The organism is Bradyrhizobium sp. CCBAU 11434 (assembly GCF_028128895.1).
In the GTDB taxonomy this organism is placed as follows: domain Bacteria; phylum Pseudomonadota; class Alphaproteobacteria; order Rhizobiales; family Xanthobacteraceae; genus Bradyrhizobium; species Bradyrhizobium zhengyangense.
The window spans coordinates 1-57,469 of record NZ_LBJX01000096.1 but is presented as its reverse complement, the minus strand read 5'-3'; the positions used below and the strand labels follow the sequence as shown (position 1 = coordinate 57,469).

Below are 57,469 nucleotides of genomic sequence, written 5' to 3'. Positions count from 1 at the left end.
CGCGGCCATAGGCCAGCAGGGTCGCCAGGCTGCCGGGCGGACTGCGATAGAACAGCAGCGCCACCAGCAGCCACATCGCGGCCTGCAGCAGCACGGCAATCCAGACGATCAACCGCGGCCGGGCGCGAATGAGCTCGATGACCAGGGAGGTAAACCGCATGCAACGCCCGAAAGATGCAGCCAACCCGTCCAGCCGGCCCTATTCGCTCACACCCGTTTTGATAAAGGGCGCCACGCGCCGTGGCAACGGCGGTCTGCTCTAGAGGCCCGCTGAAGCCTCGATTTCAACTGAGGTCTCGACCTCGGTGACGGAGAACAGATCCTGCACCGGCTCGACGGTCCAGGGCATGTGCTTGGCACGGGCAGCGGCGACCGGGGCGAAGAAGCTGCGGTGGTGGACGGTCGGGCCGAGGCGATCGAGCGCGTCGAGATGCTCGGGCACGCCATAGCCCTTGTGCTGCTCGAAGCCGTAGCCGGGGCAATCCTGCGCCAGCGCGCACATCAGCCGGTCGCGCGTCACCTTGGCGACGATGGAGGCGGCCGCGATCGAGAGCACGATGCCGTCGCCGCCGATCACGGCCTCGCAGTCGCAAGACGTATCGAGCCGGTCGCGGCCGTCGACGAAGACGTGCCTGGGCGCCTCGGGCAGCGCGACCACCGCGCGCTTCAGCGCCCAGAGCGAGGCCCGCAAAATGTTGTCGCGGTCGATCCGCGCGGGCGAGGCGACGGCGACCGAGACTTGCGCGGTGGCGCAGATCTTCTCGAACAGTTTTTCGCGCTCTTCGCCGGTCAACCGCTTGGAATCGTCGATGCCGCGCGGGATGCGGTCGGGGTCGAGAATCACGGCGGCGGCCACCACGGGGCCGGCGAGCGGCCCGCGGCCGGCCTCGTCGCAGCCCGCGACCGGCCAGATGCCGCGCTTGATCAGCGCGCGCTCGCGGCGGAAGCTCGCCTTGGCAGGCGCAGCCTTCTTCTCAGCGGCCTTCTCTGGCGCATCTTTGGCCGGCTTCTTGGCGGACTTGTCCCGAATCATGGCCGGGATCGTGCGCAAGCCGGCTCGCCCGCGCAACCGGGAACCCCGCGCAATTCCCGTTATTCAGACGGACCGCTCTACTCCGCCAGATGCACCCGCCGGTCGTCGCCGACCTCGATGCCGGGCGCGACAACGACCTCCCAGGGATGGCCGTCGGGGTCGGCGAAATAGCCGGAATAGCCGCCGTAATCGGTCTCATGTGCGGCCTTCAGCAGCGTGGCGCCCTTACAAAGCGCAAACGCCAGCACGGTATCGACCTCCTCCCGCGAAGCGCAGTTCCAGGCAAGCGTGACACCGCGGAAGGTTGTCGGCCTCGGCTGGTCCGGCAGCCTGGTGTCGTCAGCGAGCTGATCCCAGGGAAACAGGCCAAGCACGGGACCACCGGTATCGAAGAACGCAACGGCTTCACCCGTAACCTTGAGCCGGCGCGAAAAGCCGAGCGCATCGTAGAAGGCGATGCTGGCGCGGATGTCGCGCACACCAAGCGTGATCACCGTGAGCCGCGGTATCGGGGCCGGCAGATCCTTACTCATCACATACCTCGTTCGCTCCGCGCCTCAGAACAGGCTGAGCTGCTCGCCGTTCGGCTTCGGCTTGGCAAAATGATCCGTCGTCAGCTTCGAGCGGCGCTTGTTCAGCCCAAGCCGGTCGCAGGCGATCTCGAAGCGACGGCCGATGGTCCAGGCCATGGGACCGGTTCCTTTCATACGTTCGCCCCATTTCGAATCGTAGTCGCGCCCCCCGCGCATGTCGCGGATCAGGGTGAAGACGTGGCGATACCGGTCCGGATAATTTGCCATCAGCCATTCGCGAAAGAGATCGCGCACCTCCAGCGGCAACCGCAGCAGGACATAGGAGGCTTCCTTGACGCCGGCATGGGCGGCGGCATCGAGGATGCGCTCGATCTCGGAATCGTTCAGCGCGGGGATCACGGGCGCCACCATCACGGTGGTGGGGATGCCGGCGTCAGAGAGCTGCTTCAGCGCCTCCAGCCGTTTTGGCGGCGTCGAGGCCCGCGGCTCCATGGTGCGCGCGAGTTTTGGGTCGAGCGAGGTCACTGATATCGCGACCTTGGCAAGGTTGCGCTTGGCCATGCGCTGGAGAATGTCGATGTCGCGCACGACCAGCGCCGACTTGGTGACGATGCCGACGGGATGGCCGGTGCGCTCCAGCACCTCGAGAATGCCGCGCATGATTTTGCGCTCGCGCTCGATCGGCTGATAGGGATCGGTGTTGGTGCCGATCGCAATCATCCGCGGCTCGTAGCCTGAGGCCGCGAGCTCCTTCTCGAGCAGAACAGGCGCCTCGGGCTTTGCGAACAGCTTTGACTCGAAGTCGAGCCCCGGCGACAGGCCGAGATACGCGTGGGTCGGCCGCGCGAAGCAGTAGACGCAACCATGCTCGCAGCCGCGATAGGGATTGATCGAGCGGTCGAAGCCGATGTCGGGAGAGTCGTTGCGGGTGATCACCTTGCGTGAGGTGTCCACCCCGACCGTCGTCTTGAACGGCGGCAGGTCTTCCAGGCTCTGCCAGCCATCGTCGAAGGCGACGCGCGCCTCGGCTTCAAAGCGGCCGCTGGCGTTGGACTGGGCACCCCGCCCTCGCCTGCGCTGGCGGTCGATGGCGACAGCCAGTTCAGGAAAGTCGGCAGGAATATCTGAGAGCGCACCCGCCGGCTCGGAGGGCGCCGTGACCGGCGGGTGCTTGAGAGCAGAAGAGGCTGGACTCATGCAATCAAGATAACACGCCGAAGGAACAAATCAAGAACAAGAATCGAAAACGCGAAAACAACCCCATGCACAGTAGCGCTGCCCAAACTTCGCGCGCGGCCCTTTGACCTCACGCAACACCGCGTGAGCCCGCTTCCGTTTGATGCCGCGGAAGGATCGATCTCGCCGGAACCCGGTTGGTGACGATCCCGGGTGAAGGTCAGCAGGATTATGACAAATCAACAACAATCGGCCGCTGCAAGCAGCGACCTCGATCTCCTCGATCGTTACTGGCGCGCTGCGAACTATCTCTCCGTCGGGCAAATCTACTTGCTCGACAACCCGCTGTTGCGCGAGCCCTTGCGGCCCGAGCACATCAAGCCGCGTCTGCTCGGCCATTGGGGCACGACGCCGGGACTGAATTTCATCTACGCCCACCTCAACCGCGTCATCCGCGCGCTGGACCTGAGCGTGCTGTATGTCTGCGGTCCCGGCCATGGCGGTCCGGGCATGGTCGCCAACACTTATCTCGAAGGCAGCTACAGCGAGATCTATCCAAACATCCCCCGCGATGCGGACGGATTGCGAAGACTTTTCAGGCAGTTCTCTTTCCCGGGCGGCATCCCGAGCCACGCGGCGCCGGAAACGCCGGGCTCGATCCACGAAGGCGGCGAGCTCGGCTACGCGCTGGTGCACGCCTACGGCGCGGCCTTCGATAATCCTGACCTCATTGTCGCCTGCGTCGTCGGCGACGGCGAGGCGGAGACGGGCCCGCTGGCAGCGTCCTGGCACTCCAACAAGTTCCTCAATCCCACGCATGACGGCGCGGTGCTGCCGATCCTGCATCTCAACGGCTACAAGATTGCCAACCCGACCGTGCTCGGGCGGATGCCTGATAGCGAGATCCGCGATCTGTTCCGCGGGTTCGGCCATGAGCCGCTGTTCGTCGAAGGCGACGATCCAAAATTTATGCACCGGACGATGGCCGATGCGCTCGACGTCGCGATTGCCAGCATCCACTCCATCCAGCAGCACGCCCGCGACGGACGCAAGACGATCGAGCGGCCGCGCTGGCCGATGATCGTGTTGCGCAGCCCGAAGGGGTGGACCGGCCCGAAGGAGGTCGACGGCAAGAAGGTCGAAGGCTTTTGGCGCGCACATCAGGTGCCCGTTGCGAACTGCCGCGAGAACCCGGCGCACTTAGAGATTCTCGAGGACTGGATGCGCAGCTACGAGCCGGACAAGCTGTTCGACAGGAACGGTGCGCTCATTCCCGAGCTTCAGGCGCTCGCGCCGCAAGGCGAAAGACGGATGGGCGCCAACCCGCATGCCAATGGCGGGCTGCTGAAGAAGGAGTTGAAGCTGCCCGACTTCCGCGGTTTTGCCGTCGAGGTGCCCAAGCCCGGCGGCGTGACTGGAGAAGCCACGCGCGAGCTCGGCAAATTCCTGCGCGATGTCATCCGCCTCAACGCCGTGGAGCGCAATTTCCGCATCATGGGTCCTGACGAGACCGCGTCAAACCGGCTCGATGCCGTGTTCGATGCGACCGAACGCGTCTGGATGGAGCCGATCGAATCTTACGACGTGCATCTCGCACAGGACGGCCGCGTGATGGAGGTCTTGAGCGAGCATCTCTGCCAAGGCTGGCTGGAGGGCTATCTGCTCACCGGACGGCATGGCTTCTTCTCCTGCTACGAGGCCTTCATCCACATCGTGGATTCCATGTTCAATCAGCACGCCAAATGGCTGAAGGTGACGCGGCACCTGCCTTGGCGACGGCCGATCGCCTCGCTCAACTATCTCCTGACCTCGCATGTGTGGCGGCAGGACCATAACGGCTTCAGCCATCAGGACCCCGGCTTCGTCGATCTCGTCGCCAACAAGAAGGCCGACATCGTCCGCATCTATTTTCCGCCCGATGCCAACACGCTGCTGTGGATCGCCGATCACTGCCTGCGCACCTATAACCGCATCAACGTCATCGTCGCCGGCAAGCAGCCGGCGCCGCAATGGCTATCGATGCAGGAGGCGGCGACGCATTGCGATGCCGGCATCGGCATCTGGGCCTGGGCCGGAAATGAGGACGCCGGCGGCGAGCCCGACGTGGTGATGGCCTGCGCTGGCGACGTCCCGACGCTGGAGACGCTCGCAGCCGTTGATCTTCTCCGCAAGGCGCTGCCGGACCTGAAGATACGCGTCGTCAACGTCGTCGATCTCATGACGCTGCAACCGAAGGAGCAGCATCCGCACGGCCTGTCCGATCGCGACTTCGACAGCCTGTTCACGACAGACAAGCCCGTGATCTTCGCCTATCACGGCTATCCCTATCTCATCCACCGCCTCACCTATAACCGCACCAACCATGCCGGCCTGCATGTGCGCGGCTTTGCCGAGGAAGGTACCACGACGACGCCGTTCGACATGGTCGTGCTCAACGAGCTCGATCGCTACCATCTCGCGATCGAGGCGATCGAACGCGTGCCGGGTCTTGCAACTAAAGCCGCGCAGGTGAAGCAGCGGTTCCGCGACGCGCTGATCGAGCATTCGCGCTACGTGCGTGAGCACGGCGAGGACATGCCCGTGATCCGCGACTGGGTCTGGCCGGGCAAGGCGGCATGACAGCGTCGGTTCTCGTCCTCAACGCAGGCTCGTCGAGCATCAAGTTCGGTCTGTTCGATATTTCGGCGGGCGAGCCCGCCCTGCTCTGCAAGGGTCTGCTCGACGAGCACGAGGCGAAGCCGCGGCTGGTGGCGAGGAGCCCGTCGGGCGACACTCTGTTCGAGACGCAGCGGGAGGCATCCGATGCGGACGGCGGCCATCTGTTCGCCGAGGTGCTCGCTTTCGTCGAGGACCGTTTCGGTGATCACCGCCTGCGGGCCGTCGGTCACCGCATCGTTCATGGTGGTCCCGAATATTCACGCCCGGTCGAACTGACCGACGAGGTCTTCACCAGGCTCGAGGCACTGACGCCGCTGGCGCCGCTGCATCAGCCGCGGTGTCTCGCACCGGTCCACCCGGTCAGGACGATCAAGCCTGAGCTGACACAGATCGCCTGTTTCGACACCGCATTTCATCACAGTATGGCACCGCCGGCGAACCGCTTCGCGATCCCGAAGCGCTTCGAGGCACGCGGCCTGCGGCGCTACGGCTTCCACGGCCTGTCGTTCGAATATGTTGCGACCCGTTTGGCGGCGATCGCGCCCGAGCTTGCAGCCAGGCGCGTTGTCATCGCCCATCTCGGCAATGGCGCGAGCCTCTGCGCCTTGCGCGACGGCCGAAGCATCGACACCACAATGGGACTGACACCGCTCGACGGTCTGGTCATGGGCACGCGTTGCGGCATGATCGATCCAGGCGTGCTGCTCTATTTGCTACAGCAAGAGAGGATGACGACCGAGGATCTGCAGCATCTGCTTTATCACGAGTCAGGGTTGCTGGGCGTCTCCGGCCTCTCCGCGGACATGCGTACGCTGCTTGCGAGCAGCGAAGCTTCCGCGCGCGAGGCCGTCGATCTCTTCACCTTCCGCGGGGCGCAGGAGATTGCGGTCATGGCCAACACGCTGGGAGGGCTGGACGGCCTGGTGTTCACCGGCGGCATTGGCGAGCATGCGAATGAGATCCGCAGCGCAATCGGCGAGCGCCTCGCCTGGCTCGGCGTGCGCATCGATGCAGCGGCGAATGACGAAGGCCGCGAAAGCATCGGCGCTTCGGACAGCAGCGTTGCCTTGTTCGTCATTCCCACCAATGAAGAGAGCATGATCGCGCGCCACTGCGCCGATCTGCTGCGCAAGCCCGGTCGCTTATGACGGATTCATGAATGATCTAGCGCAACAGCTGTGCCGCCACCGCGCGGCATGATGTCGGGCGTCAAACGTTGCGCGGACGGATCATGAAAACCCAGATCATCGAAGAACTCGGACAGGGCGACATTCTGTTGCCGACCTTGGTGGCAGAAGGCCTCGCCGCCAACGACCGCATCAAGGTGCGCATGAGCGCACTCCAGGCGGCCGCTCAACATGCGCGGGACCCAAACCGGCCCGCGAGCGACCTCGGCATCGAGAGCCGGACCGCGGGCATTGCTCCCGCCGCAATCGCGACGCTGATCGGCGGCGCGCATATGATCGGACGGGACCGGCTTGCAGCCCCTGCTCTCGCGAAGTTGATGAAGGAGATTGAGGACGACGCCGCGACCATGATCCGCGCCGTCAAAGCCGGAACTCCCGACGAAGGCACGAAGGCGGATGCGCGGCTCGAAGCCATCCGCAGCGCCGGCCTGCTCGATCCCGCAAGCGAAATCGAGATCGCCCGTATCGCGCGACTGACCGGCGTGACCGACGCGGCCGGCGACAGCCTGCACCGGCTGGTCATGGACCTGCACAAGCAGCTCAACAAGCTTGCGGCAAGCTGCTCGGAAGAAGCGCTCGACGGCGCCCATGTCTTCGGCCTGCATGGCGAAGACCGCGCCGCGGTTGCGGCCTTCATGACGGGGCTGAACGCAACGCGCGGCCTCAAGTTCAATCATCCCGGCCTCGACACCATGGCGACGCGGGCGGGCGGACGGCTCCTGATCCAGAATGACATCGGCACCACCGATGCGCATGTCGTCGTGATCGCGGTGAAGAAGAATGCGGTCACCGTCACCTACACCGACGTGCACCTGGCGCGCGCGAAAATCTTCATGTCGCTGTTCGACAGGTTCGAAGCAACATGGAGCGGCCTCGATCGACATACGGCTGCTGGTCTTGGTGACGAGAATTCGTTCTATCTCGTCACCGGTCAATACCAGGCGGATCATGCTGCGAAGCGCAACGAATTCCTGTCGGCGATCGGCGCTGCGCTGGTTTTCCTGATCGACTGGAACAAAGCCCGCAAATTGCTGCGGAGCTGGGTCGCGAAGGACGACGCGGCGCGCATCCTGGAATGGGCCGCGCGCAACCTGATCGGCCATCGCGGTTTTCTCGAGCTCGGCGGTAACGAATTGCTGGGCTCGGCGGTCCGGAACGCCGCCCCCTCGCGGATTGGCTTCGGCGAGCGGCTCGACCAGGCGCTGGGCCGCGCCGCCGCGATCGACTTTCTCAAGGCGGCACTGCGCGCCTCGACCGAGGCGCTGCTGGCCGGCCGCTCGGTGAGGACGGTCCGCGACCAGATCGAGGCTGACCTGGTGCGGCACCTCGACCGCGTCGACGGGACGCTGCTCGCGGCCGTGCTGCGCCAGACCGGCTTGGCGCACGATCTCGTCATCGCGATCACACGCCATATCGCGGCGGTCAGAGCTGGGCTGCCTGCCGACGGCAAGTTGCTGGCGGCGCGCTGTGCTGCGATCGAACAGAAAGCTGACCGCATCGCGCTGGAGAGCCGCAAGGAGGTCGACCGTCTCGATGCCCGCCCTGTGATCGGACAATTGATCGACCGCATCGAGGATGCCATCGACGAGCTGGAGCAGGCAGCCTTTGTCGCCTCGCTGCTCCCCGAGCGGGCCGATCCGACCCTGCTGGCTTCGCTGGCCGAGCTTTGTGTGGTGGCAGCGACAGCGGCCGAAACGGCTTCAAAGGGCATTGCGGCAGCAATGGACGTGCCGGATGGACGGCGGGTCGATTCCGAGCATGCGCTGGCCGCCGTAACCCGCCTGATCGACGCCGAACATGCGGCGGATACCAGGGAGCGAGCCACCACCACGCTGGTCTTCGGCGGAGGCTTCGACGTTGCGACTTCGCTATCGGTGATCGAGTTGGCGCGGGCCATCGAACGCGCCACCGATCGCTTCGCCGCTTTCGGCCATCTGCTCCGCCGTCACATCATGATTGATCTCGCAGCCTGAGGAAGTCACCATGCATATCGTGCGTATCGGCGCTGAGGCGACCGAACTGCGGCCCGCCGAGGAGATCGGCGCCAAGGCCGCGAACCTCGCTCGGATGGCAGCGCTCGGCCTGCCGGTACCGCCCGCCTTCGTGCTGCCTGTCAGGCTCTGCGCCGACGTGATTGCCGGCCATGCCCATGCTGTGCAGCACCTGCGTGACGGGCTGAAGGATGGGATCGCCTTCCTGGAGAGCGCAACCGGAAAACGCTTCGGCGACCGCCGGCAGCCGCTGCTGGTCTCCGTGCGCTCCGGCGCGGCGCGATCAATGCCGGGCATGCTCGACACCGTGCTTGACGTCGGCTGCACACTGGACGCCGTGCACGGGCTGATCCGCGCGACCGGCCGTCCCCGGCTCGCGTGGGATTGCCGGCGGCGTTTCCTCGAGAGCTTTGGCGAGACAGTGCTCGGGCTTGATCCCGCTCCGTTCGCCGCGCGCATCTCCGAGCTGGTCGACGCCGAAGGCGTGGCCAGCGACCGGGAGCTGGATGGCGAAGCGCTGGAGCGGCTGGCCGCCGCGGAACAAGCGCTGATCGAAGATCACGCCGATGGCTGCCTCGACGATGCAGCGGCCCAGCTCGAGGCGGCGGCACGGGCCGTCTACCAATCCTGGACCAGCGAGCGGGCGCAGACCTACCGCAAGCTCCAGCAGCTCGATGATCTCGAAGGCACCGCCGTCACCATCCAGGCCATGGTGTTCGGCAATGGCGGGCTCGCCTCGGGCGCCGGCGTCGCGTTCTCGCGCGATCCGTCGACCGGCGCCTCTCACACCATGATCGATCTCGTGCTTGATGCGCAGGGCGAAGACGTCGTGTCGGGCCGGCGCACGCCGGACCCCGACGACGCGATCGCCCGTGCGTTGCCGGGGATCCGGGCGGAGTTGAGCAATGTGCTGAAGCGGCTCGAGCGCGAATTTGGCGACGTGCAGGATGTCGAGTTCACGGTCGAGGACGGCAAGCTGTGGATGCTGCAGACCCGCTCGGCCAAGCGGACGCCGCGCGCTGCGGTCAGGATCGCGATCGATCTCGTGCATGAAGGATTGATCGCGAAGGACGAGGCGCTGACGCGCCTCGCCGGCATCGACGTTGCGTCGCTGGTCGATATCTCGCTGGTTGGCGCCGGCAAGCCGGCGGCCTCCGGCACCGGCGCCTCCGGCGGAATCGGCGTTGGCCGCGCGTCGTTTGATTCGGAAGGCGCCAAGCGCCTTGCGGCCACGGGCGAGCCGGTCATTCTGCTGCGCCCCGACACGAGCACGGCCGACATCGCGGGATTTGCGGTGGCAGCCGGCATCGTCACCGCGGTCGGCGCGCGGACCTCGCATGCGGCACTGGTGGCTCGGCAGATGGGCAAGCCGTGCGTGGTCGGCTGCGGTGAGCTGAAGATCGATCCGGACTCTCGGCGCGCCCGGCTTGCCGATGCGACGCTCTCGGAGGGCGACTGGATCACGATCGAGGGCGACGCCGGGCAGATTTATCTCGGGCGTTGCCAAACGTCGGAGACGCGACCGGAGGCCGAGCTCGCCGAGATCGTCGCATGGCAGTCGCAGAGTTGCGATCAACGGCGGGCAGGTGTGGAGACGTCTCAGTGAAGCCCGGCAAAGATCTGGATGCAGCCGATCACGACCTCGATCACGATCAGCACCACCACCGCGATTTCGAGCCGCAGTGAGCGTTGGGTGTCGATGATGTCGGTGAGCGCGTCGGCGGTGTCCGCGACGACCTTGAGCTTCCGCTCAAGTGTGTCCAGGCGCTCCTTCAGCTCGTACTCGTCTTCGAGACGCGCATAGAGCCGGTCGAGCTGCGGCTTTTCCCAGAGCGCATCGGGCTTTTCGGCGACGGCGACGCGGCCGGCGACGCGCTGCTGCACCAGCAGCGCATTGCCGATCAGTTGCAGGATGCCCTTGCGTCGCCGCGACGTCCGGCCCTTCTCGGCAAGCTCCCGCGCGAACGGCTCGATGACATCGAAGACCGCAGCGACACGCCGCTCGTCGCGCGCCAGTGACGTGCTCTTTGCAAGTGCGTCGGCGATCAGCAGCAGCCGCTCGTCGGAGAATTTCGAGAGGTTGATCGGCCCGCCCGGCTGGATCGCCTCGGCGTTTTCGTCCTTGCAGAGCTGCGCCTGGGCGGTCTCCTCCTCATGCGGGCTCAGCTCGCCGGTCACGCGCGACTTCAGGCTGTCGAGCAGCACCTTCTCCTCCGAAGGGAGGAGGCCGATCAGCACCACGACGCCGTAGCGGAAGATCACAGCGAGGCCGGCATGGACGCGAAAAGCCGCCGGCGTCGAGGAGACGGGAGAACCGATCTCGAGCCCCGACGGATTGATGCGTTCGCCGAGCATCACGGCGCGGATCCGCAAGGTCGGCGCGGGGTCCGGCTTCGGCGATGTTGACAGCGCGCCAACGGGAAGTTGATCGGCGTTCATTGGACACATCTCACTCAGCGCGTCAGCGATTCCAGTTTTTCCCATCAGCAAGGACATCGATGCAGCCAGGCGGAGGAATAAGGCCCTGGCCCGACATCGGCCGAGAAAAACCCCATTGGAGCTCACGCCCCTGCAGCTCGCCGAAACATTCGGCAACATGACCACCCTGCGCACGACACATTCGGCTGCGATGGACCGGCGGTGGTTTACCATCGCACTGCCAAGCACGGCCCGCAAAGTTGCGCTCGGCATCGCCGCATGTTTATGACAGTATCATAACGAGCTACGCTTCTCCCGAAGTGCGCATATCGAAGCATCTATCATGCTGAGTGTCATCATACCGACCGAAGGTGTCGAGCAGACGGCGGTCGCAACTCTGGCCGCGCTGGTACCCGGCGCTGCAGCGGGCATCATCAAGGAGGTGCTGCTGGTCGACGGCACCCGCAACGGCGTCATCGAGCGCGTTGCCGACGTCGCCGGCTGCCGTTTCGTCGGCTACGAAGGGACTTCGCAGGGCGCGGCGCTGGCCGCCGGTGCGCTCCAGGCCCGCTCGCCGTGGCTGATGTTTCTCCCCGCTGGCGCGGTGCTGGACACCGGCTGGATCGAGGAGACGACCCAGTTCATCCAGGCGGTCGCGGCCAGCGGCCGGGACCGCGCGGCCGTGTTCCGCTACGCGCGCTCGCCTTACGCCGATACGGGATTTCGCGACTTTGTGAGGTCTGTGGCGCGCAAGCTGGTCGGCCCGCTCGGCGATCAGGGGCTTTTGATCGCGCGCGACCATTACGACCGGATCGGGGGCCATCCGCCCCAAGCTCGCCGCTCCGAGGCCCGGCTGCTGCGGCGGCTCGGCCGTTCCTCCCGGACGCTGCTGCGCAGCCGGATCGTCATGGTCGGGTAGGCCACCAAATACTTGCCAAAGTCAAATAATTATTTGACAATGGCAATTATTGAGGTGTCCCATGCCAGTCAACGGTGCTGACGACCAGATCGCAGCGGTTCGCGCCTTCAACCGCTTCTATACCCGCAAGCTCGGTGTGCTCGACCAGCATTTGGGTCAGAGCCCGTTTTCGCTGAGCGAGGCCCGCGTGCTCTATGAGCTCGCGCATCGCGACGCGCTCGCGGCGAAGGAGATCGGCAACGAGCTCGGTCTCGACCCCGGCTATCTCAGCCGTATCGTTCAAAGCTTCGACGAAAAGGGGCTGATCACGCGCACGCCCCTGCCCACGGATCGCAGGCAGTACCAGCTCAGCCTTACCGCCAAGGGCCGCCAGACATTCACCAAGCTGAACCTGGGCTCGCAGAACGAGGTCGCCGCGATGCTGGCCCGGCTTTCGGCCGGCGATGCAACGCGGCTCACGCAGGCGATGGCGACCATCGAGACCGTGCTGGAGCAACGCCAGAGCCAGCCCGCGTCGGTCGTGCTGCGCAGCCATCGCGTCGGTGACATGGGCTGGGTCATCTCCAAGCAGGCGGCGGCCTATGCCGCGGACTATGGCTGGGACATCAGCTACGAGGCGCTGGTCGCCGAGATCTGCGCACAGTTCATCAAGAGCTACGACGCCGCACGCGAGCATTGCTGGATCGCGGAAGTCGGCGGCGAGCCGGTCGGCTCGATCTTCCTGGTCAAGGCCACCGACGAGCTCGCCAAACTCCGCCTGTTGCAGGTGGAGAAGAAGGCACGCGGCCTCGGCGTCGGCCGCGCGCTGGTCGAGCAATGCATTCAGGGCGCGCGCGAACGGGGCTACAAGAGGATGACGCTGTGGACGCAGAGCATCCTGGTCGCCGCACGCGGCATCTACAAGAGCGCCGGCTTCGAGCTGGTCGCAACCAAGCCGCATCACAGTTTTGGGCACGATCTGGTGGGTGAGACGTGGGAGATGGATCTGTAGCTGCGCGATGCGAGATGATTATTCTGGGAAAGGATATCTCTCCGGCGTGTCTGATCTCGTAGGATGCGCAAAGGCGCACTTGCGCCGTGCCCACGATCTTTCTCAATCAACAGAAGTCGTGGGCACGCTGTCGCTTTGCCCACCCTGCGATACCTTGTGGCTTGGCTTGCGAACGGTGCTTGCGCACCGACGCGCATCTACACCGTCGCGCCCTGCGCTTTCGGCCGGCGCAGATGCTCGTCCAGCCGCGGCATGATCTCGACGAAATTGCAGGGGCGCGTGCGGTAGTCGAGTTGCGCCGCCAGGATGCCGTCCCAGCCGTCGCGGCAGGCGCCGGGCGAACCCGGCAGGCAGAAGATGTAGGTGGCTCCGGCAACGCCTGCAGTGGCGCGGCTCTGGATCGTCGACGTGCCGATCTTGGCATGGCTCAGCATGTGGAAGGCGATCGAGAACCCGTCCATGCGCTTCTCGAACAGCGGCTCGATCGCCTCCGGCGTGACGTCGCGCCCGGTGAAGCCGGTGCCGCCGGTGGTGATGACGACGTCGACGCCGGCATCCGCGATCCAGCGGCGGATCACGGTGCGGATGGCCTCGACATCGTCGGTGACGATCTCGCGGGCGGCGAGATGATGGCCGGCCGCCGTGAGGCGATCGACCAGCGTCTGGCCGGATTTGTCGTCCGCAAGCGCGCGCGTGTCGGAGACGGTGAGCACCGCGATGTTGAGCGGGATGAACTGCTTGGATTCGTCGATGGAGGCCATTGCTCAATCCTCTCGTGTCCCGGACGCGCTGCAGCGTGAAACGCTGCTGCGCAGAGCCGGGACCCATTTGGAGGCTTGAGTGACCCGGCAATGTAGACCCCGGCTCGGCAGCGCACCGCTCAAGAAGCACTGCATCCGGGGCACGAGCATCTATGACTACGGCCCGCCGCCGCCGAACGTGTTGCAGGCTTGCAGCGTGCCCTGCTGATAGCCGGTCATGAACCACTGCTTGCGCTGCGCGGCGGAGCCGTGGGTGAAGGAGTCGGGCACCACGCGTCCCGTCGCCTGGCGCTGCAGTGTGTCGTCGCCGATCGCGCTCGCCGTGGTCAGCGCGGCGTCGATATCGCCGGCCTCGAGGAAGTTCGGACGCTTTTTCGCTTCGCGATTGACCCAGATACCGGAGAGGCAATCGGCCTGGAGCTCGACCTTCACCTGGAGCGCGTTCGACTCCGCCTTGCTGCTGGCCTGCTGCTGCAGCCGCGTCACCTTGGGGATGATGCCAAGCAGGTTCTGGATGTGATGGCCGGCCTCATGCGCAATGATGTAGGCGGAGGTGAAATTGCACGCCGATTTGCCGGAGCAACCGCGGAAGCGCGTCTCGACCTCGCGGAAGAAGCCCGTGTCGAGGAAGATGGTGCGGTCCGGCGGGCAGTAGAACGGCCCCATCGCCGACTCGGCCCGGCCACAGCGGCCGCCATTGGTGGCGTTGCGGAACAGCACGACCTTCGGGCCGGTGTAGGACTGGCCGGAGGCCTGGAAGATCTCGGTCCAGCGATCGTCGATCTCGCCGAGGATGCCCGAGATCATGCTGCCCATCTCGTCGGTCGGCGCACCGCGCTTGGCCTGACTGGACGGACGGTCGCTCTGGTAGCTCGGCGCCTGGCCGCCGCCGGTGAGGATCTCGGCGCCGCCGATCAGGATGCGCGGGTCGATGCCGAAGGCATAGCCGACCAGGCCCAGCACGATGATGGTGCCGATGCCGAGGCCGCCGCCGCCCATCGGCAGCCCGAACCCGCCGCCTCCGCCGCCGCCAAATCCTCCTCCACCGTCATCGCGACGATCCTCGATGTCGTCGCTGCGGCGGAAATCATCGTAGCGCATGGCGGGCTTCCCTCAGGTCGGCAATTGTTCGGCGTGGGCACGCGGAAACGCGAAAACCTTAACGCGCCACATAGCTAAAATTTCCATTGCGTTAATCAATATCCCGCTCGGCAATTATTGCCTAGTGCGACAGCGTGCAACGCCAGCAATTTTTTCCGAGGGCCAAGCATTTTTTTCCGAGAGAAACTTGAGAGTCTTTTGCAGATCCAGCCACCCTCGCAACGCGAAGAAACGCGAAACACACTGTAAAACACGGCAAATGCTCGCAGCTTCACGCGCGCGACACGCGATGCGGGGCCTGCTCACGAAAGCGGCGGGTTAAGTCGATTTTTACTTTGCCGCTTCATTGTAACGGTCAGTCGGTTGTTTGGTCCCGCGTCGCCGACAGCGTCGCCTGAGTCAGAGTTCTTGAGTCATGGTAGTGTCGCGTCGCGGGGCGTCTGCAAAGGCGCCCCGCACAAATTTTGAGTCTCCGTCGCACAGCATCATTCTCGGTGATTGCGTCGCCGAGATGTCGAAGCTTCAGGCCGGCTCGGTCGATCTCGTGTTCGCCGATCCGCCCTACAATCTGCAGCTCAAGGGCGATCTCAAGCGCCCCGACGAATCCCATGTCGATGCCGTCAACGACGACTGGGACAAGTTCGATTCATTCTCCGCCTATGACGATTTCACCCGCGCCTGGCTCCTGGCCGCGCGGGCTGCGATGAAGCCGTCGGCGACGATCTGGGTGATCGGCTCCTATCACAACATCTTCCGCGTCGGCGCGATCATGCAGGACCTCGGCTTCTGGCTCCTGAACGACATCGTCTGGCGCAAGACCAACCCGATGCCGAATTTCCGCGGCCGCCGTTTCACCAACGCGCACGAGACCATGATCTGGGCCGCGCGTGACGAAAAGGCCAAGGGCTACACGTTCAACTACGAAGCGCTGAAGGCGGCCAACGAGGACGTGCAGGCACGCTCCGACTGGCTGATCCCGCTCTGCACCGGCGAGGAACGTCTCAAGGGCGCCGACGGCAAGAAAGTGCACCCGACGCAGAAGCCGGAAGGCCTGCTCGCGCGCGTGCTGCTGTCGTCATCCAAGCCTGGCGATCTCGTCATCGATCCCTTCAACGGCACCGGCACCACCGGCGCCGTCGCCAAGCGTCTCGGCCGCTCCTATATCGGCTTCGAGCGCGACAAGACCTATGCCAAGGCCGCCGAAGCGCGCATCGCCGCGATCGAACCGCTGCCGGAAGCGAGCCTCGCTCCTTTCATGACCGCGCGCGAAGCGCCGCGCGTGGCGTTCTCCGAGCTGATCGAGCGCGGCATGATCATGCCGGGCACAAAACTGTTCGATGCCAAGAAGAAGCTGGGTGCACTGGTGCGTGCCGACGGCGCCATCATGTTCGGCGACAAGGTCGGCTCGATCCATCGCATCGGCGCGGTGGCGCAAGGCGCGCAGGCCTGCAACGGCTGGACCTTCTGGCACGTCGAGACCAAGAAGGGCCTCAAGCTGATCGACGAGCTCCGCGCCGAGATCCGCGCCGGCATGGGGGCGGAGTAGCCCAGCACACCCGGCACCTTGAACACCGCCACAGCCAGGACTAGATTCGCTGGATCAGCCCCGTCCTGACCGGCCGGCTCCCATGCGACGACAGTCCGAGACATTGCTACTGGTGCCGCTGCTGCCGATCTTCCTGGTCGGCATGTTTCCGATGTTCCTGATCGCCCTGCTCGGCTTTTTCGGTCTCGCTTTGTTTGGCGTGCTCGTGATCTGCGTCGGGCTCGCGAGCAGCAACGAGGCGCACGACAATTTCAATCACGATGTCATCGTGCATGGCTACGCGCGTGGCTCGGAGCGCAAGGCGCAGGCCTCCGACATGCATCTCGCCAGCCGGCTCGGGTTGCGGTTGGAAGCGGTCGGCGCGGCGATGATCCTTACGGCCGCCATCGGCCTTTGTTACGCCGGTTGATCTGCGCGGCGCAGATACCGCCCCGCAAACTCGCCGGTTGCTCTCCCCGGCCATGTTCAGGCACAGAAAGCCGCGAGGCCGCATTCATGCTCCAAATGGGGAAATGGGGAGAGAAACATGCTCAAATTCTATTTCAACGGATCGCCGAACCCGACCAAGGTCGCGCTCTTCCTCGAGGAGGCAGGCCTGGCTTACGAGCCGTTGAAGATCGACACCCGCAAGGGCGAACAGTTCGCGCCGGAATACTTGAAGATCAATCCGAACGGCAAGGTGCCGGCGATCGACGATGGCGGCACCATCGTGTTCGACTCGAACGCCATCCTGCTCTATCTCGCCGAGAAGACCGGACAATTCCTCCCCGCGAACCGCGCCGAACTGCTGTCATGGCTGATGTTCGTGGCAACAGGCGTCGGGCCCTATTCGGGTCAGGCCGTGCATTTCAAGCACTTTGCGCCGAAGGACCAGAACCACGACTACGCCCATAATCGCTACCAGTACGAGACCGATCGCCATTACAAAATCCTCGACGCGCATCTTGCCGGCCGCCGCTACATGGTCGGCGATGCCTATTCGATTCTGGACATGGCAGTGTGGGGCTGGGCGCGGATGGTGCCGTTCAAGCTCGGCGACGATGCCTTTGCGCGCTACCCGAACGTCAAGCGGCTGATCGACGAGATCTCAGGCCGGCCGGCCGCCGCCCGCGCGCTCGCGCTGAAAGACAAGTTCATCTTCAAGGCCGAGATGGACGACGAGGCGCGCGCCAACATGTTCAAGCACATGGCGACGAAAGTGGCCTGACCATATTGCCATGCGATGAAAGGCCACGCGTTCACGCATGGCCTTTTGTTTTTTAGGCGGCGTTCACCGACGCGAGGAACTTTGCGACCTCGGTCTTCAACCGGTTGCTGTCTGACGACAGTGAGCGCGCCGCCGACAGAACTTGCGACGAGGCCGAGCCGGTGTCGGCCGCGCCGCGCTGGACGTCGCCGATATTGGTCGAGACACGCTGGGTTCCGTGCGCGGCCTGCTGGACGTTGCGGGAGATCTCCTGCGTCGCGGCGCCCTGCTCTTCCACGGCAGCGGCAACGGTCGAGGAGATTTCCGACAGCCGCTCGATGGTGCCGCTGATCTCCCTGATGGAGCCGACCGACTCTTCCGTCGCGGCCTGGATGCCGGAGACCTGCTGGGCGATCTCGCCGGTCGCCTTTGCGGTCTGCTCGGCCAGCGCCTTGACCTCGGAGGCGACCACGGCAAAGCCGCGGCCGGCCTCGCCCGCGCGCGCGGCCTCGATGGTGGCGTTGAGCGCCAGCAGATTGGTCTGGCCGGCGATGGTGCTGATCAGCTCGACGACGTCGCCGATGCGGGCAGCCGCCCTGGAGAGCTCGCTGACGCGGGCGTTGGTCTTGCTCGCCTGCTCCACGGCTTCGCCGGCGATGCGGGCCGATTCCTGGACCTGGCGAGCGATCTCGCTCACCGAGGACGACAGCTCTTCGGTCGCCGACGCGACGGCTTGCACGTTGGCCGAGGCTTCCTGTGATGCGGAGGCGACTTCCGTCGACAGATCCTGGGCGCGCGTTGCCGTCGTCGTCAGCGTGCCGGCGGAGGCCTCGAGCTCGCCGGAGGCCGACGACACGGTCTCGACGATTTCGCCGATCGCCTGCTCGAACTGGTCGGCGAGCCGGACCATGTCCTTCTTGCGGTCCTCGGCCTGCCGCGCCTCGCTCTCGGTCTGCTCGTGACGCATGCGCTCGGTGTCGATCATGTTGTCCTTGAACACCTGGATCGCCTTGGCCATGTCGCCGATCTCGTCCGCCTTGCCCCGTGAGGGGATCTCGACCGCGAGATCCCCACCAGCGAGCCGGCCCATCGCGCGCGTCATCGAGGCCAGCGGACCGACGATGCTGCGGGCGATCAGGAAGGCGACGATGACGCTGAACACGACTGCAAGACCGCCTGCGGCCTCCTGAATCCAGGTCGTGCTGGCGATGACGCCTGCGGCGACCGTGCGCGTTCTCTGGGAGTCAGCCGCAAGTTGCGTGTCCGCGACCTTGAGCTTGTCGATGCTTCCGGCGATCAGGGGCGCAATGTTGCTGCGGTAAATCTCCTCGGCCGCGAGGATCGCGGCGGAGGTCGCCTCGAACGCTGCCTGGTAGGACGAAAGCGAGGTCTTGACCGGGGCGAGCGCAGACTTGACCTGCTCCGGCAGGGTGGCCTCCTGGAGCGCCGTGATCCGTTGCTGCGCCCTCTCGGTATTGGCTCTGAAGGTCGAGGATGCCTTGGAGTCGCGCATGGCGAGGAAGCGCCAGCTCGCCAGACGTGCCTGGAGGATCTTGGATTCGAGGTCGGCGACGGGCGCCGTGATCTCGGCATCGTGGGTGCCATGCGCCGCGATGACCAGCTTGCCGGCATTGGCATTCAGTTCCTCGCCACCCGGCAGGAGAGCGGCCTTGCCTTTCGTCGTCTCCTTGACCGCGGCGCCCATGCGCTCGCGCAGCGACTGCAGCTTGCCAATATCGGCAACGAGGCCGTCGTAGATCTTGCGCCGCTCCTCGGAGGCCGTCCCTGCCGAAGCGACTTTCAGCAACTCGATCGTCGCCGCCTCCCGTTCCGCGGCCTCCTTGAAGGCGGGCTCGTTGGCATCATAGATGTAGCGCAGATTGGCCCGCTGCAGCGCCTGGAGATGGACCGATATCTCTCGAATGCGGGCTGTACTGTCCGAGAAGGCAGACATTTTCGCGACCTGGTCCTGGACCGCCCACAGGTTCCAGACGGCAACTACGGTCATGATCAGGCCAACCGCGGCCAGAGCCGTAAACCCGGCGTAAAGACGTCCCCGGATTCTCAAACGAATGCCCCGCATGGTGATGCCGCCCCCAAGAATTCGGGCAGCCGAACGCCCTCATGGCGGCTCCGGCTGCGCGGCATCACCATGAAGCACACTTGTTAATTGTGTCCTTCTTGATCGGACCGAGGCGACGGCGGGGTAAGCGCCCGCCAAGGGTTCGGTACAAGCGGATCAGCCGGCGCGGCTTGCGGGAACTGCTCTCGGTCAGAACCGAGCGCAGCATGTCCGGACCCACGATATCAGGCGGTCGCCTGCTGCAATTTGCCGAGCGCGTTCTCGACCACTTCCAGCGTGTACGGCTTCTGCACCACCGGCGCCGAGGCGAGGTCGACGGGGATCGGCGCACGCTCGCCGTAGCCGGTCGCGAAGATGAAGGGCACGCCGATCTCCTTCAGCCTCAAGGCCACCTTGATGCTGCTCTCACTGCCGAGATTGAGGTCTAGCAGCGCAAAGCTCGGGCGCGTGCGCTCGATCGCGCGCATCGCCTGGTCGACGCTCGCCGCCGTATCGACATGCCGCGCCCCGAGATCGAGCAGGATCACCTCCGCCGCCATGGCGATGATGAGATTGTCCTCGACGATCAGGGCGGTGTCGGAGATGCGGGGACGGGCGGGCTGCTGTTCCTCGATGCGCATGGCGGCTCCTGCGATTGACGGCACCAGCTCGACGAAGTTCGGCGGGATCACGAACCTCGCCTGCACGCCGAGCAGGTCGAAGCGGATTTCGGCTTCGCCCTTGAGGTCGAACGGGACGGAACGCTCGATGATGGTGGTGCCGAAACCGCGGCGCGACGGCGGCTGCACCGGCGGACCGCCGCTCTCCTTCCACTCGATCTCGAGGCTCGAATTCGGGTCGACCCGCCAGATCACCTCGACCTGGCCGGTGGAATCGGCGAGCGCGCCGTATTTGGCGGAGTTCGTCATCATCTCGTGGACGACGAGCGCCAGCGTCGCGAACGCCTTGGGATCGAGCGCAACGTCGGGTCCGTCGATCTTCACGCGATCGGCGCGGGAGCCGAGATAGGCCCCGGCCTCGGATTCCAGCAGCGTCCGCAGCGCCACCGGCGCCCAGTTCAGATTGGTGATCTGGTCGTGTGCGCGCGCGAGCGCCTGGATGCGACCGCCGAGCACGCTGGCGAACTCGTCCACATTTCTTGCGGTGTCCTTGCTCTGCGCCACCAGCGCACGCACCAGGCTCAGGATGTTGCGGACGCGATGATTGAGCTCGGCAATCATCAGCTCCTGCCGCTCCTGCGCGCCGCGGCGCTCGCGCGCCGCAAGGTCGGACAGTTGCAGGATCACTTCGAGCAGCGTGACGCGCAGGCTCTCGGCGATGCGGATGTCGGCCGCCGACCACGGCTTGGACTGGCCCGCGACCGTCTCCTGCCAGAGCTCAAAGCTCTTGCGCGGCGTCAGGCGCGGCCCGTTCGGGCCTTCCTCGTAGACCTTGTCGGGCGCGCCCGCCCAGTTCACCGAACGCACCACCTCGCGCCGGAAAAAAATCAGGCAGTCGCGCGGCGTGCGCGAGATCGGAATGGCGAGGAAGCCGGCGGCGCGGTCACGAAACACCTCGCCGGCCGCATAGAGCTTTGCGATCTCCGCGCTGGCACAGATGCGGCCCGGCGAAGTCCGGTTGATGAAAGCGACGAGGTCCTTGACCTCGTCCTCCGTCGGCGTCTCGCCGTCGAGCGTGATCCTGTTGTCGGACCAGACCGCGACGCCATCGCAGGCGATCATCTTGCGGTAATCGCCGACGAAGTCGACGATCGCACGCCGGCTATGCTCGTGCGTGCCGGCGATCTCGATCAACCCCTCCTGGATCTTCTGGGCGTTGGCCTCGTAGGCCATATCACCCTCGCGCTCGCGCCCTTCCACGATCCAGGAGAACATCTGCCCGAACAGCTCGGACGCCGTCCGCTTCTCGAACGAGATGTAGCGCGGCGAATAATGGTGGCAGGCGAACAGCCCCCACAGCTTGCCGTCGCGCAGGATCGACACAGACATCGAGGCGCTGACGCCCATGTTGCGCAGATATTCGATATGGATCGGCGACACAGCGCGCAGCACGCTCATGGACAGATCGAGCAGCCCCGCATTGTGCGCTGCGGTCGACAGCAATGCGGCCGGCCTGGCGTTGATGTCGGCGATGATGCGCAGCCAGTTGCGCTGATAGAGGATGCGGGCCTGCCTGGGGATGTCGGAGGCCGGGTAATGCAGGCCGAGAAATTTCTCGAGGCCTGCTTCCGCAGCCTCCGCGATCACCTCGCCCGATCCGTCCGGGTGAAATTGATAGACCATGACGCGGTCGAAGCCGGTCAGAACTTTAAGCTGGCGCGCCGCTTCGCGGGCTAGCTCAGCCATGCCGCGGGTCTTGCGGATGCGCTCCAGCATCAGCCGCACCAGCTCGCCCGAATTGACACCCGCCTCGACGACGCTGGGCTCGGCCTCGACGACCACATACGCGCCGGAAAAATGGATCGATAGATCGTAAAGCGGCTTGCCCGGCTGGAGCTCGACGCCGAACACGCGTTCGGTTGAATCAGGGCCGCCGAGCTGATCGACGCGGCTGCGGATGGTCTCGATCGCGGCTGCGGAGAACACTCTTGCGAGCGGCTGCTGCAGCAGATCGGTGACGTCGCCGCCGAGGAAGCTGCCGGCATTGTCCGACGCCATGCAGATCGTGAAGTCCGACAGCAGCGTCAGCAGGAAGCCGAACGGCTGCACGTTGCCGGGAATGTGGATCGGCTCGCGATCGCAATTGGTGAGATTGACCGCCTCGTTCATGCGCGATCCGCCGCCCGCTCGAATGCAGCAAAGGCGCTGCGCGCCGCCGCGATCGCCTCGTCCTCGTCGCAGCCCTCTTGGCTGGCAAGCTTCGCCAGAAAGCTCTGCCACAGTCGCTTGCCGGCGCCGTGGCTGAGATAGGCGGCGGCCTGTCCGATGCGCGGATCAGCCGCATCCGCGACGGCCTTCAGCAGGAATTTTGCACCGAGCCGGGATCCCTCCAGCACGTACATGGTGCCGATCACGCCGCTCCGTGTCAGCGGCTGCACCGACACGGTGGCATGCGCCTCCCGGCCGAGCCGGTCGAGATCCACAGCGATTGCGGCGCTCCGCGCCCGCTCCGGCCAGTCCGGAAAGTATTTGGCGACGCCGGCGTCCACGAGCGCGGCTTCGAGCGGCAGCAGAGCGCCCGCGCTGGCTTGGAGAAAACGTCGATAGCCGGAAAGCACGGTGAGATCGAACGCGGACATCTGCGCGTCGAGTTCGTGATGTGCCGCAGCCGTCGCGTCTCTCAATCGTTCACGGAGTCCGGGAAAGCTTCGCCCTGCCTGTATTGATACGTCCGAAGCCCCAGCCAGCATGAAATTCCCAAACGCGCGCAAAGCCGGCGCGCAATTGCCCCGGAAACGAACGAACGCGGGCGGGACAAAAATGTTCCCGCCCGGTTCCAGCCGTTCGGGCCGGCATTTTTCTAGCCGGTAGCGGCGTTCCGAGCCGATTGCGGGAAAAGCCCGAGCGCCTTCTCGGTCAGCACGGAGTCGCAGTACTCGCGGATCTCCTTGATCTTGCCGCCCTCGAACCGAAACACCAGGCAATAGTCATTGTCGTAGCGCACCCCTTCGGGCGTGACGTTGTCGCCCTTGGCTTCGACCACGACGATGTCGCCATCAGCGATGAAGCGCTCGGCGACCGTGCGCGTGCGGTCGCGCAGGCGCGTGCGCACATACCCGTGCAGATCGTTGAGGATCGCCTCCCTGCCTGCGAAGGTGCGCGACCAGGAATATTGGCCGGTGACGATCCATTTGGCGTCGTCGGCAAGGCTTGCGGTGAACAGCGATCGGTCGCGGACATCCGGGTCGGGGCTGGCGGCGGCGGCGAAAATGTCCTGCATCAGTTTCTTGTTGGCGCTCGCACTCATGGCGGCATCTCCTTTCATGGCAACACGGAGAACATCAGCGCTTGATGAGAATTCTTCAAATCGATAGCGGATATGATATTTATTCGCCTCATGAATTTGAATTCGCTCGATCTCAATCTACTCACCGCGCTCGACGCCCTGCTGCGCGAGGCGAATGTCAGCCGCGCCGCCATGCGCATCGGGCTGTCACAGCCAGCCACCAGCCATGCTCTTCAGCGGCTGCGCGATATCTTTGGCGACCCGCTGCTGGTGCGAACCGGCGCACGAATGGAGCTGACGCCGCGGGCGCAAGCCCTGCGCGCCCCGCTGGCGCAAGCGCTTGATCAGGTCCGCGGGCTGTTCGTGCCCGAGGAATTCGACGCCGCGCGCAGCGAGCGGTCGTTTCGCCTGATGATGCCTGATCTCGCCGTCGAGCTATTGATGCCGCCTTTGATGGAGAAGGTGACGCGCCTTGCGCCCAACGTCCGCATCGACGTCGTGCCGTGGCGGGGACCGGCGATCTTCCACGCAGAATTCGCCCGCACCATCGACCTCGTGATCTCGATCGGCAACGCCTTCAAGGGGTTTCATCGCCAGTTGCTCTACACCGACAGCGATGCGCTGGCGGTACGGCGCGGCCACCCCATGGGCGCCAAGCTGAAGCGGCGCGAGGCGTTCCTCGCCGCGCGCCATGTCGGCGTGATCATCCGCGGCCAGCCCGAAGACCTGATCGACACCTGGCTGCGCAGCAAAGGCATCGAGCGGCATATTTCGCTGGTGGTCTCGGGCTATCTCGAAGCGCTGCACGTCGCCGCCCGGACCGACCTCGTCGCCTTCGTGCCGCGGCGGCTGATCGCGGCGCTGTCAAAACAGTTCGGCCTTGTCGCGGTCGCGCCACCGCTCGATCCCGGGATCGACGAGCAGTTCATGTTCTATCCGACACGGGCGCAGATGGACCCGGGCTCGATCTGGCTGCGGCGGCTGATGCTGGAGACGGGGCGGGAGTTGGAGAAGCGGAAAGCCGGGTGAGAAGCGGCTTCGTCAAACTCGGTGTCGTCCCGGACAAGCGCGCCCCAAGCGCGCGCCGATCCGGGATCCATAACCACAGAACGTCGTTTGGCGAAGTTCGTGGTTGCCAGTGCGCGCGGCAACCTCTCCCTGGGGGTATGGGTCCCGTTCTGCGCTGACGCTTGCCCGGGACGACGGCGGAGAGCTGGTTACGCCTTCTGCGCGTCTATCACCTTGCGGATCGCCGGGCGATCCAGCATGCGCTTGAAATGGTCGGCGATCTTCGGCGTGGCGTTGATGTCGACGCTATCGCCTTCGAGCCAGTGCGAGAGGGTGTGGAGATAGGGATCGCAGATCGTGAACTGATCGCCCATCACCCACGGACCTTTGAACATCGTCTTCTCGATCAGCTTGAAGCAGGCGCCCATGGTCTGCGGCACCATCGCCTTCATGTCGGCGAACGAGCTCTCCTGCGTCGCCCAGCGCGCGCCGCGCATCTTGTGGGCGTGATTGATGTGCACGGTCGAGCAGAGGTAGGAATTGAACGACTGCACCTGCGCGAAGTCGAAGGGATCGTCGAGCGGCGCGAGTTTCGCCTTCGGGAAGGTTTGCGCGATATAGGCCAGCATCGCCGGCGTCTCGGTCAGGACGCCGCGGTCGGTCACCAGGGCCGGGACGCGCCCTTTCGGGTTGATGGCGAGATAGGCCGGGCTGTTCTGCTGATTGTCCTTGAAGCTCAGCCTTTCAGCCGTGTAGTCGGCGCCGGCTTCTTCCAGGGTCATGTAAGTGGCGAGCGCGCAGGTGCCGGTGGCGTAGTAGAGTTTGAGCATGTCGGACCTCACAGGAAGGCTGGAAACTAACGGCTGTTGCCCCCGAGGTCTATAGCACGACATCCTCTTCGCAGTTGCCCACATCCGCCCGCCTGTGCCAAGACCGCCCACAATCGGAGGGGGTTTTGTCATGACGGTACTTATCGCCGGCGGCGGCATCGGCGGACTGACGCTTGCGCTCAGCCTGCATCAAATCGGTGTTCCCGTAAAAGTGTTCGAGAGCGTCGCGGAATTGAAGCCGCTCGGCGTCGGCATCAATGTGCTGCCGCATGCGGTGCGCGAGCTGATCGAGCTCGGGCTGCTGGACAGGCTGGACGCCAGCGGCGTGCGGACCCGCGAGCTCGCCTATTTCTCCAAGCACGGCAAGCCGATCTGGAGCGAGCCGCGCGGGCTTGAGGCCGGCTACAAATGGCCGCAGTTCTCGATCCATCGTGGCACGCTGCAGCAGATCCTGCTCGATGCCGCAATCGAGCGGCTCGGCCGCGATAACATTTTGACCAGCCACCACCTGACCGGCTGGACCGAGACGGCCAGCGGCGTGCGTGCCGACTTCATCGACAGGGCGACCGGCAAAGCCGCGGGCACATATGAAGGCGCGATCCTGATCGCCGCCGACGGCATCCATTCCGCCGCGCGCGAAAAGCTCTATCCGAACGAGGGGCCGCCGATCTGGAACGGCCGCATCCTCTGGCGCGGCGTCACGCCGGCAAAAGCCTTCCTCACCGGCCGCACCATGATCATGGCCGGCCACGAGATTCTGAAATTCGTCTGCTATCCGATCTCGAAGGAGCCGGACGCAGCAGGCAACCACCTCATCAACTGGGTCGCCGAGCGGCACATGCCGCCGACCTATCAGTGGCGGCGCGAGGACTATAACCGCACCGCGCGGCTGGAAGAGTTCCTGCCCTGGTTCGAGAGCTGGACATTCGACTGGCTCGACGTGCCCGGCCTGATCAGGAATTGCCCGCACGCCTACGAATATCCGCTGGTGGACCGCGATCCGGTCTCGCAATGGACGTTCGGCAAGGTGACGCTGATGGGCGACGCCGCGCATCCGATGTACCCGATCGGCTCGAACGGCGCCTCGCAGGCGATCCTCGATGCCCGCACCATCACCCGCGACATCCTGGCGCATGGCCCGACGACCGCAGCGCTGCTCGCTTATGAGGCCGAGCGGCGGCCTGCGACCACCGACCTCGTGCTGCTCAACCGCAAGAACGGCCCCGAGCAGGTGATGCAGCTCGTCGAAGAGCGCGCGCCTGATGGTTACAAGGTCGTCACCGACGTGCTGTCGCAGAAGGAGCTGGAGGACATCGCCGCGAACTACAAGCGCGTCGCGGGCTTCCAGGTCGAGGCACTGAACGCCAAGCCGCCAATCGTGAGCAAGGACGCGCGGGCGAGGGTGTAAGCTTCCACTTCGGGCGCGATGCCGATTGGTGTGCCCTCGCCCCTTGCGGGAGAGGGCAGTGGAGTACGCGGCTAGACTCTGCCCACCACCCGCGCCGCCTCCAGCAGCCGCTCGCTGGCGCTCGCCGTCGCAAGTACCGTGCCGTCCTCGGCCATCAGCTTGGCCTCGACGAACGCGATGGTCTTGCCGAGCTGCGTCACCCTGGCTTCGCCGATGATCGGCCCAGGCTTTGCGGGGCTGAGAAAATTCACGGTCATGCTGATGGTCGTGGTGTAGAGCCGGCCCTCGCTCATCACGAGGACGGCGGGTCCCATGGTGTCGTCGAGCATGGCCGAGAGCATGCCGCCCTGGATGTAACCGGCCGGGTTGCAGAACTCGGGTCTGCCTTCGAAGACGAGCTTGATCCATCCCTCGTCAGGTTTCGCGTCGAGCAGGCGCCAGCCCAACAGCTCGGCGCAGGGCGGCATTTTGAAGCTATCGAGCGCGGTCTTGACCATGCGAACCCTCCGTTGCCGTCGAGTTGATAGCCCCGGCCTGCTGACAACCTCATGGCAACAAGCGACCGCCGGAGCGCAAAACTTCCGGGGATTTACGGAAAACTGTACGGTTTCAGGTCATTCCGCCTGCGATTAAGCCAACTTCAACCACGCGGTTTCACGACCGATTCAATACGATCCAATTGGGCAATCGGCCGGTAAACGGTTGGAAGTTACCACATGGCATGAGCGACGGTGAAACCGGAGCCTTTCCATGCGAGCCCTCTTGCAACAGGCGGCAAGCCGCCTGCACGCGATCGAAGATCGACTGACCGTACGGACGCAGATCGCTGCAGCCGTTGCCGCGATGTCCATCGTGCTGGTGGGCACGCTCGCTGCCGGCGCCGCCCTCATCAGCTACAGACACACCGCGACCCTGATCGAGAGCAGCGTCGCCGGAATTGCATCCAGCACCTCCGGCCGGCTCGACCGTTTCATGGCGACGCGGCAGCAGGAAATGAAGCTGTTCACCGAGCTTGAGCCGATGCAACGGCTGTGGCAGGGCGATCCGAATAAGCTGCGCAGCGCGCTCGAAGCGCTTCAGCGCAATTTCGAATTTACCTGGATCGGCTTTGCCGACCTCAACGGCGATGTCGTCGCCTCGACCGGCGGCCTGCTGCAGGGCAAGTCCGTGACGGCGCGCCCCTGGTTCAAGCAGGGTCTTGAGAAGGTCGTGGTTGGCGACGTGCACGAGGCCATCCTGCTGTCCTCCTTGCTCACCCAGCGCGCCAACAACGAACCCTATCGCTTCGTCGATATCGCCCTGCCCGTGCGCGATGCCTCCGGCAAGGTGATCGGCGTGCTCGGCGGACATCTGGACTGGTCCTGGGCCAGCAGTTTGATCAAGGACGTCGAAGCCAATGACGGCAACACCGACACCCGGCTCTCGATCCTCAGCAAGAGCGGCATGGTTCTTGTCGGGCCGCAGAAGGAAACCATCCGCTACGACGGCGACGAGCTTGCCGGCATCCTGAAGGCCGGCGACGGCACCTTCCGCGAGAAGGTGGACGGCCAGCAGATGCTGACCGCATTCCATGTCGGCAACGGCTTCCGCGACTATCAGGGACTCAACTGGATCGTCACGGCGAGCCAGCCGGCGAGCGTGGCGCTGAAGGCGGCGATCTCGTCGGCGCAGATGATCTTGGCGATCGGCGCCGTCATCGCATTGATCGCGCTATCGCTGGCCGTGCTGGTCTCGCGCCGGATCGCGGGCCCGATCATCGCGCTGACGCAGGAAGCCGATCGCATCGGACGCGCCCACGGCCCGACCATGCTGGCGCGACAGAGCGGCTCGGTTGAGGTGGTCCAGCTCTCGCGCGCACTGCGCTCGCTGCTGCGCCGCATCGGTCATGCCGAGGAACGCACCAAGGAAGCCGAATTGCGCGCAAGCGAAAACGCGATGCAGCTCCAGGAGGACATGCTGAAGCTGCGAGAGCTCGCCGACACCGACTTCATGACTGGCCTGATGAACCGCCGCTCCTTCCTCGCGGTTGCCGACGACGCCGTCGCCTTCAGCCGACGCTACAAGCGCAACATGGCGACCTTGATGATCGACATCGATCATTTCAAGAAGATCAACGACAGCCATGGCCATGCCGCCGGCGACGACGCGATCAAGCATGTCGCCGACGTCATCAGCCAGTCGATCCGGACCACTGACAAGGCGGCCCGCTTCGGCGGCGAGGAATTCGTGGTGCTGCTGCGCGAGATCGATCAGGAGACCGCGGTGCTGCTTGCCGACCGCATCAGGACCTCGATCGAGAGCGCAGTGGTGCGCCACGGCGAGGCCGTCATCCCCCTCACCGTCTCAATCGGACTCGCATTGTTCGACGAGGGAGACCGCGACGTGCAGGACGTGATCGAGCGCGCCGACCAGGGCCTCTATGTCGCCAAGAAGACCGGGCGCAACCGCACCTTCCTGATGCCCGCGACCGAGGACCGCGCGGCGCGCGCCGCCTGAGGCGTCACTCCAGCGCGTGCGCAATCACCTTGCGCATGACATTCGGCAGCGCCTCGTCGGCCAGCGTCGCGATCGGCACCCAGCGCATGCCCGCAGGCGCGCGGGCGCGGGCTTCGGCCTTCGCGGTGTAGACCACAAGTTCCAGCGGAAAATGCGTGAAGACGTGGGTGACCACGCCGACCTTGCGCTGCCAGCGCGACAGCCCCCTCATATCAGGTGCCTGCTGTTTCGCCGCCGCGTCTTCCTGTCCGGAAAGCCAGTCAGAACCCGGCACTTCGGTCATACCGCCGAGCAGGCCCTTTTCGGGCCGGCTGCGTACCAGCAGCTCGTCGCCGCGCGTGACGACGAAGGCGGCACCGCGCCGCAGGGTCCCGCTCTTCTTCGGCGCCTTGCGCGGAAACGTCTCCTGCGTGCCCTGCGCGCGCGCCGCGCAATCCTCGTTCAATGGGCATAGCGAGCAGGCCGGCTTCTTCGGCGTGCAGATCGAGGCGCCCAGATCCATCAGGGCCTGGGCACTGTCGCCGGCGCGTGAGTTGGCCAGGAGAGTCGCCGCCAGTTGCTGGATCAACGACTTGGCCTGCGGCAGCTCCTCCTCGACCGCATACAGACGCGAGACCACGCGCTCGATATTGCCGTCGACCGGCATGGTGTGACGATCGAAGGCGATCGCGGCAATCGCGGCTGCCGTGTAGGGCCCGATGCCTGGAAGCGCTCGCAGCCTCTCCTCCGTATCGGGAAAGACACCGCCGTGCTCGCACGCCACCGCAACTGCGCAGGCATAGAGGTTGCGCGCACGCGAATAATAGCCGAGCCCAGCCCACATCCGCAGCACATCATCAAGAGACGCACTCCCGAGCGCCGCGACATCAGGCCAGCGCGCGACGAATTTCTCGAAATAGGGCCCGACCGCCTTCACCGTGGTCTGCTGCAGCATAATCTCCGACAGCCAGACGCGATAAGGGTCCGATATCTCGCCGGGCGCCGCGCGCCAGGGCAGCCTGCGACGGTGGCGATCGTACCACGCGAGCAGCAGCGTGGGACGCGCCGAACCCGCCGACTGAACTGGTTCCGACTTGGCCTTAAGGGCAGATTTCGGGCTCATGGTCTCACTGTAGCGACCTCACGCCGATGTCTCCACGTCAGGCCCGCGCTCGTCGCGGGCATCCACGTCTTTCTTCGTTGCGAGGAGCCTGCGGGCCGTGAGTTGGGGTGCTATAAGGCCCCATGGCCAAATTCCCTCCCAAACCCGGCCCCATCAGCGCCAAGCCGCTCGGGATCCTGCTCAACGACGTCTTTGCCGAGGCTTATGCCAAGCAGGGATTTGCGTCGCGCGAGCTGGTGACGCGGTGGACGCAGATCGCGGGGCCCGAGATCGCAGCGCATGCCGAGCCCTTGAAGCTGCAATGGCCGCGTCCCGTGGAGGGCCAGCCGCAGGAGCCGGCGACGCTGGTGCTGCGGGTCGAGGGGCCGATGGTGCTGGAAATCCAGCACTCGGCCGACGTGATCCTGGAGCGGGTGAACCGCTTCTTCGGCTGGAGCGCAGTCGGCAAACTCGCCTTCCGCCAAGCCCCCCTGTCGCGGCCCCGGCGCCCGGTGCGGCCCAGCCCGCCGGACCCCAAGCTGGTCGCCAAGGTGGCGGAAGGCCTGGGGGACATCGAAGATGAAGAATTGAAGACGGCGCTGGCGCGGCTTGGGGCCGCCATCAAGCGAAATTGAGCCTCATTCCCTGGCTATTCTGGACCTGGCCCTGCCGCTCGCCATTGCCTCAAACCACGTTTCAAGCTAGCGACAGGCCGCCCGGGAACCTTCATACCGGCCATGATATGAAGACCTGGGGCGAGATCACGCCAATTCGGGAGCCGACCTTGATCATCACCCGCCGCGCCTTCACCACGATGCTGTCGCTGACCGGTCTTGCCGCGATCGCCGGGCTCTCGCCGCTGCGGTTCATCTCCGAGGCAATGGCGCAGGCCGCTGGCGATGTCGCCAAGCCGGTGTCGCTGCCCGACATGGCGCTGGGCCCCAAGGACGCAGCCGTCACCATCACCGAATTTGCCTCGATGACCTGCCCGCATTGCGCGGCCTTCAACGAGCAGGTCTTCCCCAAGATCAAGTCGGAATACATCGACACCGGCAAGGTGCGCTACATCTTCCGCGAGTTCCCGCTCGATATCAAAGCCGCCGCCGGCTCGATGCTGTCGCGCTGCATCGCCAAGGACGACGCCGCGAAATACTTCGCGGTCACCGACATGTTGTTCCGCCAGCAGAGCGACTGGGTGACGAAGAACACCACCGAGACCCTGACCCGGATCGGCAAGCAGGCCGGCCTCACGCAAGCGCAGGTCGAAACCTGCCTGAAGGACCAGGCGTTGCTCGACAAGATCGCCGCCGACCAGAAATACGCCAGCGACGTCCTGAAGGTGGATTCGACGCCGACCTTCTTCATCAACGGCGAGAAGATCAAGGGCGAGGCCTCGTTCGAGGAGTTCGCCAAGAAGATCAACCCGCTGCTGAAGAGCTGATTCGCTCGTCAAGATCCTGATTCGCATCTCGAAAGCCGTATCTTTCCCGGCATAAATCCCTTGGGAAAAGCGGCTTTCGCTGGTTGCCCTCGCGGCGCACCGCGGCCATTGTCCGCCGCATGAGGCGCCTCGCGCGACTCACCCAGAGAGTGACATTGCCTTCCATGGTACTGTCCCGGCAGGGGGATTCGCGCCTGCCAACAGAGATGCGTGCTTATGAAAATCACCCGCCTGCGCCTACACGGATTCAAGTCCTTCGTTGAGCCGACGGACTTCGTCATCGAGCCCGGCCTGACCGGCGTGGTCGGACCCAACGGCTGCGGCAAGTCGAATCTCGTCGAGGCGCTGCGCTGGGCGATGGGTGAAACCTCGTACAAGAGCTTGCGCGCCGCCGACATGGACGCGGTCATCTTCGCAGGCTCCGGCAACCGTCCCGCGCGCAACCACGCCGAAGTGACGATGACGATCGACAATGCCGATCGCACCGCGCCGGCGGCGATGAACGACAGCCAGTTGCTGGAAATCTCCCGCCGCATCGAGCGCGAAGCGGGCTCGGTCTATCGCATCAACGGCCGCGACGTGCGCGCCCGCGACGTGCAGATTTTGTTCGCGGACGCCGCCACCGGCGCGCGCTCGCCGGCCCTCGTCCACCAGGGCAAGATCGGCGAGATCATCCAGGCCAAGCCCGAGCAGCGCCGCCGCGTGCTCGAAGACGCCGCGGGCGTCGCCGGTCTGCACGCCCGCCGCCACGAGGCCGAGCTGCGGCTGAAGGCGGCCGAAACCAACCTCACCCGCGTCGAGGACGTGATCGGCCAGCTCGCAGGTCAGATGGAGGGCCTGAAGAAGCAGGCTCGCCAGGCCGTGCGCTACCGCGAGGTCGCGGCCAAGGTCCGCAAGGCGGAAGCGACGCTGTTCCACCTGCGCTGGATCGGCGCCCATGCCGACGTCAACGAGTCAGGCCAGACCCATGATCTCGCCGTGCGCGAGATGGCCGAGCGCACCCAGCACCAGGCCGAAGCCGCCCGCATCCAGGCGATCCGCGCCGCCGAGATGCCGGCGCTGCGCGATGCCGAAGCGCGCGCCGCCGCCGGCCTCCAGCGCCTGACCAATGCCCGCGAGCTGCTCGACCGCGAGGAAGAGCGCGCCAAGGAGCGCGTCGCCGAGCTCGAGCGCCGGCTCGCCCAGTTCGAAGGCGACATCTCACGCGCCCAGCAGCAGACCATGGACGCCGACGTCGCGCTGCAGCGGCTCGACACCGAAGACGCCGAGCTGAAGGAAGAGATCAAGTCGCGCGTCGAGAAGCGCTCCGGCGTCGACGAGCGCGTCGGCGAGGCCGAGGCGGTGCTGACCGAGACCGAGCAGCAATTCGCTGAGCTGACCACCGCGCTCGCCGACCTCACCGCCAAGCGCAACCAGTTAGAGGCCAACGTCCGCACCCACCGCGACAAGCTCGCCCGTCTCGACCAGGAGATCGCGAACGTCGCCGCCGAAGAGCAGAAGCTCGCTGCCGAGACCGGCGGCTTCGGCGATCTCGACGAGCTGACCGCAACGGTCGAGACCGCCGAGCAGACTCTGGCCGCTTCGGAAGCCGCAGCTCAAGCGAGCGAAGCTGCGCATGTCGCCGCACGACAGACACTGGAATCCTCGCGCTCCCCGCTGGTCGAAGCCGACAAGCGCGTACAGCGGCTCGATACCGAGGCGCGCACGATCTCGAAAATTGTCAACGGCGAGACCAAGAATCTGTGGCCGCCGATCATCGACGGCATCACCGTCGACAAGGGTTTTGAAAAGGCGATTGGCGCTGCGCTCGGCGACGATCTCGATGCGCCGATCGATCCCTCGGCGCCGATGCGCTGGACCAATGTCGGACACGCCGAAGGCGATCCGGAACTCCCCGAAGGCGTCACCCCGCTCGCCAACCACGTTCAGGCGCCGGCCGAGCTGACGCGCCGCCTTGCTCAGATCGGCGTGGTGCCGCGGGAGCGCGGGGCCGAGCTGGTGTCGCAGCTCAAGACCGGCCAACGCCTGGTCTCGCCCGAGGGCGACGTCTGGCGCTGGGACGGCTTTGTCGCCGCCGCGCACGCCCCGACCGGCGCGGCACGGCGCCTCGCCGAGCGCGCTCGCCTCGTCGACATCGAGAACGAGCTGGAGCAGGCCCGCATCGACGCGCAGATCAAGCGTCAGGCGCTTGAGAATGCCGAATCCGAATTGCAGATGGCGGCCAGCACCGAAGGCGCCAGCCGCGAAGCCATGCGAGCCGCGCAGCGCGAGCTGAACGTTGCGCGCGAGCGCCACGCTGCCGCCGAGCGCGAGATCAGCCGCCACGCCGCGCGCAAGGCGACGCTGTCGGAAGCGCATAGCCGTCTTGCCGCCGACCGCGCCGAGGCCGAGGCCGCCTACGAATATGCCGAGGCCGGCATCAGCGAGCTGCCGTCGAGCGAGGACACCGAGACCCGTCTCGCCGCCGTCCGCAGCGACATCGACGGACATCGCCGCATCGCCGCCCAGGTCCGCGCCGAGGCGCAGGCGCTGGCGCGCGAGGCCGAGCTTGCCGACCGCCGCGTCCAGGCGATCCTGGCCGAGCGCACCGAGTGGGCGAACCGCAAGGAAAGCGCGGCCTCCCATATCGACACAATCCAGGCCCGCATTGCCGAGCTCACGATCGAGCGCAGCGAACTCGAAAACGCGCCGGCCGTGTTCGCCGAGAAGCGTAGCGCGCTCATCACCGAGATCGAATACGCCGAGAACGACCGGCGCATGGCCGCCGATGCGCTCGCAACCGCCGAGACCGCGATGGCCGAGACTGACCGCGTCGCCAAGCTGACCCTCGAGGCGCTGTCCAGCTCCCGCGAGGCCACCGCCCGTGCCGAGGAGCGCATGGAAGGCGCGCGGCGCCGGCTCGAGGACATCGAACGCGAAATCCGCGACATGCTCGAAGTCGAGCCGCAGGCCGTCGCTGGTCTAGCCGAGATCGAGCCCGGCGCCGAGCTGCCGCCGCTGCACGACATCGAGGAAGACCTCGAGAAGATGCGCCGCGACCGCGAGCGCCTCGGCGCCGTCAATTTGCGCGCCGAGGAAGAGCTGCGCGAGGTCGAGACCCAGCACACCGGCCTCGTCACCGAGCGCGACGATTTGGTCGAAGCCATCAAGCGGCTGCGCCAGGGCATCCAGAGCCTCAACAAGGAGGCCCGCGAGCGCCTCTTGACCTCGTTCGAGGTCGTCAACAACCACTTCAAGCGCCTGTTCGTCGAGCTGTTCGGCGGCGGTGAAGCCGCGCTGCACCTGATCGAGAGCGACGATCCGCTGGAAGCCGGTCTCGAAATCATCGCCAAGCCCCCCGGCAAGAAGCCGCAGACGCTGTCGCTGCTCTCGGGCGGCGAGCAGGCGCTGACTGCGATGGCGCTGATCTTCGCGGTGTTCTTGACCAACCCCTCGCCGATCTGCGTGCTGGACGAAGTCGACGCGCCGCTCGACGACCACAACGTCGAACGGTACTGCAACCTCTTGCACGAAATGACCGGCTCGACCGACACGCGCTTCATCATCATCACGCACAATCCGATCACGATGGCGCGCATGAACCGTCTGTTCGGCGTCACCATGGCCGAGCGCGGCGTCTCCCAGCTGGTCTCGGTGAGCCTTGCCGAAGCCGTGGACATTCTCGACCAGAACGTGGCGTGAGGCTGCGGTCGTTCCGCACCCATTGACGTCATCATCCGCGAAAGCGGATGATCCAGTACGCCGTGCCGTCTTGGTCTAGTGGCGCTGCCTCGGAATACTGGATGCCCCGCCTTCGCGGGGCATGACTGCGGATGATGATAGCTCCTACTCTCCCCGCCGAACTCAAGGCCGCGCTCGACGCCAGGCTGCAGGGATTCTCCCGCACCGACGCCGCGCAGCGATCGCAAAAAATCTCGACGACCTATCGCGCCGGCGGCGGCTCAGGCACCATCAAGTCCGAGGCTGACGCGCTCGCCTACGCGCTGGCGCGGATGCCGGCCACTTACGCCGCCGTCGCTGCAAGCCTGAGCGCGCTCACCGAGATCGCCCCCGACTTCACCCCGGAAACATTGCTCGACGTCGGCGCGGGCCCGGGCACCGCGAGCTGGGCCGCCGCGGAAGCATTCTCCTCGCTGCAGGATTTTACCTTGCTCGACGCCAACGCCACCTTGAGCCGTCTCGCGCTCGAGCTCTCGCGCGACAGCTCGCGCCTGTCCGAATGCCGCTACCTGCCCGGCGATGCCGCCACCAACCTCGCCGAGGTCTCGCAAGCCGATCTCGTCGTCGCGAGCTACATCATTGGCGAGCTCGGCGAGAGCGACCAGCGCAAGCTCGCGGAGACAATGTGGGCCAAAGCGCGCCACGCGCTGGTCGTGATCGAGCCCGGCACGCCTGCCGGCTACACCCGCATTCTCGCACTGCGCCAGCAACTGATCGCGGCAGGCGCCTTCGTCGCCGCGCCCTGCCCGCACGAAAAGCCTTGCCCGCTCGTGGCGCCCGATTGGTGCCATTTCAACCAGCGCCTTCCGCGCTCCCAGGCACACCGCCAGATCAAGGGCGCCGAGGTGCCGTTCGAGGACGAACGCTTCATCTACGTCGCCTTGACCCGCACGCCGCGCGCGGCCGGCGCCGCCCGCGTGCTGGCGCCACCGGAGGTCGGCAAGGTCGAGATCACGGCTAAGCTCTGCACCGAGGACGGCGTCGCCATTACCAAGGTGCCGCGGCGGGACAAGGCCGCATATGCGGACGCCCGCCGCTGGCGATGGGGTGATACCGTCCTGTCCGAAAGTGAACCCCGTTCCCCGCTTTTCCCTTGAACTCGGATGGCTGCCGATCCGACCAAGTCTTACCTTCCCTTCGCGCGGGGCTCTCCCCCGGCTCCATTTTAGTTTAGGCTGTCCGCTCCAATTTGCTTTCAGGAGTTCTCCATGTCGACCGGCTGGATCGTTCTCGGCGTAATCGTCGTTCTCGTGTTCTTGGCCTTCAGCGCCTACAACCGGCTGGTGGCGCTGGGTCAGCGCGTTGGCCAGGCCTTTGCCGATGTCGACGTGCAGCTCAAGCAGCGTCATGACCTGATTCCGAACCTGGTCGAGACGGTGAAGGGCTATGCCTCGCACGAGCGCGGCACACTCGACGACGTCATCAAGGCGCGCAATTCGGCGATGTCGGCACAGGGACCGGCGCAGGTCTCCGCTGCCGAAAACCAGCTCTCCGGCGCGCTCGGCCGGCTGATCGCGCTGTCGGAGGCCTATCCGGACCTCAAGGCCAACGCCAATTTCCAGCAGCTTGCGAGCGAGCTCTCCGACCTTGAGAACAAGATCGCGGCGAGCCGCCGCTTCTTCAACAACGCGGTCCAGGAATACAACACCGGCATCCAGCAGATGCCCGCCGCTTTGTTCGCCGGCATGTTCGGTTTCACCAAGAAGGACTTCTTCGATCTCGGCACCAGCCGCACCGAGGTCGAGGCAGCGCCTCAGGTGAAGTTCTGATCTGAGCCGAGAAGCCGGCAGGGCGCGCGTCATGGCCGCGTATGGTCTCTACACGCACATCGCCTCGAACAAGTTTCGTTCGATGCTGCTGCTCGGCGGTCTGTTCGCGCTGGTCTATGTGCTGGTCTTTGCCGGCGCGCTTGTCGCCGAGGTCGTCACCAACGGCAATGAGACCGTCGCCTATTATCTGAACCGGGGCTTCCACGATCTCATCGTCGCCTTTCCCTTTGCGACGGCTGGGGCGATTGCCTGGATCGTCATCGCCTATTTCTTCCATCAGTCGATGATCGATGCGGTAACCGGCGGGCACGACGTCACCCGCCAGGAGGAGCCGCGGCTCTACAATCTCCTGGAAAATCTCTGCATCTCGCGCGGCATCACCATGCCGAAGCTGAAGATCATGGAAAGCCCGGCGCTGAACGCGTTCGCGACCGGCCTCAATCCGCGGCAATATGCCGTCACCGTCACCACCGGTCTCCTGAAGGCGCTGAACGACCAGGAGATCGAGGCGGTGCTGGGCCACGAACTGACCCACATCAGGAACGGCGACGTGCAGCTGATGGTGGTCGCCGTGATCATCGCCGGCGTGGTCGGCTTTTTCGGCGAATTGTTCTTCCGCTTGTTCACCAATTTGAGCTGGAGTTCCGGTGGCGGATCGTGGTCGTCGGGCTCCTCCTCATCGTCCCGCTCGTCCTCCTCGTCGAGCGACAACAAGAATTCCGGCGGCGGCGCGATCATCGTCATCATCATCGCGGTCGTGCTGATCGTGGTGGCCTGGCTGGTCTCGCAGGTGGTCAAGCTCGCGCTGTCGCGCTCGCGCGAATATCTCGCCGATGCCGGCTCGGTCGAGTTGACGAAAAACCCTGATGCTATGATCTCGGCTCTGCGCAAGATCGAAGGCCGCGGCGAATTGCCGGGCGCGACCTCGGCGGTGATGGAGCTGTGCCTGGACAATCCGCGCGAAGGCTTTTCCGATCTGTTCGCGACCCACCCCTCGGTACAGTCCCGCGTCGACGCGCTGGTCAAATTCGCCGGCGGTCATGATCCCGGTCCGCTGCCGCCGCCCGGTGAAGAGACGGACCAACCCGAGACCGACGAGCCCGAGGCACAAGCCGATCAACAAAACGCCCCTCCTCCGGTCCCGCATGGCCCGTGGAATGATGCAGGCAACCCGCCCGGTCCGCCGCCCGTGCCCGCGCCGAGCCCTGCCGGAACCGCTGCCGGTAATCCGCTCGGCCCTCTGGGCAATCCCATAGGTAATCCTCTGGGTCCTTGGGGCCGCCATTAAGCGAGCAATTCATCACGCCTTGCAGCCGGTTTCACGGCCTTTGGGAAAAACTCCGGGAATTGCCGCTGGGCTGCGCCAGAGATTTGAATTCTCCCTTGTTTCTGCCATGTTCGCGCCCAACAGCAGACTCGGGACCATCCTTGGGACATCGATTTGGGGCCCGGCCGATCGCGACCTCGCGATCGGGGGCTCGCGTTAGGGGACAGCAATGGCAAAGCCGGCAGTGGTTGTGGTGGGCGCGGACAAGGGCGGGGTCGGCAAGACCACGGTATCGCGCACCCTGCTCGATTATTTCTCAGCCAACAACGTGCCGACGCGCGCGTTCGACACGGAGTCGCCGCGGGGAACGCTGAAGCGCTTCCACCCTGATATCACCGAGATCGTCGACATGACGACGACGGCTGATCAGATGAAGATCTTCGATACGCTCAACGCGACAAGCCCGTCCGTCACCGTGATCGACGTCCGCGCCGGCCTGCTGTCGCCGGCGCTGGCCTCGCTGCGCGACATCGGTTTCCTCGACGCCGCCAAGGCCGGCCAGATCACCTTCGCGGTGTTCCACATCCTGGGACCCTCGATCGCCTCGCTGGACGAGATCGCCGAGACGGCGGGCTTCATGACCGGCGCAAAATACTTCCTGGTGAAGAACTTCATCAACGACACCCAGTTCTTCCAGTGGGACCAGGCGACCTATAATTCCTACTTCCACCGCATCAAGGACGCGACCGAGCTGACCATCCCGAAGCTGAACGAAATGGCCTATGAGCAAGTCGAGGTCTCCTCGGTCCCGTTCCTGAAATTCGTGGCCAACAAGGGCATCCACGACGAGGCTGCGAACTATTCCTTCGTGCTGCGCGGCTATGTCCGGCACTGGCTGGCCAATGTCTGGAGCGAGTTCGACCGGATCCGCCTGACCGACATCGTCGGGTCGAAACCGGTGACCCGCAACAGCGAAAAATAGTTGCGAAGGCGGGCTGATACGGCTGGATTGAGCGGTGAGTTCGCTCAGATAATAGCGTGATGCCCGCGACGCCCCTCTACATCATCTGCTCGCCCCGCCCGCAGGTCGGCAAGACGCTGCTGGCGCGGCTATTGAGCGAATTCCTGCTGCTCAAGAACGGCAATGTCGCGGCCTTCGACGTCAATCTGAAGGAGCCGTCGCTGCTCGACTACCTGCCGAAGGTGACCGAGACCGCCGACGTGATCGATACCTACGGCAAGATGCAGCTGATGGATCGCGTCATCGTCGACGACGGTCTTGCCAAGGTCATCGACCTTGGCTTCCACGCCTTCGACGAATTCTTCAAGATGACCGACGAGATCGGCCTGCTGAAGGAAGCGGCACGCCGGCATGTCGCACCACAGATCCTGTTCGTCGCCGACACCGACCGCGTTTCGGCCCGTGCCCACGAGATGCTGCGCCAGCAGATCCCGCGGATGAACCTGATCACCGTCGACAACGAGTTCGTCATCCGTGGCGAGCTGCCGCCCGCGATGGGAGGCGGCCGGCTGGTCCGCCTTCCCGCGCTGCCCGGCTTCCTCAAGACCTATATCGACCGGCTGAGCTTCTCCTTCACCGGCTATCTGCGCCAGGAGAAGGATTCCTCGACCGAGCTGCACCAATGGATCCGGCGCAACTATCTCGCCCTCCGAGAGCTTGAGCTCAGCCTGATCCTGCAACGGTCCTGAGAGGCGTCATTCCGGGGCGCGACGAGGTCGCGAACCCGGAATGACGACCACGAGGGCTGAATATTTTATCCGGGTAATATTGACGCCGCGCGTCCTTGCCGCTACTGAGGCTGCACAACAGCATCCCTCAGCAAGGCCCCCCCTGTGACGATCGACCGGAAAGCAGCCATCGCCGCCTACAAGGAGCGGAAGACCGTTGCGGGCATTTTCGTCGTCCGCTGCGCAGCCTCCGGCGAGGCCTGGGTCGGCCAGGCCCCGAACCTCGAGACCATCCAGAACCGCATCTGGTTCACGCTGCGCCAGGGCGGCCACCCCTGCCGCAGTCTCCAGGCCGCCTGGAACGCGCATGGCGAAGCCGGCCTGAGCTTTGGCAAATGCGAGCGGCTGGAGGACGAGGAGAGCGCTTATGTCCGGAATGCGCTGCTAAAGGAGCGCGCGCTGCATTGGCAGACGGAGCTCAAGGCCGAGGCGATCTAGGACCGCCTCAGCGGCACCTTAGTGCCCCTCGAACGTCATCAGCGTACGCACCGGCACGTCCATGGCGCGCAGCTTGGCGGCGCCGCCGAGTTCGGGCAGGTCGATGATGAAGCAGGCCGCGACGACATTGGCGCCGATCTGGCGCAGCAGCTTCACCGCGCCCTCCGCGGTGCCGCCGGTGGCGATGAGATCGTCGACCAGGATGACGCGCTCACCGGGCTGGATCGCGTCGACATGCATCTCCATCTCGTCGATGCCGTATTCCAGCGAATAGGCGATCCGTACGGTGGTGTGCGGCAGCTTGCCCTTCTTGCGGATCGGCACGAAACCGGCCGAGAGCTGATGGGCCACCGCGCCGCCGATGATGAAGCCGCGCGCTTCCATGCCGGCGACCTTGTCGATCTTGTTGCCGGCCCAGGGATTGACGAGCTCGTCGACCGCGCGGCGGAAGGCGCGCGCATCCGCGAGCAAGGTCGTGATGTCGCGGAACATGATCCCCGGCTTCGGATAGTCGGGGATGGTGCGGACGCTCGCCTTCAAATCGTGGTCAAAGGTCATTGGTGCCTCTCAATTGACCGGCGCATCCAGCCGGAACGCATTCTCAACAATTCGCAAGCCCACCTCGCCGCCGAGCGACATCAGCGATTCCGGGTGGAATTGCACGCCGGCGACCGGCAGGGTCTTGTGCTCCAGCGCCATGGCAACGCCGTCCTCGGTGCTGGCGGTGACGCTAAGCACATCAGGCATGCTGTCGCGCTCGACAAAGAGCGAGTGATAGCGGCCAATGACGATCTCGTTCGGCAGATTGCGCATCAGGCGCCCGCCGCGCACCTGCACCCGCGAGGGCCGTCCGTGCGCGGGATGGGTGAGCTGGCCGAGCTCGCCGCCAAAATATTCGCCAATCGCCTGCACGCCGAGGCAGACGCCGAACACCGGCAGCTTGTTCTCCAGCGCCGCGTCGATGGTTTTCTTGATCCCGAAATCCTCCGGGCGGCCTGGCCCTGGCGACAGCACCAGCAAATCCCACCTCTTCTGCTCGAGCATGTCGAGCGCATGCACATAGCGGACCACGGTGACGCTCGCGCCCACCTGACGGAAGTAATCGGCGAGCATATGCACAAAGCTGTCGTCGTGATCGATCAACAGCACGCGCTTGCCCGAACCGGTCGCATCAGGAGCAAAGCTCGACAGCGGCTTCGGCGGATCGCCGCGGAGCGCCTGGAACAGCGCTGCGGCCTTGACCTGGCATTCGCGATCTTCCGCAGCCGGATCGGAATCGAACAGACAGGTGGCGCCGACGCGCACTTCAGCCAGGCCATCCTTCATGCGGATGGTGCGGATGGTGAGGCCGGTGTTGATGCTGCCGTCGAAATTCACCGCGCCGATCGCGCCGGCATACCAGCGCCGCGGCGAGCGCTCATGGTCCTCGACGAACTGCATCGCCCACAGTTTTGGCGCACCTGTCACGGTGACAGCCCAGGCATGGGTGAGAAAGGCATCGAGCGCATCGAAACCGGGGCGCAGCATGCCTTCGACGTGATCGACGGTGTGGAACAGCTTCGAATAGGTCTCGATCTGCCGGCGCGCCAGCACCTTGATCGTGCCGGGCACGCAGACACGCGCCTTGTCGTTGCGATCGACGTCGGTGCACATGTTGAGCTCGAACTCGTCCTTCTCCGAGTTCAGGAGCTGGCGGATCTGCTCGGCATCGCCGATCGCGTCGGTGCCGCGCGCGATCGTCCCTGATATCGGGCAGGTCTCGACGCGGCGTCCGTCGGAGCGCACGAACATTTCCGGCGACGCGGAGACAAGGAATTCGCCATCACCGAGATTCATCAGCGCGCCGTAGGGCGACGGGTTGATGACGCAGAGGCGCTGGAACACTTCGGCCGGCGAGCGCTCGCAGGGCTCGGCAAAGAGCTGGCCCGGCACGGCCTCGAACAGATCGCCGCGGGCAAAGGCGGCACGCGCGGTCTCGACCGTCGCCTGATATTCGCCGGGCGCGTGATCGGCAAAGCCCTGGCGATCCGTCTTCACATACGGACTCTCGGCCGTCTCGCGCGGCAGGCCTTCGGTGAACTTGCCCTTCCAGGCGAAATCGTAGGAGAGCACGACGCCGCGCCCGGTGGCGCGGTCATAGGCCAGCAGGCGATCGGGGACATAAAGCACGATGTCGCGCTGGTCATTCTCGCGCGCACGCTTCTGCACGAGGTCCTCGATCTGGAAGACGAGGTCGTAGGCGAAGGCGCCGAACAGGCCGAGCAGCCCGTCGTCATTGGCGTAGAAAGCGGCGATGATGTCGCGCACCAGCGACATCACGCTGGCGCGCCGCGTGCGCTGGTCTTCCTCGACTGGCGCATCGCCGCGGATGATATGGCCGGCAAGACGCGTCGTGGTCTTCTCGGAGATCACGACGCAGGGCTCGCGCAGGACGTCAGCGAGGAAGGCGATCAACACCTCGCCACGCGTGTTGAGTGCCTCCAGCCTGAAATCGGTGCCGACGGTCTCGAGCTTGAGCGGCGGATCGGAGAAGCCGAGGTCAAAGCTCTCGTAACGGCCCGGCACGGTCGTGCCCGAGGACAGCACCACGCCGCGGCGGCGGTCGAGCAGGTTGATGAGGTCGTCGAGCCGGTTGGCGTGACCGGTAAACTGCTCGGCCACGCGCGTGATCGCAAGACCGCCGCGGGTGACATAATCGCTTCTGGGTGGAAGGGCGAAGACTGTCCTGTTCATGTGGTCCTCTTACGAAACTTGCCGAGGGAACGCCACACAGGACAAACGATCAGGCCGCCGCGCTGTGCTGGCGACCTCTGACGATTTTGGGAGAATAAATCGCACCGGCCACCTCTTAGGAGGTGCGCCACCAACGACGGGATGGGCGGGCTGCGGTGCTCATGGGCCGGATACTCACCATGGCCCGGGGACGGCGTCAAGAGCCGCCGCCTTCGGTCGCCGGCTTTTGGGCTATTGCTCGGCCGGGCCAGGCCGCCAGTCGAATTTGCGCTTCTTCCGGTCCCATTTCAGGACCGCGAAGTTATCGCACTCCATACAGGCCCAGGCCACGATGCTGTTGTCGTCCCCCTTCTGCAGGGCACCGAATTGGTGATCCGTCCGCACGGCATTCACGAACCGGATCTTTGGCTTCCCTTCCGCCGATTGATCCAGGATGAGAATAAACCTGCCCTTTTGACCTGTGCACTCCTCGAAGACGCCGACCAACGCGACCTGCTTGGGCGCCGTACCATCGAAGCGCCCCTCAACGGCGAAGGACATGTTGGCGGCTGCCATCGCATCCGTACCACCCTCGAAGAGCAATTCCCTTGGAATGAGGTCTTTGCGGAATTCAGTGGCCTTGCACCAGTTCTTTCTTATCTCCCTGACGGGAAGACCGCGAACCTCCGTTGTGAACGGATGGAAGTCGGCAAGGACCCACCAGGCGATACTCTTAAGGTCGCCCTCAATGGTCACGAATGCCGGCTCGGCCTGAGCCTGCGCTGCGACTAACCAACAGCACAGAGCAAATATCCACCGCGCGGCGCGGACGAACGTAAATTTATGAAGCATGGCCTCACTCCCGCAAGAACGTGCGATACCAACTCTCCGCACGCCCTGCATGGCGTCGTCCTAGTAGGCTCCGACCTCATATCCGATTGCTCGAAACCCGCTCTCGGGGGCATATCGGAATTCAAACGTGAATTCGGAATTCGTGTCATGCCAAGTCAGTGCGCAGCGACCGTCGGGCAGCGATAGCAGCTTTGCGGTGTGCAGGTGCTTGCGCATGGCAGGCGTGAACAACGTGTCGTAACGCTGCAGAAATTCGGCCTCGCTCTTGACCGGCCCGCTCTGAACGTCGTGCTTGCCTTCCGCCGACCAGTACTCGACGGGGAAGGAGATCAGCTTGACGATGCGCGTCTTGTCGTTCGCGTTCGCGGCGCTCTCGAAATCAGTTCGGAATGTCTGGAATTCCGGCCCGTTGCATGCAGGCTCTTTCGCCCAGCAGGGCGCCGCAAGGCCGGCGACGAACAAGGATGCGATCAGGCAGATTTTCATAGGGATACTCGGCGCCAACGTGTTGGCTCCGACGCGGCAGGGTGTGCGACCACGCCAGAGCGGCCACCGGATTCCCGGCGGCCTGCTCTGTGTCGCTTCAACGCGTGACTGCGTTCACCCCAAATGCTTCCTGAAAAACTCCGTCGCCCGGCCCCAGGCGAGCTCGGCGGCTTCGCGGTCGTGCACGGCCTGGCGCTGCTCGTTGACGAAGGCGTGCTCGGCGTCATAGCGGAACAGCTCCAGCGACTTGCCGGCGGCTTTCATGGCTTTTTCGAAACCACTGACCAGCTCCGGCGTGCACCAATCGTCCTTGTTGGCGAAATGGGCCTGGAGCGGGATCTTGACGTCGGCGGGCTTGGCGGCCTGCTCCGGCGGAATGCCGTAGAACACGACGCCGGCGGCGAGCTCCGGCACATGCACCGCGCCGATGATGGTGACGGCGCCGCCGAGGCAGAAGCCCGTCAGCCCGACCTTGGCGCCGTTGCGCGACAGATATTGCGTGGCACCGCGCACCGTCTGCGTGGTGGCGTCCATGAAATCGAGCGAGTTCATCTCTTTGCCGGCCGCGTCCGTGTCGTGATACGGCACAACCTTGCCCTTGTAGAGATCGGGCGCGAGCGCATCGAAGCCGGCGAGCGCGAAGCGGTCGCACAGGCCCTTGATCTGGTCCGACAGGCCCCACCATTCCTGGATCACGACCACGCCCGGCGCGTTGCCGCGCGCGGCGTTGGCGAGATAGCCCGAGGCGTCCTTGCCGTCCGGGCGCTTGAAAGTGATGGTGGTTCCCATGGTGTCCTCCGACGCGTTCTGGGGAGAGCTGGGCGGTATTTTGGCCGCTGGGAGCGTGGAGCGCAATCTCGACGGACAACACACGCGCGTGTCCAACAAAAAAGCCCCCTTGCGGGGGCTTCTTCGTTCTCGTTTCGCGTCAAGCCGCTCAGTGCGAGTCGGCCCAGACCTTCTTCTTGGTGAAGTACATCAGGAACGCGAAGATGATCAGGAAGATGAAGACCTGGAAGCCGAGGCGCTTGCGCGCTTCCATGTGCGGCTCGGCGGTCCACATCAGGAACGTGGTGACGTCCTTGGCGTATTGCGCGACCGTCGTCGGCGAGCCGTCGTCAAAGGTCACCTGGCCATCGCTGAGCGGCTTCGGCATCTTGATGGCGTGGCCCGGGAAGTACTTGTTGTAATACGAGCCTTCCGGAATGGTCACGCCTTCCGGCACCTTGTCCTCGAAGCCCTGCAGCACCGCCGCGACGTAATCCGGGCCCTGCTCCTGGTACTGGCTGAAGAAGTCGATCAGGAACATCGGGAAGCCGCGGCCGTACGAGCGCGCCTTGGTGATCAGGGAGAGGTCGGGAGGCGCCGCGCCGCCATTCGCCGCGCGAGCGGCCTGCTCGTTCGGGAATGGCGAGGGGAAGTAGTCGGCCGCCCGGCCCGGGCGCTCGAACATCTCGCCCTGGTCGTTCGGGCCGTCCTTGATCTTGTAGTCGGAGGCAAACGCGGCCACCTGCGCCGTCGAATAGCCGGGACCACCGGGATCGCCGAGATTGCGAAAGGCGATCAGGGACAGGCCGTGGCAGTTGGAGCAGACCTCCTTGTAGACCTTCAGGCCGCGCTGGAGCGCACCGCGATCATACTTGCCGAAAGGGCCGGCGAACGACCAGCTGTTGCCCGGCGGCTTGGTGCCGCCTTCCTCGGCGCGGGCATCCTGCAACGAACCGAGGAACAGCGCGCCGGCTGCGACGAGCGCGACCGCGATCGAGGCGACGGCCTTGCCGCTCTTGGCGAGGATCGCCTCCGAGATCGAGTTCGGCACCGGCCGCGGCTTCTCGATGCGCGAGAGCAGCGGCAGCACGATCAGGAAGTAGGCGAAGTAGCAGACCGTCAGGACCCGGCCGGCGATCACGTAGATGCCTTCCGGCGGCTGCGCGCCGAGATAGCCGAGCAGGATGCAGACCGCGACGAAGATCCAGAAGAACTGCTTGGCCAGCGGACGGTACTTCGACGAACGCGTCCTCGCGCTGTCCAGCCAGGGCAGGAAGCACAGGATGATGATCGCCGAGAACATCCCGATCACGCCCGCGAGCTTGTTCGGGATCGAGCGCAGGATCGCGTAGAACGGCAGGTAATACCATTCCGGCACGATGTGCGGCGGCGTGACGCCCGGGTTCGCCGGAATGTAGTTGTCGGCATCGCCAAGATAGTTCGGCATGTAGAAGATGAACCAGGCGTAGAGCAGCAGGAAGCAGGCGACGCCGAAGCCGTCCTTGATGGTCGCATGCGGCGTGAACGGCACCGTGTCCTTTTCCGTCTTCGGCTCGACGCCGTCGGGATTGTTCTGGCCGGCGACGTGCAGTGCCCAGACGTGGAGCACGACGACGCCCGCGATCAGGAACGGCAGCAGATAGTGCAGCGAGAAGAAGCGGTTCAGCGTCGGATTGCCGACCGAATAACCGCCCCACAGCAGTGTCACGATGCTCTCGCCGACATAGGGAATGGCCGAGAACAGATTGGTGATGACGGTGGCGCCCCAGAAGCTCATCTGGCCCCAGGGAAGCACGTAGCCCATGAAGCCGGTCGCCATCATCAGCAGGTAAATGATGACGCCGAGGATCCAGAGCACCTCGCGCGGCTCCTTGTAGGAACCGTAATAGAGGCCGCGCAGCATGTGGACGTAGACCGCGAAGAAGAACATCGACGCGCCGCAGGCATGCATGTTGCGCAGCAGCCAGCCGTAGTTCACGTCACGGACCAGCAGCTCGACCGACTTGAAGGCGAGATCGGCATGCGGCGTGTAGTGCATCGCCAGGATCACGCCGGTCAGGATCTGCATCCCCAGCATGAAGGACAGTATGGCGCCGAAGGTCCACCAATAGTTCAGATTGCGCGGGGTGGGATAGACGACGAAGGAGGAATGGACGAGACCCATGATCGGCAGGCGCCGCTCGATCCATTGCAGTGCCGGATTGCTCGGCTGGTAGTCGGATGGTCCGCTCATGATGCGATCCTGAGGAAATAAAACGACGAGACGGTTCGAGGCTTCGGACGCGGGTCCGAGGCTCAGCCGATCTGGATTTTGGTGTCGGAAACGAAAGTGTACGGCGGCACGGCCAGGTTCGCGGGCGCGGGCCCCTGGCGGATGCGGCCGGACGAATCGTACTGCGAACCATGGCAGGGGCAGAAGAACCCGTCGTAATTGCCTTCATGGGCGATCGGGATGCAGCCGAGATGAGTGCAGATGCCGATCACGACCAGCCACTGATCATGGCCAGACTTGACCCGGGCCTCGTCGGACTGCGGATCGGGCAGGCTCGCGACCGGAACGGCGCGCGCCTCGTCGATCTGCTTCTTGGTGCGGTGGCTGATGTAGATCGGCTTGCCGCGCCAGAACACCTTGATGTCCTGCCCCTCGGCAACCGGGCTCAGATCGACCTCGATCGGCGCCCCCGCGGCGATGGTCGAGGCGTCCGGATTCATTTGGGAAATAAAGGGCCAGAGCGCGGCCGCGCCCCCTACGGCTGCAGCTGCCCCCGTTGCAACGAATAAGAAATCACGGCGTGTCGGATGGTCCGCCGAAGACGCTGTCGTCACGATTCCAACCCTTTCTTCTTATGCTGCCGGTGGAACCGCTCCAGGAGCCCCCAAGGTCCCCGGAACAGCGCTGCCGGCGCCCGCGGCCCCCCGCGGCGGCAGAACTTGGCTTGTCCTCGCCAAAACAAGGCGAAAAACAGCAGTCCAGAATCGTTCTATTGGCACCCTTGCAGGGCGAGCGCAAGCCCGCTAACGGCGCGGGAGCGTGCAATGCACGAATTCCCGCGCTAGCGATGTTTTATTGAGACAATTCCGTCCCGGCCGAAGCCCTGTAACGCCCATGCAGATCGCACTTTTCCAGCCCGACATTCCCCAGAACACCGGCACGATTCTCAGGCTCTGCGCCTGCCTGGGCATCGCCGCCCACATCATTGAACCGGCCGGCTTCCCGGTCTCCGACCGGCATTTCCGCCGGGCGGGAATGGATTACCTCGGCCATGTCAGCATCACCAGGCACGACTCCTGGACCAAATTCGAGGAATGGCGGGCGGCACAAGGCTACCGCCTGCTGCTGTTCACCACCAAAGCCGCCACCGACTACCGCGATTTTCGTTACCAGACGTCGGACATCCTGCTATTCGGGCGCGAGAGCGCCGGCGTCACCGACGCGGTGGTCGAGGCCGCGGATGCGCGGCTGGTGATCCCGATCACGCCAGGGCTGCGGTCGCTCAATGTCGCCATGACCGCGGCGATGGCCGCAGGCGAAGCGCTCCGGCAGGTCCGGAACCCGCACGATTGAACATGACGAGGAGAGATCAGTGAGCTACGCGGTCAAGGAAATCTTCCTGACCCTGCAAGGCGAAGGCGCCCATGCCGGGCGCGCGTCGGTGTTCTGCCGCTTCGCCGGCTGCAACCTCTGGAGCGGCCGCGAGGCGGACCGCAGCCAGGCCGCATGTCAGTTCTGCGACACGGATTTCGTCGGCACCGACGGCACGCTCGGCGGCCGCTACGCAACGGCGGTGGAGCTCGCCGACACCATCGCTGGGCAATGGACTGGAGCTGCCTCCAACCGCTATGTGGTGCTGACCGGCGGCGAGCCGCTGCTCCAGGTCGACGACGCCCTGGTCGCGGCGCTCCATGCGCGAGGTTTCGAGATCGGCGTCGAGACCAACGGCACGGTCGAAGCACCCGAGGGCCTCGACTGGATCTGCGTCAGCCCGAAAGGCGGCAGCGAGCTGGTGTTGCGCAAGGGGCACGAGCTAAAGCTGGTCTATCCGCAGGCCCTCGCCGCGCCCGAGACTTTCGAACGCCTCGCCTTCGAGCGCTTCTCGCTGCAGCCGATGGACGGACCTGAAGTCATCGAGAACACCGTGCGCGCGATCGACTATTGCCTGCGCCATCCGCAATGGCGGCTGAGCTTGCAGACGCATAAATCGCTCGGCATCAGATAGGACTGAACGGACAGATGTGGGAATTGACGAAACAGTTCCGCTTCGAGGCGGCGCATACGCTGAAGGGGACGACCTTTGGTGAGGCGAGCGAAGAGATCCACGGCCACTCCTTCCGTGCCGAGGTAACGGTGCGCGGCACGCCCGACCCTGCGACCGGCATGGTGGTCGATCTCGGCCTGCTCCAGCGCGCCATCGAAGAGGTCAGGCTCACGCTCGACCACAAGTTCCTCAACAAGATCGAGGCGCTGGGCACGCCGACGCTGGAGAACCTGTCGCGCTTCGTCTGGGAGCGGCTACAGCATATCGGCAAGCTGACCCGCGTCAGCATCCACCGCGACAGTTGCAACGAGAGCTGCACCTATTACGGTCCGCAAGGCTGACGACATGACATCCATGCTGGACCCAACACTGATCGAAGACCGCAAGGCGCGCGCGCGCGCCTGGTTCGAGCGCTTGCGCGACGACATCTGCGACAGCTTCGAGCGGCTCGAGGACGACGCGCCGCAAAGCCTCTATCCCGGCACGGCCGGCCGCTTCAATCGTACGCCCTGGCAGCGCACCGACCACAGCGGGGCCAAGGGTGGTGGCGGCGTGATGTCGATGATGTCCGGCCGGCTGTTCGAGAAGGTCGGCGTGCATTGCTCGACCGTGCATGGCGAATTCGCGCCCGAGTTTCGTGCGCAGATTCCGGGCGCAGCGGACGACCCGCGCTTCTGGGCCTCCGGCATCTCGCTGATCGCGCATATGCGCAATCCGCACGTGCCGGCGGTGCACATGAATACGCGCTTCGTCGTCACCACCAAGGCGTGGTTCGGCGGCGGCGCCGATCTCACGCCGGTTCTCGACCGAAGGCGCACGCAGGAAGACGCTGATACGCTGGCCTTCCACGCCGCGATGAAGGAGGCTTGCACCGGCCCCAACGGCGTCGCCGCTTACGACAAGTACAAGAAGTGGTGCGACGAGTATTTCTATCTGCCGCACCGGAAAGAGGCGCGCGGCGTCGGCGGCATCTTCTACGACTGGCACGACAGCGGCGACTGGGACGCCGACCTCGCTTTCACGCAGGATGTCGGCCGCGCCTTCCTGAAGATCTACCCTGACATCGTCAGGCGCAATTTCGCGAGCGCCTGGACCGCCGAGGACCGCGAGGAGCAGTTGATCCGGCGCGGGCGCTATGTCGAGTTCAACCTGCTCTACGACCGCGGCACCATCTTCGGGCTCAAGACCGGCGGCAACGTCGACTCCATCCTGTCGTCGCTGCCGCCGGAGGTGAAATGGCCATGAGCATCGTCAAGCCCGTCGTGAAATCTCTGCCCCGCGCCATGCTGATCGACATGGACGACACCATCCTGTCAGCCTATGGCCGGCCCGAGATCGCGTGGAACACGATCGCCGAGGAATTCGCCGAGGAGCTCGCACCGCTGCCACCGGCTCAGGTCGCCATGGCCGTGCTGGCCTATGCGCGACAGTTCTGGTCGACCGCGGGAGCGGAGTGGCGCATGAAGCTCGGCGAGGCGCGCCGCCTCACGGTGCGCGGCGGCTTTGCTGCGCTCGCTGCAAGCGGTCACCGCGCCCTGCCCGACGATCTCGCCGATCGTGTCGCCGAGCGCGTCACCACCTATCGCGAGGAAGCGATCTTCGTCTTCCCCGGCGCGCATGATGCGATCGACGCCTTCAAGGCGCACGGCGTCAGGCTCGCGCTGGTCACCAACGGCGCCGCCGACATGCAGCGCGCCAAGGTCGAGCGCTTCGAGCTCGCCCATCGCTTCGATCACATCCAGATCGAGGGCGAGCATGGCTTCGGCAAGCCCGAGGAGCGCGCCTATCTGCACGCGATGGAGGCGCTCGGCGTCACCGCTGAAGACACCTGGATGATCGGCGACAATCTGGAATGGGAAGTCGTGACGCCGCAGCGCCTCGGCATCTATGCGATCTGGCTCGACGCGCATGGCGGCGGCCTGCCCGAAGGCTCGACCGTCAAGCCCGACCGCATCATCCGCTCGCTGACCGAGCTCGTGCCGGGCTAAATCCCGAAAACAACCCCATGCACAGTAGGTGGCGCTGCACAATCAGCAGCTTGCCGCACAATGTGCCGCGACTGCGGATTTTACGAAAATTCGTTGACCCGTCGGGCAAAACAGGCGCATGATGCCATGGTGGCGAAGTTTGCCAGGGACTTCTTCGGCGGCAAGTACGAGCGCCCCGGTCAGTCATATTGACCGATCGCGCCAAGGTGCGGACGGCACGTGGCTCTCCCGTCGACAGGCATTGACGAAACGCGTTCAGTCTCAACGCGAGACCCGACAAGAGGTCCTCAACAAACGAGCACCTTCATAAGTTCACAGGGAGAAACGAAATGCCTTTCGTCACGCGACAATTGGCGGCGTTGTCGACCGCCATCATTTTGTTCGCTTCCAGCGGAAGCGACGCACTTGCTCAGAAAAAATACGATACCGGTGCAACCGATGCCGAAATCAAAATCGGCAACATCATGCCGTATAGCGGGCCCGCGTCGGCTTATGGCATTATCGGCAGGACGATGAGTGCCTATTTTCGGATGATCAACGACAACGGCGGGATCAATGGCCGCAAGATAAACTTCATTTCCTACGACGATGGCTATAGTCCACCGAAGACCGTGGAACAAGCGCGCAAGCTCGTCGAGAGCGACGAGGTCTTTCTGATTTTCGCGTCGCTCGGCACGGCCACCAACGCCGCTATCCAGAAATACATGAATGCGATGCGTGTGCCGCAAATATTCGTGTCGACCGGCGCGTCACGGTTTGGCGATCCTGAGCATTTTCCATGGACGATCGGCTGGCAGCCGACGTACCGCGCGGAGGCACGTATCTATGCAAGCTACATCCTGACGAACCATCCGAACGCCAAGGTCGGCGTGCTCTATCAGAACGACGATTTCGGCAAGGACTACATTCAAGGCCTGAAGGACGGGCTTGGCGACAAGTTTGACAAAACCGTCATCGTCAGCGCGCCCTATGATGTCGGCACCCCAACGGTAGATTCGGAAGTCGTGGCGATCAGGACTGCGAAACCCGACGTCTTCATCAATATTGCCACGCCCAAATACGCGGCGCAGGCGATCCGGAAAGTCGCTGAACTCGATTGGCACCCGATCCACATCATGACGAATGTCTCGAACTCTATTGGTGGAGTCATAAAGCCCGCCGGCGTCAAGAACGCCGAGGGGATCCTGACCGCCCTCTACAACATGGACGTAACCGATCCGCAGTGGGACAGCTACCCCGGCATGCAGCGCTTTCGAGCTTTCCTGGCAAAGTATTATCCGGAAGCCGACAAGTCCGATGCCGGCACGATCGCGGCCTACAATCTGTCGACGGGATTGGTCGAAGTTCTGAAAGAGTGCGGTGACAATCTCACACGCGAGAACGTCATGAAGGTGGCCGCCAATCTTGATTTCGAGGTCGAAACCCTCCGTCCAGGTATCCGCGTCAAGACCTCACCGACCGATTTCTATCCGATCGAACAGATGCGAATGAGCCGATTCAACGGCGAACACTGGGAGGGGTTTGGTCCGGTCATCGACTCGCACATTGATCAGGTGGCACTTTCCACCAAATAACCAGTTGCAGTAGAGGACGCGGAGATTGCGCCTCCACATTTCGAATGCACCAGGATGAGGAACGGTGATGGATTTGAGGCGGATGTGTGCCGCTGCCCCATCGCTCATTTGGCTGCGATGCCGAATTTGGTCGCTATAGGGGCATGGCGGACCCTCGCCAGCCCCGCCCCGTGTTCGGCGTGTCATGACAACTTGCTAGCGTTGCATCCGGGTCAACTCGAAAGGACAGTCCATGGAATTGAAAGCCGGCGATATCGTCATGCTCAAATCGGGCGGCCAGCCGCTGACAGTTGCGGAGGTCAAGGGCGAGGACGTGCTCTGCGTCTGGATGGGCATGGAAGGCGATCTGTTCCGCGAAACGCTGCCGCTCGCCACCCTCATCCGGGTGGAAGAAGAAGACGAGGATGAGGATGACGAGGAAGAAGACGAGGAGGACGAGGAGTAGACCCGCCCAACACCACATCCTGGTTGGATCCGAGCTTTCCGCTCCGGCACTCCCGATGTCCGCTTCTGTGCCTGCCACAGCACAACAGCGGACATTCGAGACATTAAGACAGGGAGTTACGGTGCCGGTGCACTCGACTTGCAGGACACCGCGAGTCATGAAGTGCTGGCACCGTCATCGACGCGATCCATCACACGGTCATCCACAGCCCTTGGTGCCCCGGCCTCCTTAGTGCCCGGCCTCCTTAGTGCCCGGCCTTGGGCCCCAGGTATTTCTCAAAGATGGCCTCAAAGCTGTGGTCGTCCTTCATACTCGTCAGAGCTCGATCGAAATCGGCGATGACTTTCGAATAGTCACTTTGCTTGTTGAATGCCAGATAACTTGGAATCTCGTCGATGCCTGGAGACAGCTCCCTTATCTTGTCCTGATACCCCTTGTTGCGCGCGGCATCGAGGACGACATGCCGGTAGCCGATCGCCAGATCGATCCTCTTCAGGGCAAGCATGCCAACGAGGGTATCGACATTGTTGGTTTCGACGGTCGTCGACCACACCCCCGTCTTGAGTGCACTATCGACCTTGAGGCCGTAACTCGTGGCCCTGATTGTCCCGATCCTAAGCCTTCCCAGCTTGCCGATGTCGCCGTCAAACATCACATCGGAATCGGCAGGGACAAAAAACGCCAGCACCTGTGTGATGACCGGGACGTTGGTGTAGGTGAGAAACTCATTTCGCTCAGGCAGCTTGAAAACCGAGAATATTCCGTCGACACGGCCGCTGCGAACTTCCGCCAGGCAACGTGCCCAGGGCATCACCTGGACTTCAATCGGCTCGCCAGTCCTTCGAAAGGCTTCGGTCACGACATCGACAAGTATTCCTGCCGGCTTGCCATCATTAATATAGGCTGTGGGCGAGCTGTCGGCGGCCACGAGGACAAGGCCGGCGGGATACGCAGTGCCGCAGCCCGTTGTCGCGATCGCAAGGGCGAACAGGAAGGATCTCAGAGGACCAGCACCTTTGGCTGAATCCCGGATGCGCTGATTTCGCATCATGTTGAACTTTCGCGGCGCAGGCTCACGCGCAAATCGAAGTCACGCGCGAATCTCGCACCTCCGCGGGGAGTTGCCAAGCGCAAAGGGATTTGGAACCGAGGGAGACATTGGAATTGGCAACTGAACTTGCTTCGGCGGCACCTGCAGCGGCCGGCCTTGGCAGGAAGCGCGCATCATGTGGCGGCTAGTCCTGGCCTGCATGTCGATGCTTCCGACCAGCATCTCATCGCACGTGCGGTCGGTCATCCTGCTAGGAGGATGAAGACGAGGAGGAGGACGACGAGTAGGCTCGGCCAAGCCTGCATCCTCATGCGCGCTATCGGAGCGCCCGGCTCCGACGCGCAAGATGTCCGCTTCTCCGCCGACAACGGCGCAAGAGCGGGCATCGCTGGATATCGGAGAAGGGCTCCAATAGCGGAAATGAGGAGGAAGCTTCGACCTCCTCGCTGCTACAGCGGCTCAATCTCGCCGGGCCGCCAAGTCTTGTCGAACCACGGCTGGAGCGGGCCGTAAAGACGCAGGAGCGTATTCCATCCTTTGCCGGGAATGGTCTGCACCCAGTTGTTCTCCTTGCCCACCGGCGCCTTCGGCCCGAAATAGATGTCCACTGACCCGTCCGCGTTGGGCAAGAGTTTCGGGTTCTGGCTGGTTGCGGCTGGCCAACGCTGGTCGGTTTGCAGCATGGAGCGGGTCTGATTGTCGTAGAGGATGACCGACCAGAATTGCTTGACCGGGATGTTGGGCGGCAAGTGCAGCTTGTAATTTTTTCCGCCGTCGAGGGGCTCGTTTTGGCTATCAACGAACGCGGCCATGTACTGCGATCCCTCGCCAACTGACTTCGAATCCATCGCCGGCGTCACGCCCGTCGCGTAGAAGAAGAATGCGGAGTAGGCATCGAGGATACGCGCGCCGTTTTCCTCGAACTTATAACCGCCGAAGAAGCCCGTTCGCCACGCGCTGTCGGGATAATAGTAGCTTTCCTTGATCCGCAACCGGCCATTGATTGTACGGGCGGTGGCGTCACCTACCAAGGCGGCTTCGGTCAAAATTTTCTTCATGCGTGCATCGGGCGCGAAGGGCTTCCCCTTCTGGATGCCGACCGATGCGTAGAGGCCGAGTGTGACCGGGTCAACTGTATCGGTCGGCTCCTCCTGCACAACCTGATTCAGATACTCCCAAAATGGATAGTCTCCCGGCGCCAGCGTGCTAAATGCCTTACCGGAAACATGGACGAAATTGAGTTTCGGGGGATTGGCAGCATCTTTCAGGCGATAGATCCGCGTGTGTTTTTCGACCGAGTCGACGCCCGGCTTCGGATCGCCGTTCACCAAGAACGAGCGCCACGGAACCCAGACGCTGAACGTCGCCGTCTTCACGACAAAGTATCCGCTTGGCACCTCACCGTTGTAGCCGGGCGGCAGGATCAGGTACTTGCCGCCCTGCCCCTTGTCTGGCCCGACGAGCCCAACATCAGTAACAAAATTATACCACATGTCGTTGATGAGGCCGAGCACATTGGGTGGCACTTCGAGGACCAGAGGCCCGTCGCGCAGGTCGAGCCAAAACCAAGTGTAGGGCGTGTTGTTGTTCGGGGTGAGAAAAAGCGACTTCGAGTCCATCCTATCCTCGAAGATAGGCACCGTCAGATTGAACGGCCCCAGTTCCGCGATGCCCTTTCGATTTGCCAATTGGTTCACTGGAGCTAAGGCTAACAGGTAGGCTTGGACGGCGTGTTGGAAGTCTAAATTGTCGTAGAGCTTTTCCACGGTCGCATCATCAGGAAAGCCGTCGAAGAACTTCAGCATCCCAAGGCGGGTCTCCACCTTGTCCGGGATTGCAACGCCCGGCGGTATCGGCGTTTGCATCTTGTATTGCTGAGCGTTGAGCGGAATTGCCGAGAGCGCCACAAACGACAGCGCAGCAACCATTGATGCCACCAATTTCATGATGCGGCCCGTCTTGTCAGATGTTGAACTAAAAAACAGTTCTGCGGAAATCCGATGTTGGGATTTCGAGCAAGGCTACGAATCTCGCGAAATGACCGGTCAACGTCTGCCAGCGCGATTGACCGGGCCACCGCGATTTACGGTCCCAGCACCCACCACCGCTTGTCGTGCAACGGGCCGCGGCCGCAGCACTACGCCTGGCCGCGCGACACAATTTGCAGGATAATCAACATACGTGCAGTACACTACGGCACCCGCCTTTTCGGCGCTTGCGCCCATGATCCCTACTATCGTCAAAGCAACTAATGTGACCGAGACCGACAGCTTCATTTGGACGACCTCCATTCAGAAATTCTAGAATGAGCCTCTGGAGCGCCCCCGTCTTGATGCAAGTCAAGCGCGTCAATCCGCGCGGCGAGGGCACTATCCGAGCCGAGTCAGGACATGCCTAGTTTGGCCGCGCGGTAGCCTTGCAGACGTGCCGCTGCACCTGCCGTCCATCCGGGCGATTTTCCTTTGTGGGTTGCTGATGTCCGCTTCGGGTCGATCGCGTCGCTTCGGTCGGAGCAACGTGGCGTCCGCTTTACCCCTCACGATGACATCTACGCATGGATCGGAATCTGCCGCCAGGCGCCAAAGCACAAAGTCGCTGCGCTCCAGCCCGCTGCGCGGGAGCAAGAGCCGAGAGGGCGGTAGCCAGTTGAGACGATAGTGGT

Annotated in this window: 51 protein-coding genes (1 of these 51 cut by a window edge); 28 read left to right on the top strand and 23 right to left on the bottom strand. The window is 64.3% G+C overall.

Features of this window, described 5'->3' with window-relative positions; all coding sequences use genetic code 11:
- The 4 genes from XI06_RS27045 to XI06_RS27030 form a co-directional block, all read right to left on the bottom strand.
- Positions 1-160, bottom strand: partial view of a glycosyltransferase family 39 protein gene (locus XI06_RS27045; RefSeq protein ID WP_237870208.1) — the 5' portion only. The gene continues 1,349 nt to the left of window position 1, outside the view; 160 of the gene's 1,509 nt are visible here — the first part of the coding sequence; the start codon lies at positions 158-160; the stop codon falls past the left edge of the window.
- A 99-nt stretch (positions 161-259) separates the two neighbouring features.
- Entirely contained in the window at positions 260-1,033 is a 774-nt protein-coding gene (locus tag XI06_RS27040; protein WP_237866750.1) for a ribonuclease HII, read from the bottom strand.
- Between the two features lie 77 nt (positions 1,034-1,110).
- Complete coding sequence (locus XI06_RS27035) at positions 1,111-1,566, bottom strand: VOC family protein (RefSeq protein ID WP_237866747.1); 456 nt, start codon at positions 1,564-1,566, stop codon at positions 1,111-1,113.
- 24 nt (positions 1,567-1,590) lie between these two features.
- Positions 1,591-2,763 carry a PA0069 family radical SAM protein gene (locus XI06_RS27030; RefSeq protein WP_237866745.1) on the bottom strand — a complete coding sequence of 391 codons (1,173 nt, stop codon included), beginning with the start codon at positions 2,761-2,763 and terminating at the stop codon, positions 1,591-1,593.
- Between the two features lie 210 nt (positions 2,764-2,973).
- Here XI06_RS27030 and XI06_RS27025 point away from each other — a divergent pair, with 210 nt between their 5' ends.
- From XI06_RS27025 to XI06_RS27010, 4 genes are all read left to right on the top strand, one after another.
- The gene (locus XI06_RS27025; protein WP_237866742.1) at positions 2,974-5,361 is read left to right on the top strand and encodes a phosphoketolase family protein; all 2,388 of its coding nucleotides are present in this window, start codon (positions 2,974-2,976) and stop codon (positions 5,359-5,361) included.
- A complete protein-coding gene (locus XI06_RS27020) occupies positions 5,358-6,548 on the top strand; it encodes an acetate/propionate family kinase (protein ID WP_237866739.1) in 1,191 nt (396 codons plus the stop codon). Before XI06_RS27025 ends, XI06_RS27020 begins: the two co-directional genes overlap by 4 nt.
- Positions 6,549-6,631: 83 nt before the next feature.
- Positions 6,632-8,560, top strand: a complete 1,929-nt coding sequence (locus XI06_RS27015; protein ID WP_271606939.1) for a hypothetical protein — start codon at positions 6,632-6,634, stop codon at positions 8,558-8,560.
- Between the two features lie 10 nt (positions 8,561-8,570).
- The gene (locus XI06_RS27010) at positions 8,571-10,184 is read left to right on the top strand and encodes a PEP/pyruvate-binding domain-containing protein (protein ID WP_237866737.1); all 1,614 of its coding nucleotides are present in this window, start codon (positions 8,571-8,573) and stop codon (positions 10,182-10,184) included.
- On the opposite strand, the gene XI06_RS27005 is transcribed toward XI06_RS27010, so the two are convergent.
- Positions 10,178-11,017 (bottom strand): RMD1 family protein, encoded by an 840-nt coding sequence (locus tag XI06_RS27005; protein ID WP_237866736.1) that lies wholly within the window; start codon positions 11,015-11,017, stop codon positions 10,178-10,180. The two genes, XI06_RS27010 and XI06_RS27005, sit on opposite strands and share 7 nt — an antisense overlap.
- A gap of 322 nt (positions 11,018-11,339) precedes the next feature.
- Here XI06_RS27005 and XI06_RS27000 point away from each other — a divergent pair, with 322 nt between their 5' ends.
- A complete protein-coding gene (locus XI06_RS27000; protein ID WP_237889369.1) occupies positions 11,340-11,915 on the top strand; it encodes a glycosyl transferase in 576 nt (191 codons plus the stop codon).
- A 61-nt stretch (positions 11,916-11,976) separates the two neighbouring features.
- Complete coding sequence (locus XI06_RS26995; RefSeq protein WP_237866732.1) at positions 11,977-12,906, top strand: bifunctional helix-turn-helix transcriptional regulator/GNAT family N-acetyltransferase; 930 nt, start codon at positions 11,977-11,979, stop codon at positions 12,904-12,906.
- A gap of 197 nt (positions 12,907-13,103) precedes the next feature.
- Here XI06_RS26995 and moaB read toward each other — a convergent pair whose 3' ends face one another.
- Both moaB and ypfJ read right to left on the bottom strand, forming a co-directional pair.
- A complete protein-coding gene (gene moaB, locus XI06_RS26990) occupies positions 13,104-13,667 on the bottom strand; it encodes a molybdenum cofactor biosynthesis protein B (RefSeq protein ID WP_237866730.1) in 564 nt (187 codons plus the stop codon).
- 156 nt (positions 13,668-13,823) lie between these two features.
- Positions 13,824-14,768 (bottom strand): KPN_02809 family neutral zinc metallopeptidase, encoded by a 945-nt coding sequence (gene ypfJ, locus XI06_RS26985; protein WP_237866729.1) that lies wholly within the window; start codon positions 14,766-14,768, stop codon positions 13,824-13,826.
- 415 nt (positions 14,769-15,183) lie between these two features.
- Between ypfJ and XI06_RS26980 the strand changes: the two genes are divergently transcribed.
- From XI06_RS26980 to XI06_RS26970, 3 genes are all read left to right on the top strand, one after another.
- Complete coding sequence (locus XI06_RS26980; RefSeq protein ID WP_271606938.1) at positions 15,184-16,314, top strand: site-specific DNA-methyltransferase; 1,131 nt, start codon at positions 15,184-15,186, stop codon at positions 16,312-16,314.
- An 82-nt stretch (positions 16,315-16,396) separates the two neighbouring features.
- Positions 16,397-16,723: a hypothetical protein gene (locus XI06_RS26975; protein ID WP_237866727.1), complete on the top strand. Its 327-nt coding sequence runs from the start codon at positions 16,397-16,399 to the stop codon at positions 16,721-16,723.
- A 117-nt stretch (positions 16,724-16,840) separates the two neighbouring features.
- Positions 16,841-17,521: a glutathione S-transferase family protein gene (locus XI06_RS26970; protein WP_237889367.1), complete on the top strand. Its 681-nt coding sequence runs from the start codon at positions 16,841-16,843 to the stop codon at positions 17,519-17,521.
- A gap of 52 nt (positions 17,522-17,573) precedes the next feature.
- On the opposite strand, the gene XI06_RS26965 is transcribed toward XI06_RS26970, so the two are convergent.
- From XI06_RS26965 to XI06_RS26950, 4 genes are all read right to left on the bottom strand, one after another.
- Positions 17,574-19,583 (bottom strand): methyl-accepting chemotaxis protein, encoded by a 2,010-nt coding sequence (locus XI06_RS26965; protein ID WP_237870194.1) that lies wholly within the window; start codon positions 19,581-19,583, stop codon positions 17,574-17,576.
- Between the two features lie 224 nt (positions 19,584-19,807).
- A complete protein-coding gene (locus tag XI06_RS26960; RefSeq protein WP_237866721.1) occupies positions 19,808-22,351 on the bottom strand; it encodes an HWE histidine kinase domain-containing protein in 2,544 nt (847 codons plus the stop codon).
- On the bottom strand, positions 22,348-22,932 hold the full coding sequence (locus XI06_RS26955; RefSeq protein ID WP_237870189.1) for a biliverdin-producing heme oxygenase: 585 nt from the start codon (positions 22,930-22,932) through the stop codon (positions 22,348-22,350). Before XI06_RS26955 ends, XI06_RS26960 begins: the two co-directional genes overlap by 4 nt.
- Before the next feature lie 110 nt (positions 22,933-23,042).
- On the bottom strand, positions 23,043-23,489 hold the full coding sequence (locus XI06_RS26950) for a nuclear transport factor 2 family protein (RefSeq protein WP_237870186.1): 447 nt from the start codon (positions 23,487-23,489) through the stop codon (positions 23,043-23,045).
- 90 nt (positions 23,490-23,579) lie between these two features.
- Between XI06_RS26950 and XI06_RS26945 the strand changes: the two genes are divergently transcribed.
- Positions 23,580-24,497: a LysR family transcriptional regulator gene (locus tag XI06_RS26945; protein WP_237889653.1), complete on the top strand. Its 918-nt coding sequence runs from the start codon at positions 23,580-23,582 to the stop codon at positions 24,495-24,497.
- 188 nt (positions 24,498-24,685) lie between these two features.
- On the opposite strand, the gene XI06_RS26940 is transcribed toward XI06_RS26945, so the two are convergent.
- Positions 24,686-25,306 (bottom strand): glutathione S-transferase family protein, encoded by a 621-nt coding sequence (locus XI06_RS26940; protein WP_237870182.1) that lies wholly within the window; start codon positions 25,304-25,306, stop codon positions 24,686-24,688.
- A 130-nt stretch (positions 25,307-25,436) separates the two neighbouring features.
- Here XI06_RS26940 and XI06_RS26935 point away from each other — a divergent pair, with 130 nt between their 5' ends.
- Entirely contained in the window at positions 25,437-26,714 is a 1,278-nt protein-coding gene (locus XI06_RS26935; protein ID WP_237889365.1) for a flavin-dependent oxidoreductase, read from the top strand.
- 71 nt (positions 26,715-26,785) lie between these two features.
- Here XI06_RS26935 and XI06_RS26930 read toward each other — a convergent pair whose 3' ends face one another.
- A complete protein-coding gene (locus tag XI06_RS26930) occupies positions 26,786-27,211 on the bottom strand; it encodes a PaaI family thioesterase (protein ID WP_237870178.1) in 426 nt (141 codons plus the stop codon).
- 253 nt (positions 27,212-27,464) lie between these two features.
- On the opposite strand from XI06_RS26930, the gene XI06_RS26925 reads away from it, so the two are divergent.
- Entirely contained in the window at positions 27,465-29,210 is a 1,746-nt protein-coding gene (locus tag XI06_RS26925) for a sensor domain-containing diguanylate cyclase (protein ID WP_237889361.1), read from the top strand.
- A 4-nt stretch (positions 29,211-29,214) separates the two neighbouring features.
- Here XI06_RS26925 and mutY read toward each other — a convergent pair whose 3' ends face one another.
- A complete protein-coding gene (gene mutY / locus XI06_RS26920) occupies positions 29,215-30,312 on the bottom strand; it encodes an A/G-specific adenine glycosylase (protein WP_237870174.1) in 1,098 nt (365 codons plus the stop codon).
- A 122-nt stretch (positions 30,313-30,434) separates the two neighbouring features.
- Between mutY and XI06_RS26915 the strand changes: the two genes are divergently transcribed.
- From XI06_RS26915 to XI06_RS26875, 9 genes are all read left to right on the top strand, one after another.
- A complete protein-coding gene (locus XI06_RS26915) occupies positions 30,435-30,926 on the top strand; it encodes a DUF721 domain-containing protein (RefSeq protein WP_237870172.1) in 492 nt (163 codons plus the stop codon).
- 149 nt (positions 30,927-31,075) lie between these two features.
- The gene (locus XI06_RS26910) at positions 31,076-31,732 is read left to right on the top strand and encodes a DsbA family protein (RefSeq protein WP_237870694.1); all 657 of its coding nucleotides are present in this window, start codon (positions 31,076-31,078) and stop codon (positions 31,730-31,732) included.
- A gap of 216 nt (positions 31,733-31,948) precedes the next feature.
- Positions 31,949-35,413: a chromosome segregation protein SMC gene (smc, locus tag XI06_RS26905; RefSeq protein WP_237889357.1), complete on the top strand. Its 3,465-nt coding sequence runs from the start codon at positions 31,949-31,951 to the stop codon at positions 35,411-35,413.
- A gap of 131 nt (positions 35,414-35,544) precedes the next feature.
- The gene (locus XI06_RS26900; RefSeq protein WP_271606937.1) at positions 35,545-36,549 is read left to right on the top strand and encodes a small ribosomal subunit Rsm22 family protein; all 1,005 of its coding nucleotides are present in this window, start codon (positions 35,545-35,547) and stop codon (positions 36,547-36,549) included.
- A 111-nt stretch (positions 36,550-36,660) separates the two neighbouring features.
- Positions 36,661-37,221: a LemA family protein gene (locus XI06_RS26895; protein ID WP_237870166.1), complete on the top strand. Its 561-nt coding sequence runs from the start codon at positions 36,661-36,663 to the stop codon at positions 37,219-37,221.
- A 31-nt stretch (positions 37,222-37,252) separates the two neighbouring features.
- The gene (locus XI06_RS26890) at positions 37,253-38,509 is read left to right on the top strand and encodes a M48 family metallopeptidase (protein ID WP_271606936.1); all 1,257 of its coding nucleotides are present in this window, start codon (positions 37,253-37,255) and stop codon (positions 38,507-38,509) included.
- Between the two features lie 208 nt (positions 38,510-38,717).
- A complete protein-coding gene (locus XI06_RS26885) occupies positions 38,718-39,470 on the top strand; it encodes a hypothetical protein (RefSeq protein WP_237866696.1) in 753 nt (250 codons plus the stop codon).
- 59 nt (positions 39,471-39,529) lie between these two features.
- Positions 39,530-40,198: a hypothetical protein gene (locus tag XI06_RS26880; RefSeq protein WP_271606935.1), complete on the top strand. Its 669-nt coding sequence runs from the start codon at positions 39,530-39,532 to the stop codon at positions 40,196-40,198.
- Between the two features lie 144 nt (positions 40,199-40,342).
- Positions 40,343-40,675, top strand: a complete 333-nt coding sequence (locus XI06_RS26875; RefSeq protein WP_271606934.1) for a GIY-YIG nuclease family protein — start codon at positions 40,343-40,345, stop codon at positions 40,673-40,675.
- A gap of 18 nt (positions 40,676-40,693) precedes the next feature.
- Here the strand turns inward: XI06_RS26875 and XI06_RS26870 are convergent, their stop codons facing one another.
- The 7 genes from XI06_RS26870 to petA form a co-directional block, all read right to left on the bottom strand.
- Positions 40,694-41,233, bottom strand: a complete 540-nt coding sequence (locus XI06_RS26870; protein ID WP_011085277.1) for an adenine phosphoribosyltransferase — start codon at positions 41,231-41,233, stop codon at positions 40,694-40,696.
- A 9-nt stretch (positions 41,234-41,242) separates the two neighbouring features.
- Positions 41,243-43,408, bottom strand: coding sequence for an anthranilate synthase component I (locus XI06_RS26865; RefSeq protein WP_271606933.1), 2,166 nt, complete (start codon positions 43,406-43,408; stop codon positions 41,243-41,245).
- Positions 43,409-43,639: 231 nt separating this feature from the next.
- Positions 43,640-44,239 (bottom strand): hypothetical protein, encoded by a 600-nt coding sequence (locus XI06_RS26860; protein ID WP_237866689.1) that lies wholly within the window; start codon positions 44,237-44,239, stop codon positions 43,640-43,642.
- Between the two features lie 60 nt (positions 44,240-44,299).
- Positions 44,300-44,725 (bottom strand): hypothetical protein, encoded by a 426-nt coding sequence (locus XI06_RS26855; protein WP_237866688.1) that lies wholly within the window; start codon positions 44,723-44,725, stop codon positions 44,300-44,302.
- 114 nt (positions 44,726-44,839) lie between these two features.
- Positions 44,840-45,514, bottom strand: coding sequence for a dienelactone hydrolase family protein (locus XI06_RS26850; RefSeq protein ID WP_237866686.1), 675 nt, complete (start codon positions 45,512-45,514; stop codon positions 44,840-44,842).
- Positions 45,515-45,662: 148 nt separating this feature from the next.
- The gene (fbcH, locus tag XI06_RS26845; protein ID WP_237866685.1) at positions 45,663-47,726 is read right to left on the bottom strand and encodes a cytochrome b/c1; all 2,064 of its coding nucleotides are present in this window, start codon (positions 47,724-47,726) and stop codon (positions 45,663-45,665) included.
- A gap of 62 nt (positions 47,727-47,788) precedes the next feature.
- Positions 47,789-48,319 (bottom strand): ubiquinol-cytochrome c reductase iron-sulfur subunit, encoded by a 531-nt coding sequence (petA, locus tag XI06_RS26840; RefSeq protein ID WP_092227410.1) that lies wholly within the window; start codon positions 48,317-48,319, stop codon positions 47,789-47,791.
- A 280-nt stretch (positions 48,320-48,599) separates the two neighbouring features.
- Between petA and XI06_RS26835 the strand changes: the two genes are divergently transcribed.
- From XI06_RS26835 to XI06_RS26805, 7 genes are all read left to right on the top strand, one after another.
- The gene (locus tag XI06_RS26835; protein ID WP_237870154.1) at positions 48,600-49,058 is read left to right on the top strand and encodes a tRNA (cytidine(34)-2'-O)-methyltransferase; all 459 of its coding nucleotides are present in this window, start codon (positions 48,600-48,602) and stop codon (positions 49,056-49,058) included.
- A gap of 19 nt (positions 49,059-49,077) precedes the next feature.
- A complete protein-coding gene (gene queE, locus XI06_RS26830) occupies positions 49,078-49,710 on the top strand; it encodes a 7-carboxy-7-deazaguanine synthase (protein ID WP_237870152.1) in 633 nt (210 codons plus the stop codon).
- 14 nt (positions 49,711-49,724) lie between these two features.
- Entirely contained in the window at positions 49,725-50,090 is a 366-nt protein-coding gene (locus XI06_RS26825; RefSeq protein ID WP_237866682.1) for a 6-pyruvoyl trahydropterin synthase family protein, read from the top strand.
- A gap of 4 nt (positions 50,091-50,094) precedes the next feature.
- Positions 50,095-50,994 carry an oxygen-dependent coproporphyrinogen oxidase gene (gene hemF, locus XI06_RS26820; protein ID WP_442869479.1) on the top strand — a complete coding sequence of 300 codons (900 nt, stop codon included), beginning with the start codon at positions 50,095-50,097 and terminating at the stop codon, positions 50,992-50,994.
- Positions 50,985-51,737, top strand: a complete 753-nt coding sequence (locus XI06_RS26815; protein ID WP_271606932.1) for an HAD family hydrolase — start codon at positions 50,985-50,987, stop codon at positions 51,735-51,737. The genes hemF and XI06_RS26815 overlap by 10 nt, the downstream gene beginning before the upstream one ends.
- 329 nt (positions 51,738-52,066) lie before the next feature.
- Complete coding sequence (locus XI06_RS26810; RefSeq protein ID WP_271606931.1) at positions 52,067-53,311, top strand: ABC transporter substrate-binding protein; 1,245 nt, start codon at positions 52,067-52,069, stop codon at positions 53,309-53,311.
- Between the two features lie 232 nt (positions 53,312-53,543).
- Positions 53,544-53,756 (top strand): YodC family protein, encoded by a 213-nt coding sequence (locus XI06_RS26805; RefSeq protein WP_237889339.1) that lies wholly within the window; start codon positions 53,544-53,546, stop codon positions 53,754-53,756.
- Between the two features lie 244 nt (positions 53,757-54,000).
- On the opposite strand, the gene XI06_RS26800 is transcribed toward XI06_RS26805, so the two are convergent.
- Together XI06_RS26800 and XI06_RS26795 are read right to left on the bottom strand one after the other, a co-directional pair.
- On the bottom strand, positions 54,001-54,807 hold the full coding sequence (locus XI06_RS26800; RefSeq protein WP_237866674.1) for a substrate-binding periplasmic protein: 807 nt from the start codon (positions 54,805-54,807) through the stop codon (positions 54,001-54,003).
- Between the two features lie 449 nt (positions 54,808-55,256).
- Entirely contained in the window at positions 55,257-56,735 is a 1,479-nt protein-coding gene (locus tag XI06_RS26795) for a DUF1254 domain-containing protein (protein WP_237866672.1), read from the bottom strand.
- Between the last annotated feature and the right edge of the window lie 734 nt (positions 56,736-57,469).

Excerpts from the sequence above, each read along its gene's own strand:
- XI06_RS26945 (WP_237889653.1), top strand. The coding sequence starts at position 23,580 with ATGAATTTGAATTCGCTCGATCTCAATCTACTCACCGCGCTCGACGCC.
- XI06_RS26915 (WP_237870172.1), top strand. The coding sequence starts at position 30,435 with ATGGCCAAATTCCCTCCCAAACCCGGCCCCATCAGCGCCAAGCCGCTC.
- XI06_RS26925 (WP_237889361.1), top strand. The coding sequence starts at position 27,465 with ATGCGAGCCCTCTTGCAACAGGCGGCAAGCCGCCTGCACGCGATCGAA.
- XI06_RS27020 (WP_237866739.1), top strand. The coding sequence starts at position 5,358 with ATGACAGCGTCGGTTCTCGTCCTCAACGCAGGCTCGTCGAGCATCAAG.
- XI06_RS26860 (WP_237866689.1), bottom strand. The coding sequence starts at position 44,239 with ATGCTTCATAAATTTACGTTCGTCCGCGCCGCGCGGTGGATATTTGCT.
- XI06_RS26825 (WP_237866682.1), top strand. The coding sequence starts at position 49,725 with ATGTGGGAATTGACGAAACAGTTCCGCTTCGAGGCGGCGCATACGCTG.
- XI06_RS27010 (WP_237866737.1), top strand. The coding sequence starts at position 8,571 with ATGCATATCGTGCGTATCGGCGCTGAGGCGACCGAACTGCGGCCCGCC.
- XI06_RS26935 (WP_237889365.1), top strand. The coding sequence starts at position 25,437 with ATGACGGTACTTATCGCCGGCGGCGGCATCGGCGGACTGACGCTTGCG.
- XI06_RS26865 (WP_271606933.1), bottom strand. The coding sequence starts at position 43,408 with ATGAACAGGACAGTCTTCGCCCTTCCACCCAGAAGCGATTATGTCACC.
- XI06_RS26850 (WP_237866686.1), bottom strand. The coding sequence starts at position 45,514 with ATGGGAACCACCATCACTTTCAAGCGCCCGGACGGCAAGGACGCCTCG.
- XI06_RS26940 (WP_237870182.1), bottom strand. The coding sequence starts at position 25,306 with ATGCTCAAACTCTACTACGCCACCGGCACCTGCGCGCTCGCCACTTAC.
- XI06_RS26880 (WP_271606935.1), top strand. The coding sequence starts at position 39,530 with ATGCCCGCGACGCCCCTCTACATCATCTGCTCGCCCCGCCCGCAGGTC.
- hemF (WP_442869479.1), top strand. The coding sequence starts at position 50,095 with ATGACATCCATGCTGGACCCAACACTGATCGAAGACCGCAAGGCGCGC.
- XI06_RS27000 (WP_237889369.1), top strand. The coding sequence starts at position 11,340 with ATGCTGAGTGTCATCATACCGACCGAAGGTGTCGAGCAGACGGCGGTC.
- XI06_RS27040 (WP_237866750.1), bottom strand. The coding sequence starts at position 1,033 with ATGATTCGGGACAAGTCCGCCAAGAAGCCGGCCAAAGATGCGCCAGAG.
- moaB (WP_237866730.1), bottom strand. The coding sequence starts at position 13,667 with ATGGCCTCCATCGACGAATCCAAGCAGTTCATCCCGCTCAACATCGCG.
- XI06_RS27005 (WP_237866736.1), bottom strand. The coding sequence starts at position 11,017 with ATGAACGCCGATCAACTTCCCGTTGGCGCGCTGTCAACATCGCCGAAG.
- XI06_RS26930 (WP_237870178.1), bottom strand. The coding sequence starts at position 27,211 with ATGGTCAAGACCGCGCTCGATAGCTTCAAAATGCCGCCCTGCGCCGAG.
- XI06_RS26980 (WP_271606938.1), top strand. The coding sequence starts at position 15,184 with ATGGTAGTGTCGCGTCGCGGGGCGTCTGCAAAGGCGCCCCGCACAAAT.
- XI06_RS26960 (WP_237866721.1), bottom strand. The coding sequence starts at position 22,351 with ATGAACGAGGCGGTCAATCTCACCAATTGCGATCGCGAGCCGATCCAC.
- XI06_RS26890 (WP_271606936.1), top strand. The coding sequence starts at position 37,253 with ATGGCCGCGTATGGTCTCTACACGCACATCGCCTCGAACAAGTTTCGT.
- XI06_RS26800 (WP_237866674.1), bottom strand. The coding sequence starts at position 54,807 with ATGATGCGAAATCAGCGCATCCGGGATTCAGCCAAAGGTGCTGGTCCT.
- fbcH (WP_237866685.1), bottom strand. The coding sequence starts at position 47,726 with ATGAGCGGACCATCCGACTACCAGCCGAGCAATCCGGCACTGCAATGG.
- XI06_RS26975 (WP_237866727.1), top strand. The coding sequence starts at position 16,397 with ATGCGACGACAGTCCGAGACATTGCTACTGGTGCCGCTGCTGCCGATC.
- XI06_RS26870 (WP_011085277.1), bottom strand. The coding sequence starts at position 41,233 with ATGACCTTTGACCACGATTTGAAGGCGAGCGTCCGCACCATCCCCGAC.
- XI06_RS26855 (WP_237866688.1), bottom strand. The coding sequence starts at position 44,725 with ATGAAAATCTGCCTGATCGCATCCTTGTTCGTCGCCGGCCTTGCGGCG.
- mutY (WP_237870174.1), bottom strand. The coding sequence starts at position 30,312 with ATGAGCCCGAAATCTGCCCTTAAGGCCAAGTCGGAACCAGTTCAGTCG.
- XI06_RS26995 (WP_237866732.1), top strand. The coding sequence starts at position 11,977 with ATGCCAGTCAACGGTGCTGACGACCAGATCGCAGCGGTTCGCGCCTTC.
- XI06_RS26895 (WP_237870166.1), top strand. The coding sequence starts at position 36,661 with ATGTCGACCGGCTGGATCGTTCTCGGCGTAATCGTCGTTCTCGTGTTC.
- XI06_RS26815 (WP_271606932.1), top strand. The coding sequence starts at position 50,985 with ATGGCCATGAGCATCGTCAAGCCCGTCGTGAAATCTCTGCCCCGCGCC.
- XI06_RS26885 (WP_237866696.1), top strand. The coding sequence starts at position 38,718 with ATGGCAAAGCCGGCAGTGGTTGTGGTGGGCGCGGACAAGGGCGGGGTC.
- XI06_RS26955 (WP_237870189.1), bottom strand. The coding sequence starts at position 22,932 with ATGCTGGCTGGGGCTTCGGACGTATCAATACAGGCAGGGCGAAGCTTT.
- XI06_RS26965 (WP_237870194.1), bottom strand. The coding sequence starts at position 19,583 with ATGCGGGGCATTCGTTTGAGAATCCGGGGACGTCTTTACGCCGGGTTT.
- XI06_RS27030 (WP_237866745.1), bottom strand. The coding sequence starts at position 2,763 with ATGAGTCCAGCCTCTTCTGCTCTCAAGCACCCGCCGGTCACGGCGCCC.
- XI06_RS26950 (WP_237870186.1), bottom strand. The coding sequence starts at position 23,489 with ATGAGTGCGAGCGCCAACAAGAAACTGATGCAGGACATTTTCGCCGCC.
- ypfJ (WP_237866729.1), bottom strand. The coding sequence starts at position 14,768 with ATGCGCTACGATGATTTCCGCCGCAGCGACGACATCGAGGATCGTCGC.
- XI06_RS26810 (WP_271606931.1), top strand. The coding sequence starts at position 52,067 with ATGCCTTTCGTCACGCGACAATTGGCGGCGTTGTCGACCGCCATCATT.
- XI06_RS26805 (WP_237889339.1), top strand. The coding sequence starts at position 53,544 with ATGGAATTGAAAGCCGGCGATATCGTCATGCTCAAATCGGGCGGCCAG.
- XI06_RS26970 (WP_237889367.1), top strand. The coding sequence starts at position 16,841 with ATGCTCAAATTCTATTTCAACGGATCGCCGAACCCGACCAAGGTCGCG.
- smc (WP_237889357.1), top strand. The coding sequence starts at position 31,949 with ATGAAAATCACCCGCCTGCGCCTACACGGATTCAAGTCCTTCGTTGAG.
- XI06_RS27035 (WP_237866747.1), bottom strand. The coding sequence starts at position 1,566 with ATGAGTAAGGATCTGCCGGCCCCGATACCGCGGCTCACGGTGATCACG.
- XI06_RS26900 (WP_271606937.1), top strand. The coding sequence starts at position 35,545 with ATGATGATAGCTCCTACTCTCCCCGCCGAACTCAAGGCCGCGCTCGAC.
- XI06_RS27025 (WP_237866742.1), top strand. The coding sequence starts at position 2,974 with ATGACAAATCAACAACAATCGGCCGCTGCAAGCAGCGACCTCGATCTC.
- XI06_RS26835 (WP_237870154.1), top strand. The coding sequence starts at position 48,600 with ATGCAGATCGCACTTTTCCAGCCCGACATTCCCCAGAACACCGGCACG.
- XI06_RS26795 (WP_237866672.1), bottom strand. The coding sequence starts at position 56,735 with ATGGTTGCTGCGCTGTCGTTTGTGGCGCTCTCGGCAATTCCGCTCAAC.
- XI06_RS27015 (WP_271606939.1), top strand. The coding sequence starts at position 6,632 with ATGAAAACCCAGATCATCGAAGAACTCGGACAGGGCGACATTCTGTTG.